Source organism: Pseudoalteromonas denitrificans DSM 6059 (genome assembly GCF_900112265.1).
Lineage (GTDB): Bacteria > Pseudomonadota > Gammaproteobacteria > Enterobacterales > Alteromonadaceae > Pseudoalteromonas > Pseudoalteromonas denitrificans.
In genome coordinates this window covers 1-57,671 of sequence record NZ_FOLO01000032.1, presented here as the reverse complement: position 1 = coordinate 57,671, position 57,671 = coordinate 1, and the positions used below count along the sequence as shown (strand labels likewise).

The window sequence follows — 57,671 nt, the reverse complement described above, 5'->3', positions numbered from 1 at the left end:
ATTTTTATCATTTCATTAACGCAGTATAAAACGCTCGTTTTACCAGTCCCAGCACCGCCACTCACAAGCGTGACTGCATTATTTAAAATCAGTTGCACTGCATTTTTTTGCTCTGTGGATAGGTTATGTTTAGAAGGCAGCAAATATTTATCAATTTCAGAATCACTAACAATAATTGGCAATGGATTGTTGTTTATCCTGCCTCTCAATTGTTCGGCAACATAATTTTCCATGATTGCTGCTGTAGCAAGTGCAAATTTGGGGTTATCGTTTATGTTAGTTATCGCAATACGAGTCCCATTATTGAGAACATCTGCAATGGCAATATCTAGTGAATTATTTGCTAAAGTCCCATCCTTAAGCAGTTTACTTAATTCATTTAGCAGAGTGTCCGTTTTGACTACCGTATTTCCATCATTTAATTGGGAATACAGCACCTCCTCAACCGCACACATTAATCTTCTAGGATCGTCATCTAAAATCCCCATTGCGTTTGCAAAGCAGGAAGCTTTTTTAAAATCTGAAAATGCCCAAATTCGAAAAGGATCTTCTTTTAATTTTTTTACTGTTTGGTCTGAATAGGCTTGGTATGCCTTTTTAGCGGCAAAACGCAGGTCGTTGCGATATTTAGGAGTTGATTGTGATAAAACCTCCTGCATAAATTGGATTAATTGAACTTTACCAGTTTGTTCTGTCCACTTATTGCAAATTGCGGTTGCAAGCGCTCTGGAAACACGAGGGACAGCACATAAAGCGTCAACGTCATGTGACTCAATTCTATTTATCAAATTATCATTAAAATGAACTAACAGCCTGTCTGCTGTGGCGCTACCTACACCCACTGTTGAACAAACAAAATCACTGATAAGGGCATGGGTTGGTGGTGTATAGTCAGCATCCGAAACCACTAATTGTGAACCATATTCAGTAAATTCCATTTCTCCTGTGATACTGACATAGTCATGTAACTCTACAAATAAATAAGGCTGCCAGGAAACAACTTTAATATTTTCACCTTTAGTTTCAAAGCTGATCACCTGCATTTTTTTAGATTCATATACAATAGCCTTAACAACACCGCTTATTCGCATTAATGTATGCTCCCTGCCTTAAAAGCTGATTTATTATTAGTTAACATCCGTTTTTTCTCTTCTTCGTACTGTTTTATTTCCCGTTTTAGTTGTCGGTTTTCTTCTTTGCTAGCCATCAGTTTGTTCTGTGTTTTTATCATTTCCTGACGAAGAGTTGATAATGCGCGCGATGTCATCGTATCCTGCATCTCATCTAGTGCAGAATCAGCCACATAGCTAATAGTTTTAACCTCACCATTTACAATTTTTATATCAATCACTTCAAGTAATTCCCTTACTTCATCATCACGACTAAATAACGGTGAGACATATTTAACCTCATCGACGGGGGTGTCTAGAAAATATGCCCATAAAGCCTTTCGATATAACAACCCTTTAAGATTTACAGGCCATTCGTATTTTTCATTTTGAAGTCGTTTAGTAATAAACTCCTTTAGTGCAGTAACTGTTTCAGAGTTACGCTCAACGCTACTTTTCTCGCCAACTTTCAGTAACCCACGTTTAATCAGCTCTTGGGTAAAACCAGATATTTCGGCCTTAAATGTTTGACGTATATTAACTGGCTCTATGCCATAACCAACCTTGTCAGCAATGCTTTTAAGCTCAATCTTAGAACGTTTTTTGTTTAAATATTTAATCACTTCATTATCTGGGAGTCGTGATATATCTGATAACACTGCGTTCAACATCATTCTTCGTAATTGACCAAGTGCTGTTTTACCAATGCTGCCATCATTATATTGTTCAATTAATTGTAATTTATTGCTCATAACGCACCATCTCCACCTCATCGAACATTTCTGTTTGTAAATCAGGCCACTCAAACTTCTCCAGCTTTTCAATTATTAATTTATCGTCCATTTTTTTATCTGACTCTCGTGATTCGTTACGATATAGCAACTGATACTCATCGGTATCAAAAATGACTGCGCATATCCTGATATCTGAGTTTTGCACATACAAATTGATAATTTCAAACCACTCTAATCTGTCATATCTAGTCAAATTAGTTGCATCAATCACAACAGCATGGCGGTCTTGGGAATACACATCACTTCGTTTAGACCATTCGGTTTTGCCTGCACAAGGCGATCCCATTAACATATAAACTCTCGTTGGCACCTTGCGATTAAGCGCTTGCTTTAATTCATTTTTTGTTTTTTTCCATGCTTTGTTACGTAAATTTACATCATCAAAGTAATATCGATTATTTTTTATTAAATACTGATCTGGTGAAATTATAATGGGAGCTGAAAAGTGTATGATGTTAGACGTTTTTCCAGCATGAGCGACATCTATTGCTATTTTCTCAAGATGCACATCTTCCTGCTCTTGTAACTTGCTTTTGTTGTGTTCCAATCGGTTTTGCAGTGAAATATTGTCTACGCGGGACTGTTGTAACTGAGCAGATATGTTTGCTAACCGCTCTTCAAATATATTTAATTTTTTCTGTAACTTAATTAACGGTGAGTCTTCAGATAATTCATCAAAATTTTCCTGAAAATGATTAATTTCATCCCTAACATCGGTGTAACGCTTAAGAATATCCTTATCTTTCAGTGCTGTTCTACTATAAAAATAGGTTTTTGGAACTCTCGCCCGATCAAGCACTTGTGCAGCAGATGCAATCGTTTTTTTATTCTGTATTAAAGCTTCATATTTCAAATCTGATAATGCATCCCTCAATGCCAGAATCCGCTCTTCATGACTACGTTTATCATATTTTTTTTGAGCTTCAGAACCTTTTGCAGTTAAAATTTCTTCATTTTTATTAGGCATCCAGTAACTCCATCATCCGTTCATTGAATACCTGTATTAGCGGCTCTTTATAGACGTGCACAAACATTTCTGCCTGCTCTTTCAATACCTGAGGGCTGTTATCATCAGATTTAGTCACTTTTAGATAAAATTCAAAGCTTTTCAGAATGGGTTCGCTCACATCAGCTAACATGAGCGCATCGGCACATTTAATACCAACGCAGTTACTTGGATCTGGTAGATTTGCTAAAGCATCTGTAATCGATTTCTTTATATTGCTCGCTTTGCGGTCTTGATGATTTTTGTGTGCTGCACATGGACTGTCAGAACCATCACTGGTTGCACGCATACATACGACTGACATCGGAGTGATAAATGCGTGTATTTGTTCATCATGAATGTAACCATAAATGATTCCAAACAAGCGTTGTTCTAGTTTTTGCATGAGTTGAACTTCATTCAGGCTTTCATTTTTTAACTGAGTCTCTTCTTTTATCCCCTCCCTGAACCTTTCTACATTGGCTTTCATATTATCACCAGCCTGACCGCCAACAGTGCCATTAATAACATTTGAAGTGATTTTTTTTGCGAGTGTCTTAGTGTGTTCAATGATCAATTTTTTTCGTCTGTTCTGAATGAGTTTGTTATTTCGTAGATACTGCTCTGGCATTAATGCATTTGAGTGCCCAAATAATTTTTTCAATAATAAAATTGCGGCACTTGAATGTTCGCCGATATATCCAGCCAATGTTGTTCTGATACAGTGTGCAGTCGCCTCTGAATCTTCATCCTCGACGTTTGCAATCGAAAACTCATAATGGTTTGGCAACGCTTTCAGCAATTTATTGAAACTAGCACCACTCTTTAGCATGCCTATTTCATGCGACTCTAATACTCGCGTATCCTTTCTATCTTGCTTGAGGTGAGTTGTTACAAGAGCAGTGGAATCGCTATCCCACCGCAAACACTCTAACAATTTAATCGCCTTATGAGTTATCTCTGGGATGGGTAATACATCAGTTAACTTTGTTTTCTCCATGTAACACAGTAACCAATAAATGCTTTTATCTTTTTTTGATTGTTTAGAGCAACCAATTCGCAATTTACGCATATCGATATTACGAAGACCTGTTGTTAGTAAAATTATCCAAGCGCAGCTGCTTTTGGCGAGAGTCATTAATTCTGTCAGGCAGGAGGTCATAACATACCTCACCCCCTTTGCTGAGGCATAGGCAAATTTTATTGGCAAGAAGTATTCGATAGTTGTTTGATACTGTAGAACGAACTCTGTAAATATTTTTGATTTACAGTAGTAATCCCAGCGTTCGCACTTTTCATACTGTTGCCGTAGTTCAGTAAAAAACTCACATAAACTTTCAAAATGTAGCTCAACAAACGGTGTAGTATGTTTAACAATATGAGAAACAGTCTCAAATGGGATGGGTGGATAATATCCCTCTGTTTTAGCAATTTTTTCAGCAGTTGCATTCCTATTTACATATTCCTCTATCGTAATCCCCTCATTTAACCACGGCAGTTGTAACCCTTTAGTTAAATATGCAGCGGCATCACTGAGCTTTAGAACTGAAATGTTCTTTAAAAAATTACAAACTTGTTTTGTGCCTAAAACTGAACGATTTACACCTAGCTGTATTATCATATTGACCAAATAAGTATCGAGCATTAAAAATGTTGAAAACGGCTGATTGCGAAAGGCTGTAAATATATCACTACACATTTCATGATTAACCAAATATGACAAAAAAACACCCATATGAGATCTAATTGTGCTGCAACTTAATTTGCATTGCTCATTCATTTCATAAAAAAGAACACGCATTAAAATCGCTAACGGGAACTGCTCACGCTTAGGAAACCAATCAGAAAAGTTTATCGAAGTCTTACCTGAGCCTGGTTCTTTCAGATACCAAATATCATCCATAAATTTAGGAGAGCGTTCAACACCACTTTGATCATCAACGACTTCTCGCAAAAACGACATTTTTTTATCTCGGTATTCAAGAACAATCGCATCGAGCAACTGCCACTGCTGTAAACCTCTCTGGCGCAGAGAGTCATCATTATCCGTAATGGTTACTGGCGATGTATGTGTTTGAATGACCATAATCTAATCCTTTATCCTTAATTCAACTGTATAATATCGGGGAGTAATTGTTCGCCATTTCGTATCGCGTCAGTTGCTGATTGATAGCCGTTATCGTAAATTAATTCGCCATTCATGTGTTGATTGCGAAAACATTCTAATGCATCGAGGGCGATTAAGCGGCGATCTTCAACTAATGTTTTGAACTGAGAGTTGTTTTTTGCAAATTGGTCATACTGCATGACGCGATAACAGATAAGCCTGATATGTTCGGCGTATACTTCACTACGCTCGCAACCCAGACACATATCATATTTGTGGCATCGTCCAGCAATTGGATAATCGTGCGTAGGGTCAGTATTGTCGGTACAGTCGCATAAATATACAGCAAGGTTTTTGCCAGTATCTCGTTCTTCATCAGATTTTATTTTTCCTTTGAAATTCAAGGCACTATCTATCATTTTGCTCTGCAATGCTACAATCGCCGCATTAATGGCCGTTGTGCCTCTACCTGTATGTGATATGTAGGAAAACCATGTTGTATCAAAATCCTTATGATTTGCTGCATTTTTAAGTAGGTATATCAATTCATCAGGTGTATTCACACCTTCCAGAAGGCGCACCGTTTCACTGCCGATGAAGCTTTTACGAATACGCATGGTTTCAATAGAGGTTAACGGTTCATTATTATCATCCGTAATTGCAAAATATTGGCAAAAATCTACCAACCTGTTCCGCAACATATCAGTTGAAATATCGAAAAAAAACTCTCTATTTGGGTCGCCAATCGCTTCATCATAAAACTGCATATATTTAAAGAGCGGAGAACTAATTGAGATTATGATTGGAATATCAATGGAAGTTTTGTTTTTTCTGCCAACAACCTCAATTTGGCGCTCATTAGGGCTATTGTTACGCAATAAATCACTATAGTTTTCAGACCAAGGCGTGTTATTTTTTTTGTAACGCATACGTATTGATAACGCCACTTCACGATTAACACCTGTGTTGAGCATAAAATAAAGCACTAATACTACTTGCCAGTGTTGAGACTCTAATTTAAAGAACTTATTAAAATTATCTGATTTGGAGTTTAACGCTGACCACATTTTTTGCTGTAAAAAAGCTTTGAATTTATAATAATACTCAGTACCTTTACCCTCGTATTGTTGACCTAATACTGCTTTATTTAAATGGTTTCTAAAATTATCTTGCGTATATTTTTCAATGTATTCTGATAAACGCACTTTTTTATTATAATAAAGTAGATTTTCAAATAACTTTTGATGACCAATCTCACCTGACGTTAATAACCTATAGGTTGTTTTACATGCCATTTTTGGCCTTTCGATATAGTCACCTCCTAAAGCCTCTTGCGTTAATGACATCATGTGCGTGTAACGTTCTTGCCATAACTCTAATTCGTAGTAGCTGGAAGCTAATAGCTGAAATAAAACTTTGTCGGAATAATCCTTATGCTCCTCAGAAAAATCATCGATATCCTCAACTGTAACCTCACGCGTTAATGTTTCAAGCCTCTCCCTGCCAGTTCCAACATTTATCAATTCAATCTTGAGCGACTTTAAATGTGGGTGTGCATCAAATAAAATCCGTAAACTCGATTTCTCGCCAGATACACTTTTTATTTGGAGTTCATTCAAATGCTTCTTAATGTGATAAAATGAAATGTCTTCAATTTTTTTAATATCATCAGAATTTGATACAAAAACAAAAAGACGCTCAATCATTTTGGAGATTTTTACTATTTTTGATTTTATTGCTGGATATTGTTTTATTACCAAGCGAGCAAAAGTTTTGGCAAATTCTTCACCAACCAACTCTTTACCATCCGATACAATTTTAAATGACCTTTTAACACTGCAATGATTAGTTTTTATATGTTGGTCATCCTCAGGCGTTCTATTTTCAAAGAATAAATAAAACTGTTCAGCTTTTAATATCCGCTGATACGGAGGCAGACTTGTTTTTGAGTGTACGGTCGAAACATTTGTTGTGTTCGCTGCTTTAGAAGTGGTTACTCGTTGTGATTTTTTCTTTGCCATTAAACTTACCTATTTTAAAAGTGACCAATTAAAATATAGATAAGGATAAAGTTTTCGTCAAATGAGAATGTTACCTTTTTTATGCAGTGTCGTATTTAAATGCATGCGCACCTTCCACATCAACTTTATAATCAGCTGCCTGTGTTGTTAAAGATGTTGCGCCTAAAATAAGTGAACCCGCTAAAATCGCTGTTGATATAAATTTATTTTTCATCTGAATTACCTTAATTATTCGTTTATGTATTTCTCATTTTTTGCAGTTGAAATTTTCAACATGCGTTTTAAAGTATCGTTTTTGTTAATAAAATGATGTTTAAGAGCAGCCAAGCCATGTATCCCAGCCAGTGATACCAGACTCCAAGCCAAAATATTATGAATACTGCCTGCAATATCTTCTTGATTTTCTATCGTCACTGATAATGCAGGGATAGAGAGCAAGCCAAATACATCAATATCCCGACCGTCTGCCGTAGATATTAAATAACCACTCAACATCAATACTATCATTAGAATATAGAGTGCAATATGTGCAATGTGTGCCGATTTGATTTCAAAATTGCTGGCATTTTTCACTGCACTTTGAGGTTTAATGTTAAAAACTGTCCAACACACCCTCGCGATTAAAAATCCAACCAAAATCATACCAATGCTTTTATGTAAATCTAAAGACCCTTTGTACCAAGCATCATAATAACTCAATTCAACCATATACAAACCTAAACCAAATAAACCAAAAATGGCAAAAGCCATAAGCCAATGAATTGAAATGGAAATTAAGCCGTAGGATGTATTTGTATTCTTAAACATTTTATTTACCTCGTTTCTGTTGTGCCTATAATAAAAGATTTATTACTATTAAAAAATATCATTAAATGAGAAACTATTGTGCATATTTGCACAACTGGTATCGATATAATGAAAGGAATTTCTTGGGACGACTACAAGGTTGCTTATCAGGTAGCCATTGATGGCACTTTAAGCCAGGCAGGGAAAACACTTGAAATGAACCATGCCACAGTACTTAGGCATGTAAACAGACTTGAAAATGCATTAGAGATTAAACTATTTATTCGACATCAAAGGGGCTATCAACTCACAGATGCTGGAAGTGTACTTATGGATGAGTTACCTGATTTAATTGCACAGTTTTCACGATTAGAAAATAGACTACACAATGTAGAAGGACAAATAAGTGGGGAGCTTAGGATCACAACTTTGAGTTCATTTTCTGCTCAACTAACACCCATTCTAAAAGAGTTTAGAGATAGTTACCCCCTGATCCGCATAAAGGTATTGTCAACTGATGATATTGTACCTTTAGAATCAGGCGCCGCACATGTTTCACTTCGCGCAGGTCCTAAACCTAATGGCCCTGATTTGATTGTGAGAGAACTCACTAAATTAGCAACGTCTTATTATGCAGCACAATCTTATATAGACAGTTTTGGCACACCTAAATCAATAGAGGAGTTGAATAAGCATTTATGGGTATTACCCACTTCAGACAAATATCGCATACCCTTTATTCGCCATATCGTTGATAATATTGATAAAGATAAAATTATATTTCAAAGTAACCATTTTCCCGATGTCAATCAAGCTGTCATTGCAGGTATGGGTATTGGACCTTTAGGAGACTCTCAAGCAATCATGAATACATCTTTAATTAAAGTACCCATAAACTTACCCATTACTCAAGAGTCAATGTGGTTTGTTTATCATAGAGATTTAAAACATAGTGCCAGAGTAAAATGTTTTTATGAATTTTTTACTAAACAGTTATCCTAATTAATTTTTTGTGACCTTTGTAACTAATAAATATATTAGCCTAGTTACTAAAGGTATTAAGATATATGTCAGTACAGGTACAATAATCGCAACTGAAATAATCGTAATGTAAAGATCATTATCACTGACATTTTTTGCTACAAATGCAGGTATATAATACACAAGAGGCAATAATAATATAAAAGTAATAAATGCCATAACATGTCGATTTAAAGATTTATTCATATTTTTCCTAAAAAGATGCTCCCAATCACTTTTAAATCTAGGGTGATTAAACTGATTGGGAAATTTATTTATTTTGAAAAGTGGCTGTTCATAACATAACCATAAGGTGTTGTATGATGTGTTAATACCTGACCTAAAACTTCACCATAGGGGCTTCGCCAATCATGCATAATTTCAGCTAATACAGAAGCCCATGTTGTCACCTTAACACCTGCTTGCGTTAATCTATGTATAGTGACTTCTTGAACCGTTTTGTTCCATGTGCCAGATGCATCAATCACAGCATATACATCATAACCTTCAGCAACAGCCGACAAAGCTGGAAATAATAAACATACATCTGTAACGATACCTGCCATAATTATTTTTTTTCGGCCTGTTGCTTTTATCGCATTTTTAAAAGCATCACTATGCCACGCATTAATTTGACCTTCACGTTCGATCACCTGCCCTTTTAATACATCTACAATCTCAGGCATGACGGGACCATTTGGCCCTTCTGGTAAACTGGCTGTGATCACAGATGGCATACCAACTGCTTTTACGGTATTGCATAGGCCAAGAATATTATTTTTTAGTACTGTTGGGTGTTCATCCCCTACGCATGACATCAAGCCTGTTTGATGATCTATCATAGCAAGCACAGCATTATTTGGTGTTAAAAATTCGGCTTTTTGTATTGAATTCATATTATTACTCTCTGTTAAGTTTTCAGTTAAATTATGTTAATCTGTATAAATAAAGATGACTTGTGCGTCACTTTTTGCTTCAAAAGTCACTGCACTCTCACTTTTTATCAAAGTCCTCGCTTCAATTTTTTTACCATTGATAAAACCATGGCCTTTGCTTATATAAGCCATTACAGGACCTTCTTTAACGAAGGTTTGACCTGTTTTCGCCATTAATACATCAATTGATGTTTTACTATAAAAAGTATCCTCTTGATTTTTATCACCGCCATAAACACGCGTCAGTTCACCCATGCTAGGCTGATAAATTTTATAACCTGCGGCTTCGCCTTGTTGATCTGGCATAACCCATAATTGGATCATATGATTCTCCTGATCATTAGGGTTTATTTCATTATGTTTAAAACCTTCACCACCAGCTCTTTGTACTTGAACACTGCCTGCCATTAATGTTTGACCATGCTCTAAAGAACCAGCGTGACTTACTTGTCCTTCAACCATGACAGAAATGACATCAACTTCTCTGTGACCATGCATACCGGTTTCACCTAGGGGTAAAAAATTGGCATCAGCAAGATATACAAAGCCCCCGATACCATCAAAAGTATTATTATGTCTTGGGTTTTTAAATACACGTCTGTCAGTAACAAATTGCCGCTCGGTTAATCCAGCAAAACCACCTTGTGCTAATTCATCAAAAGTTAAAATTTCCATCGCCTACTCCACATAATTTCTCTTGTCATAATTTGAAATAAAGAATAGTTTAGATCGTAAATGAGATAAATAAGCAAAAAAGCAACTTTGCGTTCTATTTAAGGTAACAATTTGACAAATTTAAATGACATGATGGTATTTTTAACCGTTGTAGAACAGGGGAGTTTTACATTAGCCGCAGAGGCACTCGCACTACCAAAGTCAAATATCAGTAGAAAAGTCTCACGTCTAGAACATTCTCTTGGTATTAGACTATTAGAGCGTTCTACACGCTCTCTACATTTAACTGAAATTGGACAAGTCTATTTTGAACATTGTATTCGTATAAAAGAAGAGCTACTCAGTGCAAATTCATGTATAGAAAATATGGCTGTCGCCCCTAGAGGTAATTTAAGAATATGCGCATCTGTAACCATAGGGCAAAGTGTACTCGCTCCCCTACTAACAAAATTTAACCAAGTCTATCCAGAAATTAATATCGAATTAAAATTAACAAACCGTAGGGTTGATATTATTGAAGAAGGTTATGATTTAGTCCTTAGAGTGGGAGAGTCTTCCGACTCTAGCTTAATTTCAAAAAAGCTACTGAATACACAATTAAAACTATATGCAAGTCCAGCGTATATAAAGAATAACCAAGCTATAAATATCACAATACATAATTTGCCCCAGCATAAATGTTTATTTATGAATGCTGTTTCACAAAAGCCTGTCTGGGAGTTAAGTAATTTTACCGATAATAAAATAGTAAACATTACTCCTATATTTAAAAGTGATGATTTTAATGTCATTTATCAAATGACATTAGCGGGTGCAGGGATCGCTTTGTTGCCTGACTATTTATGCCAAACAGATATTAAAAATAATAAACTTGTTCCAGTAATTGAGCAGTGGCATGGACAATCCATTAATTTATATGCCATTTTTGCCAGCAGACGTGGTGTAACACCTAAAGTCAGAGTCATGCTTGATTATTTAGAAACGCAATTAGGCTTAATTAAAAAATAACAAGTCTTATATTTTTTATCACGACTATGACAAGGAAGTCATAAAATAAATCCAAAAACACAAGGCTAGTATTTAAAATAAATAATAGTTGAAGCCTTTTTTGAGATATGTATAAAAATACTGATCCAAACCAACCCTTTAGTTACAACTCGTTCGCGTAGACCTATTTACACTCAAACAATGCAGTCTAAACGACTCTAGAAAGTCACTTTGACAACACGAAATGTGCAGTCAAAATGACTACAACATAAACCCAAAATAACTCAACATACTGATATTTAACAATTAATAAAACTGGCACTGCTTTTGCTATTTAATAATCATAAGTAATTAAAAATAGTTGGAAAATTATGTATTCACAATTTTTTATTGATAACAGTTTTGGTTTTAATAAAACACAAATCAATTTTCAAAAATGCATTATCGGCGGTAATTGGTTAATGCTGGTTTCTTTATGTATTACATTACTGTGTTTATCTATGACATTCGGTTTTGATCATTTAATCAATATGTATGTACAGATTGCTGGTCATATTTTCACAATTGTTTTTGCTGGAGTTTTCAAAGTGGGATATGTCATACGTTGTGTCGGTGTACACGGGCTAGGTTATAAGGTTTTTTAATATGATGGAAATTCATGATCCTGAGTTAATGATGTTGAAATATAAACAAGAAAACCAAAGTTTTAAACACAATGAAAATAAAAATTCATTAAGTAAGGTGTTCGAACACAGCTTTTTTGAGCTTGCTTTTCGCCCTTTTTTTATTTTTGGCACTACAGCATCAATGCTTAGTTTAGCTATTTGGATTTTGCAATTAAATAATATTGTAATTTTAAATCAAACAGGACTTACACCTACAGTGTGGCATATACATGAAATGATATTTGGTTTTGCCGCCACTGTCGCCGTAGGTTTTATATTGACAGCGGGTAAAACTTGGACCAAACAACCTAGTATCACTGGCAAAAGTTTGGTTTTACTTTCTGTATTATGGTTATCTGTCAGAACAGCCATTTATATCAATACAAATACTTCAATTGCCATTGCCATTGTATTGCAAATGCTCTGGTGGTTCGTGAGCATAGTGGTGTTTGTTTCTATGGTGTACCGTTCTAAAAATAAAAGAAATTATTTATTTATTCCACTACTTAGCGCCATGATGATAATGAATTTAACCATTTTATTAGCTGATATGTTGAGTTTCACACAGCTGGCAATGCATTTATCTAGAGCCAGTATTTTATTATTCACGATCTTGATGGGCATTATGGGTGGTCGTGTGATCCCATTTTTCACACAAAATGGTGCAAAAACGGATGCAATAGTGTCTCCTCTTTGGATCGATAAATTGCTGCTGCCAGCATCAATAACAGGCATTTTTGTGTTTATCTTAGGCTTTTTTATCAGTCTCCCTTTTACCCCTGCACCTCTGATGTTGTTATCTGGTGGTTTACATTTGATCAGGCTCAGTTTTTGGAAAAGCACAAAAACCTTGCCGATACCATTACTTTGGTCACTGCATTTATCGTATTTATTCATGGCTTTAGGGTTAATATTATTAGGTTTAAGCTACTTTGATTTAACTTTTATCAATATGCCATTTAGTAATGCACTTCATATGATCACGATTGGTGCGATTGGTCTAATGGTATTTGCAATGATGAGTCGTGTATCTCTTGGTCATACAGGAAGAGCCTTGGTATTAAATAAAGCACTCATACTTGCCTTTATATTACTAATTTTAACAGTGCTCATTCGTACCATTTTACCATTATTTAATATTATTCAACTGGCGTGGAACCTGAGCGCATTGCTTTGGATTTCAAGTAGTTTGATCTTTATTTTTATATATTCACCCATTTTATTTGCTAAACGCATCAATTAATAATTTAAATTAGGAACATTTATGTTAACTGAAAAAGATATTACTTTAGTAAAAAGCACGATCCCTTTATTAGAAGAAGCTGGTTCAGCAATTACGGAATATTTTTACAATCGTATGTTTAAACACAACCCTGAACTTAAAGATATTTTCAATATGAGTAATCAACATACAGGGAAGCAAAAAGTTGCATTGTTTGAAGCCATAGCTGCTTATGCTAAAAATATCGAAAACCTTGCTGCGTTAACAACAGCTGTAGAACGTATTGCGCAAAAGCATACCAGCTTTAATATTCAGCCCGATCATTACAACATAGTTGGCCATCATTTATTAGCAACATTACGTGAATTAGCCCCCGATGCTTTCACAGCAGAAATAGAGCAAGCATGGGCAAATGCATATCAATTTCTAGCTGAAATTTTCATTAGTCGAGAAGACGAACTTTATACACAAAGAGCCAATACTAAGGGAGGCTGGCGCGGTAAACGCCAATTTAAAGTAATTGAGAAACTTGATGAGTCAGCATTAGTCACAAGTTTTATCTTTGCACCTATTGATAATTGCGATGTAATTGATTATCAAGTAGGCCAGTATTTAGGCATTGAATTAACACCTAATGGTGCACAAAATGTAGAGATTCGTCAATATTCACTCTCGAATAAACCAAACGGTAAAACTTATCGCATATCTGTTAAACGCGAACAGGGTCAGTTCCCTGGTTTGGTTTCAAATCATTTGCATGACAATGTTAAAGTAGGTGATTTAGTAGATATTCATGCACCTGCAGGTGACTTTTTCTTTGTAGATCGCCAGTCACCAGTTGTACTAATTTCAGCCGGTGTGGGTGTAACTCCTATGCAGGCAATGTTAGAGCAAATGTCAGATAAACAACATAAACAAAAAGTGCACTATATCCATGCTTGTGAAAATAATGAGCAGCACTCATTTAAACATAGAGTATTAGAATTATGTGATAAACATGCATGGCAACATAATACCTGGTATAAAGACAAAATTAATGATGAAGCTAATATACATCAAGGTTTCATTGATTTTACATCACTCGAACTACCGACTGATACAGGACATTTTTACATGTGTGGCCCAGTAGGTTTTATGCAATTTGCTAAAACCTCTTTGGTTAAATTAGGTATTTGTGAATCAAGAATACACTATGAAGTATTTGGACCTCACGCTAATTTATAACTTAAGAACACTTTAAAATAAGTTAAAACTTTCAGTATAAGACCAGGTACTTTTGCTTCTGGTCTTTTTTATATAGATACGATTGTAATTATTTAAGGTTAATACTTAACCATAACTTTGAACTTGGTAAACGTCTTGATGTAGCAACAGACAAAAATGCCAATATCAGAAAATTATTAAGAGGTAGAGCTAATCTTATAATTCAAGAAACAGCATTAATAGCTCACTATATTTCGATAAAACAAGAAGTTGATCTACATCGTAAAATACAAAACTGCTTCGCTTCAATCACATTTATTTTGATCTATCACAAATCATAAGCTTTTTTGAAAGAGACAATACATTATCTAAAAATATTCTGGTAAAAAAATGAGTACTCTCCCTCAATACGCAAAAACACTTCCTGACGGTCATCCGGTAAAGGTTTATTTTGAAGAAAATAATTTAATTGAAACTTTGTTATATCAGATTATTCAGATAGATATTGCAGAAGATTATGAATTGTTTTTTAACATATTTAATCAGTTATCTCAGGTAGAAAAACACTTTGCTCGAAAAGAGAATCAGCTATTTCCTTATCTTGAGAAGCATGGCTGGACTAGTCCAAGCCAAGGAATGTGGGCATTTCACGATCAAATTAGAGATTTATTTCGCGATATTAGAGCCTGTATAGACGCTAAAACCTATACAGATATAACAAGAATTTTAAGCAATATTGCATTTGAGCTAAATCGCTTAATGACAATTGAAAGAGATAGGCTTTTCCCAAATGCTTTAAATTTACTCAGTGAAGATGATTGGAAGGAAATGCGCGAAGGTGATTTAGAAATAGGATGGATGCTAGAAAATGATCCAACTCCTTACCCTAAAGAAACCTATGTTCACCCTTCACAAGACAGACGTACCCGACAACTCCCCTTCTCAATTACAGATAGAATTCGTTTGAATGAAGGGTATATGACATCCGAACAACTGAATTTAATGCTTCAGTTTATGCCTGTAGATTTAACCTATGTTGACGAAAACGACAAAGTTATTTTTTATAATCGCGGTGAAAACCGTGTTTTTCCACGTTCAGCAGGGATCATAGGCCGCGAAGTGAAATTCTGCCACCCACCAAAATCTGTTGATACCGTTTTACAAATTTTAGAAGAATTTAAAAAGGGAACTCAAGATACAGCTGAGTTTTGGATCAACTTTAAAGACCGTAAAATTCATATCCGTTATTTTGCCATTAGAGATCAAGATGATAACTACAAAGGTGTCATTGAGATGTCGCAGGATATTACAGAAATTTTAAAAATTGAGGGTCAAAATAGACTACTCGATTGGGGATAGTGCTAAAACGAGGTGAATAAAAAACATTCATCACATTTTGTATTTAGAATTCAAAGTTAAAGTTTTAGGAAAATATATGAAATCGATCTACCCCGCTGTTATTATATGTATTGTTATTGTCGTTATCTCAGGTGTTGTATTTTTTCATAAAAACAGTATCAATATTATAAAATCGCCTCCGGAGTCATTAGCACAATGGTACAAACCTCATAATAAACGCCAAGTATGGCTGCACAATATGTTTAAACTTAGAAGGCAAATGCAAGCGATTGCATTTTATGCTGATATAAAACACGAGAAAAATTTAAAAAAATGGACAAAACAATTTAGTGAACACTATATAAAAATTGCAACTATGGTGCCTCAGTGGGCTAAAAAAATTGATAGAGATGCACTTAGCGCATTGCACAACAAGGTAAAAAACAATAACTATCAGGAAATCGATGTTCATCTAAAAGAAATAGAACAGACATGCAATAACTGCCATGATGATTATAGGGCAATCACAGCAATTAAATACAGAGCACCTGACTTTTCTAAATTACAAGTCAATTCAAAAGCTTATTCATCTCACATGAAGAAGCTCAGCCACACAGTAAACCAAATTAAAATAGCTTCAGCTGATAACATGAAAGATATCGCAAATGAAAGTTTTCATAATTTAGAGTCAGGCATAATAGAATTAGGAAAAACCTGCATAAATTGTCATAAAAATAAAAAGCAAACCTATCCAAGCGCCCAAATGAAAAAAACGCTATTACAGCTTAAAACCCACCTCAATACAGGTACTTTAAAACAACAAGGCCGCGCTTTAGGCACATTTGCAGTACAAGCCTGTGCCAATTGCCATACAATCCACCGCTTGTCTTTTGATATGAAAGAAATATTAAATGCTGGCACCAATTGGAACAATTTAATGAATCATGGTAAATAGCCTGTGAAGAATATTTAAATTCCATTAATTATATGACCATTTAAAATGGTCTAAATATACAACAAGAGTACTGCTTCCATAAATATTTCTACCTAGGTTTAAGCGAAAACCATAAACCCGTATTTAAATCCTAATGTACTGCTATTACTCATGGGTGCCTTGCGTTTATTTTTTAAAGAGAGACAAATCGGAGAAACACCATTAAATAAAGTTTTTTGTTTACTTAATAAATTTAAAGTGCGATATTTACTTTATTGTTAAAATTAAAATAGTATTTATGAGTAATTTATCTCAAGACAAAATGACTTTAACTAATGCCTCTTTAGTGACTGATAAACATAAAGCTGAGCAAATACTTTATGTTACCTTATTGGTTACTTTGATAAGTATTGCAGGTATTGCCCTACCTTACCCTGTTTTAGCACCATTATTTGCACAGGGTGACTCTCAGCTTACCCAGTTTTTAAATTTACCTGCGGAACTCTTACTTGGGATCATTTTAGGTATTTATCCTTTAGGTATAATTTTAGGCAGTAATTTTATCGGTGCAGTATCTGATCATTATGGTAGGAAAAAATTACTGAGTTTAACCTTAGTTGGTAGTGCCATAGGCTACAGTTTAACGGCTATTGCTGCTGCATCTGAAAACTATGTTCTTTTTGCACTTTCACGACTTTTAACGGGGTTATGTGAGGGTAATATTGCAATTGCCCGTGCTATCGCAGCAGATCTTCATCCTGTCATTGATAAAACGCGTAGTTTTTCACTTGTCAGCGCTATGGGCTATGGAGGATATTTATTAGGACCGCTTGCCGGTGGTTACCTTATTTATTGGGGTATAGATTCTGTTTTTTGGGCTGCCGCTGTTGCATGTTTAATTTGTGCATTCGTAAGTCATTTTTTACTGCCTGAGAGTATGAATAAAACAGATAAACATGCAGAGTCTGGCTCTAGCTTCACCTTACTTAAACAGCCCGATTTAAGACGATTCTTCATTTTATATTTATTTTTAACTATGGGAGTAAATTTGTATTATGAATATTATCCTCTTTATTTAGTGAAACAGTTTAACTATATTCCTGTTGATATCAGCTGGGCCACAGTATTTTTAACAACTTGTATGATCATAACAAGCATTACAATTAACCCTATTATTCAAAAAAAATGTACTCATGCACAAGCTGGCATATTAGGCATCATTATTTATGGTGTTTCTCTAGCTGTATTACCTTTTCTCACAAATAACATTTATTTAGTTACCTTTGCTCTTATGGGAGCAGGTATTGCAATTTATAATGGTTTTTTACCAACTTACCTCTCTAATAGTTATGAAAATCGCGCCCAAGGTAAGCTTATGGGCATGCTAGTAACCATATTTTGTTTAGGTAATTTATTTGCTGCTATCATAGGAGGGCTTTTATCTATGTTCAATGTCACTTGGGCTTTATTACTAGGCTCTGTAATGAGTTTTATAGCCGGTTTAATCTTTTATCATGGACATTATATTGTCAAAATCTGGCCGCTAGCCCAAAAGTAAAAAACAGGCCATACTTATTAAAATAGATAAACTGTATATTTCCTATACTGACAAATTAATACTTTCTTACAGATTATAAATTTTTATTAAAATAACTTATGTTAAATATAGATGTAATTAAAAAATTATTTGTTCAAGAGTAATCAAATGCATCATTTTAGAAAAAATATATTAATTTATTCCATGGTTTTAGCATCAAGTCTCAGTTCGAGTCATGTATTAGCAGCAAATAAACAGTCAAACTCAAAAAAAATTGATTTTAAAGAAATTACAATCGAAGCACCTTATAAGCTTATTCAGCCTGTTATGGCTGCTGACTTAAAACAAGGCAATGCAAAGGAGCTCATACTATTAGGTGTAGATAATAATAAAAATAAATGGCTTGTTATTTATCAATATAATGAGGTGAAAAGTAACTATGTTGTGCTTAACAAAATACAAATTCCAAAACAATTTTATAGCTTTGATTTAAGTGAATACAAAAAAGAGCATCTACAAAATCTATATTTTTTATCAAGCAGTCACATAGCAAAATACAACATTCATAAAAATCAATTTGAAACAATTACCCAAATTAATTCGATCTTTTTAAAAGAAAATCCTGAACACATTAATCGCGCACACTTTATTAAAGATTTTAATAAAGATAATCTTGACGATTTTATAATGAGTGATTTTTCAAATACGCAAATATTCATAGGCCAAAGTAACAATACTTTTATTGCCCAATCATTACCCATTCCAGCAGATATTAATTTACATAAAGATGGTGCAACTTATAAACAAGCAAAACTCTACTTTGAAGACATTAATTTTGACAATAAAATCGATATTATTAAAGTAGGTGAAGGTAAAATGCAGACTTTTAATCAAGTAGAGAATGGTCAGTTCAATTTAATATCTAATGAAATACACATTGATAAATCAATCAGTGGTACTGAGTGGTGGAATAAAAAAGATGAAACAGGTGAAAATTTAGATCAAACTGAACTTGAATATCGTAAATTAGAAGAACTACGTGATATTAACTTTGATGGCATAACAGATATGGTTGTTAGATTTACAAAAGTGTCCGGTGTTTTAGATAGAGTGAATGACTATGAAGTCTATCTTGGTACAAATTCAAATGATCAACTCATTTATGATAACAAACCAAATAGTGTGATCCATGCTGAGGGTACTTTAACAGGGCTAGAGTTCATAGACATAGATAATGATAAAAAACCCGAGGTCATGCTTGCTGGTTTTGATATTGGTTTATCACAAATAATAGGTGCATTAATAGCCGGAAGTATAGACCAAGATGTTTACCTTTTTAAAATGGATAAACACGATAACTACTTAAAAAAACCACATGTTAACAAGGAGGTTGAATTAAACTTCAGTCTCAGTTCAGGGCAATCAGGCAGTGCAGTGGTTAAACTGGCTGACTTAGATGCTGATGGCTTAAAAGATTTAATTTTGTCTGATGGGGAAGATGAGTTGGATATTTATTTTGGCCAATCAGGTAAAAAGTTATTTTCACGCCGTGCCGTAGAATTCGATACCCAATTGCCTAAAGATGGCAATTCCGTATCTGTTAGCGACTTAAATGATGATGGCAAAGATGATTTACTGCTAAAATTTAGTAAATCCGATGACAATTCTAATGGTCATGATTTTAAAATTTTGTTAACTCAATAAATATACTTCTCTCTGTGCGCCAGTGTTAGCTAGCGCATTAAAGTTATCTAAAGCCATATAAAGTCGAATTTTATCTATATTTGAGCTCATTCAAGACCCACTTCCGTTTACGTAAACTGCAAAAGTAAAATTAAGCTAATTTTATGCAATATTTGTTAAATTTTGGTGTGACTTAGCAAAGTTTATTTGATACATATATTATTAATGAATTTAATCACTTTTATAGAATGGGGAATGAGGTATGTGTTCTATTTTTGGCGTACTGGATATCAAAACAGATCCTACGCAATTACGTAGCCAGGCAATTGAAATGTCTAAATTACTGCGACATAGAGGGCCAGACTGGTCAGGTGTTTATTCATCAGACAAGGCTATTTTAGTACATGAACGTTTAGCAATTGTTGGGGTTTCAAGTGGTGCCCAACCCTTATTTAATCCTGAGAAAACACATTATTTAGCTGTTAATGGTGAAATATATAACCATAAAGAATTAGCAAAAAATTTGACAACAAATTTTGAATTTCAAACAGAGTCTGATTGTGAAGTGATTTTAGCTTTATATAAGCAAAAAGGGGCTGAGTTTTTAGATGATCTTAATGGTATTTTTGCATTTTGCTTATATGATGAAGATCAAGATGCCTATTTAATTGGGCGAGATCATATCGGTATTATTCCGCTTTATACGGGTTTTGATGAGCATGGAAACTTTTATGTTGCTTCAGAGCTAAAAGCACTTGCCCCAATTTGTAAAACGATTGAAGAATTTCCACCAGGTCATTATCTTTGGAGTAAAGATGGTGAGTTAAAGCCTTACTATACACGTGATTGGCAGGAATTTGATGCCATAAAAGATAACGCTGCAAATGTGCAAGATGTTAAACAAGGACTCGAAGATGCTGTAAAACGCCAGCTTATGTGCGACGTACCTTATGGTGTTTTATTATCCGGAGGATTAGATTCATCGGTTATTTCTGCCATAGTACAAAAATTTGCAGCAAAGCGTATTGAAGACAATGATGAATCAAATGCATGGTGGCCACAGTTACATTCATTTTCTGTAGGCCTTGAAGGTTCTCCTGACTTAATCGCAGCACAAAAAGTAGCGGATATGATAGGAACTGTGCACCACCCTATTCATTTTACAGTACAGCAAGGCATAGATGCATTACGTGAAGTTATTTATCATTTAGAAACATATGATGTAACAACCATACGTGCTTCTACTCCTATGTATTTAATGTCACGCCAAATTAAAGCTATGGGGATAAAAATGGTACTCTCTGGTGAAGGTGCTGATGAATTATTTGGTGGATATCTGTATTTTCATAAAGCACCTGATGCACAAGAATTTCATGAAGAACTTAACCGAAAAGTATCGAAACTTCATATGTTTGACTGTCTGCGAGCAAACAAGTCTATGGCTGCATGGGGCGTAGAAGCACGCGTGCCATTTCTTGATAAAGAGTTTGTAGATATAGCTATGCGCATCAATCCACAAGCGAAAGAATGTAAAGATGGTAAAATTGAAAAACATATTTTGCGTGAAGCATTTGAAGGATATTTGCCTGAAGAAGTGTTATGGCGCCAAAAAGAGCAGTTCTCTGATGGTGTAGGTTATAATTGGATAGACTCTTTAAAAGAGTTTGTTGACGAGCAAATAACTGACTCTATACTAGAAAATGCAGAGTTTAAATTTCCAATTAATACGCCCGACTCAAAAGAAGCTTATTTCTATCGTAGTATCTTTGAAGAGCACTTTCCTGGTGATGCCGTTGCTAAATGTGTACCCCATGGAAAATCTGTAGCCTGTTCTACACCAGAAGCTCTCGCTTGGGATGAAGCATTTATGAAAAATGCAGACCCATCAGGGCGAGCTGCAGGCGGTCATAATGACGCATATATACAAAAGTAAATAACTTTCTTGTGTAGGTTTAATAACCTGCACAAGTATACTCACTTTAAATACTCACAATTTATTATATAACTCTACCTGCAAACCTAGCTTCATTGTATAATGTCGCGCTTTTTTAATTATTTATACTATTTTTGTATTATCACCTGACGGTACTAAAATTCCCGGAGAAACAATTTGCAATTTGAAACACTAGGCATTGATATACGTTTAGCCAAACAGCTAGCTCATCAAGCGATCACCGAACCGACTGAGATCCAACAAAAAGCGATTCCTGTTGCAATTACAGGCAAAGACTTATTTGCTCAGTCAAAAACTGGTTCAGGTAAAACTCTTGCATTTTTATTACCTGCTTTACAACGTGTACTTAAACAAAAAGCACTGAGCAAACGAGACCCTAGAGTTTTAATCATTACGCCCACAAGAGAACTTGCCAATCAAGTATTCACCCAATTACGCATGCTCATTGCTGGTACAAATTTATTAGCAACAAAAGTGCTTGGTGGAGATAACTTTAATGAGCAGATCAAAGCCCTTAGAAAAGACCCTCAGTTTATTGTAGCAACACCAGGGCGTTTAGCGGATCATTTAAAACAAAAATCATTTTATTTAAGCGGTTTAGAAATGCTCATATTAGATGAAGCTGACCGCATGATGGATTTGGGTTTTAAAGAAGAGTTACAGCTCATCAATACAAGTGCAGATCATAGATTACGTCAAACACTTATGTTTTCAGCTACACTCGAACACGCAGAGTTAGATACATTATCAAGCAACCTTCTTAATAAACCAAAAAAAGTAATCGTAGGTTCTGCAATTGAAAAACATGACGATATAACGCAAAACCTTTTCTTAGCCGATCACTTAGATCATAAAGAAGCTTTATTGAATCATTTTATCTCTCAAAAAAATGTGGGCCAATGTATTATTTTTACAGCCACCCGAGGTGATACACAACGATTAAGCTCGATGCTTAATGAAAAAGGATTCAATTCAGCCGCCCTGTCAGGTGATATGAGTCAAAATAAACGTCTTAAAATCATGGATGCTTTTAGTCGAGAACAATATCAAATACTTGTTACAACTGATGTTGCTTCACGGGGTTTAGATTTATTAAGTGTCACACACGTTATCAATTTTGATTTACCAAAAAATTCAGAAGAATATGTTCATAGAATTGGGCGAACAGGTAGAGCTGGCTTTAAAGGACACGCGATTTCATTTATTGGCCCTAAAGATTGGAATAACTTCTTAGCATTACAAAAATATTTACAACAAGAATTTACATTTTTAACAGTAGACGGCCTTAAAGGTAAATTTAAGGGCATCAAAGATAAAACAGTTAAGAAACCAACTGAAAAAATTAAGAAAAATGTAAAAAAAGTATTTAAAAAATCGACAAAAACATCGAACAAAAAAAATAAAGCGCCTATTCCCGCACCATTTGATATTGATGGTCAAAGCCCTTTAAAACGTAAACCAAGAGTCAATAAAGAGACTCCAATACAGGATATTGATGAATGATCACTTTAGGATGTTTTCATGCACTAACGATAAATGAACGCTCAGGTGAAGGTGCATATTTAGATGGTAAAAATCTTGGTGAAGTATTTCTCCCATTAAACGAACTCACGGAACAAGACATAGCTGGTAATGAAGTCAACGTTTTTGTATATCTTGACTCTGATGGCTTAACCACAGCAACAAAAAAGACACCTAATGCACAACTTGGTGATTTTGCGCTAATGCGTGTAAAAGAAATAAATAATATTGGGGCTTTTTTAGATTGGGGGATAGATAAAGATTTATTAGTCCCCTATGGTGAGCAAAATCCAAAAATGGAACAAGGTATGTCCTATCTTGTTGGTGTTTACTTAGACAATGCCAGTCAAAGACTTTGTGCTTCAAATAGATATAATAAATTTATAGGTAAAGCTGAGGCAAACTACAACTTTAAAGATAAAGTTAACTTGATTATTGCAGGTCGTACAGATCTTGGATATAAGGTAATTGTTGACAAATTACATTGGGGAATTGTTTATTATGACCAAGTATTCAAATCTTTATTTGTTGGTCAAACAATGCCTGGCTATATCAAGAAAGTACGTGAAGATAATAAATTAGATATTGTATTAGAGCCTATTGGCATAGCCAGTGCCCATACATTAGCTGATAAAATAATTGAAGAACTTAATAAAAATAATGGTTTTTTGCCTTTAGGTGACAAATCTGATCCTGAACTCATTAAAAAAACCTTCTCATGTAGCAAGGCTAACTTTAAAAGAGCTATTGGCGGTTTATTTAAAAAAGGTGTTATTGCTATCGAAGCAAAAAGTATAAAATTAAAATAGCATATAAATGAGTTCATAATAAAAAGGTGTATTGCGCACCTTTTTATAAATAATGGTTTAGCTCGATTTTAGAAAATCCGGTTGGCATAATACATCTATGATATCTTCTTGAATAATCTAATAACTCTTCAGTGTCACTAAATTCTATCGGAGCCAACCTGAAGATTCTCTCATCACATTCACTCTGAAAGTTTTCTTGATATTGAAGGCACTCAGAAACCGATGAGCCACGGGCTTCTAGTTTTTCTTTAAATTCTTCACAACTTAGCTGAACTAATAATTTAATTGCTTTTTTAGCATCAAATAAACTCACATTATTTTCGGATACTTTTTTCACTAACTCTGGAAATGCAGTTCTTTTGTTCTCAATTACAAGCCAATTATTGTAATAATATCCAGCAACAATTACTGCGACTAAGATAAATAAGTACTTCATTTATATTTCTCTAATATTTTTTATTTTGTTTAATTAATTGTGACACATATATAAATAATGAAAAGTTATATATTGTATAAATAGAAGAACTAAATATGGTCCTTGATAACTCAAGGCCCATATTTATTATACAAAAAATTATTTTATAGATTCGTTAATTTTAGCTAAGGTTTCTACTGGGTTTTCTGACTGAGTTATTGGGCGCCCTATTACCAGATAATCACTGCCACATAATATAGCTTCTTTAGGCGTCATGATGCGTTTTTGATCGCCAGCATCACTCCCTTCAGGGCGAATACCTGGCGTCACTAATTTAAAATCAGTACCTAGCTGGTTTTTTAAATTTTGAGCTTCTTGAGCAGAACAAACAACCCCATCTAAGCCAGAGTCTTTTGCGAGCTGAGCTAAATATGATACTTGCTCAGCAGGTGATTTATTAACACCTAAACGTGAAAGCTCTTGTTCATCCATACTTGTAAGCACTGTAACAGCAATTAGTAATGGTGCTTTATCACCAAATTGTTCTAAAGCATCTTTTGCTTTAGACATCATTTGAGGACCACCGCTAGCGTGTACATTTACCATCCAAACGCCCATTTGTGCTGCGGCAACGACAGCTTTGGCAACTGTATTTGGAATATCGTGAAATTTTAAATCTAAAAAAACATCAAAGCCTAAATCAATGAGCTTTTTAACAAATTGAGGGCCAAAATAAGTAAACATTTCTTTGCCGACCTTTAATCGACATTCGTTTGGTGATAATTGGCTAACAAAGCTAATTGCATCCTCTTCAGATGCATAATCAAGTGCGATTAGTACCTTAGGATCATTTATTTGGTTCATTTTATAATAGACCTTCAATTTAAAAGAAGTTAAAAACTTAATATTTCGTTTATAGATCAACCATTAATGATTGAGTTAAGATAAGTTATATATTATTAGAAACCATCAAGTCCACGACTTGGAATGATTGTTTCCCAATGTTTACATGATGGACAAGACCAGTACAATGTATGACTACTAAACCCACACTGAGTACATTGAAACTCTGTTTTAGTTGCTATATATGATTGTACAAGCTCGTTTATTTGTTCTATTACTATTTTTATTTCTTGATTTTGTGAAGTGATCATCTCTAATAAAAAACTAAAGCCTCTGATGTTTGGCTGTTTTTTTAGACTTTTAGTTAATAACTTCACAGCATCACTACTTCGGCTATTATTAACTAAAATGCGGCAATATTTTATTTTTATCAATACACCTCCATTTTCCACCTCTTGTTCTAACAAGGTTTCAAATTGATCACATAACCCTAAGTTTTTATAACATGCTTCTAAATCATCAAGAAATAAAGGCGTGTAATTTGGCGTTTGCATTAACAAATCTCGCCAGTATGATATCGCTTTTACATGATCTTCCCGTAAAAATGCGGCTTTACCAAGTTCAAATAAAGGCCTAACAACCCCACTTTCTAAACCAAGAACCTTTCGCATCAATTTGGGTTTTTCAATTAATATGGATTGTTCACAGTAAAAATTAGCAACCGCAACTTTTAATTTATGTTTAGAAAATAAACTGCCATTTTTCTCATATAATGATATTCCTTTTTGCCACTCTTTTGTTTGCAGATATAAATCAAATAAAAGCTCGATTGCTTTAGCATTTAGCCTTTCGACCAGATTTAATAAATGCTCTTCAGCACAATCTAGCAAACCAGCCATAATATAATCTTGGGCCAGTTCAATTAATATTGAGGTTGTCGTATCTGAATTTAAGTTTGCTTGTTCAAGGAGGAGTTTATGTATTTTTATTGCGCGGTCAAATTCACCACGCCGTCTAAACATAATAGCTAGAGTAAGATAATGTTCAACTGAATCAGCCGAAACTTCTAATAAATTGATTAAGTGTTCTAACCCTTGATCTTCTTCACGATCAAGTAAAAATTTTAATCCTTTACTATATTCTGAGGTGATTTGTCGATTTTGTTCGTGTGCTTTAGATCGCGCACTATTTTTACCCATTATATAGCCATAACCTGCAGCAACAGGTAGGAGTAAAAATAACAGCTCTACCATATTAAGTTTCTTTTTCTGCGATGAGCTTTTTATTGCTTGTTTTTAGACGAAAGTTTTGCCATTTCAAAGTTGTAAATAGCCTTAAACTTATAAGCGTTCCAACAATTACACCAGTTACAAAACAAATGCTAATTACAACAGCTAAAGATAATTCAGCACTAGCAAGGATATAGTTAATTTTTATTAATTGTGGATTTTGTGATCCTAATACAAACGCTATAAATAATAAAATAAATATAGAGAGCATTTTAACTACACGTAACAATTAACTACTCCAAAATAAAAATTGTATATTACGAATTTATGCTCGCATTAACACGGTCACGTAATTCTTTACCTGGCTTAAAGTGTGGTACATATTTACCATCTAGGTCGACTGTATCACCTGTTTTAGGGTTACGTCCAACACGTGGAGCACGGTAGTGAAGTGAGAAACTACCAAAACCTCTAATCTCTATTCGATCAGATTCAGCTAATGAATCAGCCATTAATTCTAAAATTTCTTTTACTGAATTTTCTACATCTTTAACTGGCAAGTGCGCATGCTGTTCAGATAGTTGTTCTATTAATTCAGACTTAGTCATATCAATTCCTTAGTTAAATTAAGGAAGGGCTTACGCCCCTCCTTGAGATATATTTTAGAAATATATACTAATTAAGATTTAGCATTTTTAAATGCTGCAGCCATTGCATTTTCAAACTCTGGCTCTTCTTTCTTAAGTTTTTCTAAAACTTCTTTCTCTTCAGCTTGAGTAAGCGCTTTAACTGAAAGGCTAATAGTACGGTTCTTACGATCAACGCCCATTAGTTTAGTTTCAAGCTCAGCGCCTACTGAAACAACAGTAGATGCATCTTCAACTCTTTCAACTGCGATATCAGCTACACGTACGTAACCTTCAACGCCTTCGATAAGCTCAACAGTAGCGCCTTTAGCATCTACAGCTGTTACTTTACCAGTAAGAATAGCACCTTTCTTGTTTAGATCCAGGAAGTTATTGAACGGGTCAGCTTCAATTTGCTTAACGCCTAATGAAATACGCTCGCGCTCTGGGTCAACTTGTAGAACAACAGCTGAGATCTCATCGCCTTTCTTGTAATCACGAACAGCTTCTTCACCTGGTACATTCCAAGAAATGTCAGATAAGTGAACAAGACCGTCAATGCCACCGTCAAGACCGATAAAGATACCAAAATCAGTGATTGATTTGATCTTACCAGTAACTTGATCGCCTTTAACTTGTAGACGAGCAAATTCTTGCCAAGGATTAGCTTTACACTGCTTAAGGCCAAGAGAAATACGACGACGTTCTTCATCAATTTCAAGAACCATAACTTCAACAACGTCTTCTAAGCTTACAACTTTAGAAGGATGGATGTTTTTGTTAGTCCAATCCATTTCAGAAACGTGTACTAAACCTTCAACGCCTTCTTGAATTTCAACAAAACAACCGTAATCAGTTAAGTTTGTTACACGACCAGTAAGTTTAGAACCTTCTGGGTAACGTGCAGCAATTGCTGACCATGGATCTTCGCCAAGTTGCTTAAGGCCTAGAGAAACACGAGTTTTCTCTTTATCAAACTTAAGTACTTTAACTAAGATTTCGTCACCAACATTAACGATTTCTGATGGATGCTTAACGCGTTTCCAAGCCATATCTGTGATATGAAGAAGACCATCAACACCACCAAGATCTACGAAAGCACCGTAATCAGTAAGGTTCTTAACGATACCTTTAACTTCTTGGCCTTCAACAAGGTTAGCTAGAAGTTCTTCACGCTCATGAGAATTTTCAGACTCAATTACAGCACGACGTGATACAACAACGTTATTGCGTTTTTGATCAAGTTTGATTACTTTGAATTCTAGCTCTTTATGTTCAAGATGAGTTGTATCACGTACTGGACGCACATCAACTAATGAACCAGGTAGGAATGCACGAATCGTATCAACTTCAACAGTGAAACCGCCTTTAACTTTACCGTTAATAATACCAGTAACAGTTTCTTGCTCTTCACATGCTTTCTCAAGACGGATCCAAGCTTCGTGACGTTTTGCTTTCTCACGAGAAAGGATTGTCTCACCGAAACCATCTTCGATTGCGTCTAGCGCTACATCTACTTCGTCGCCAACAGCAACTTCTAATTCACCAGCATTATTTTTGAATTGCTCGGCAGGAATTGCGCTTTCAGATTTAAGACCAGCATCAACAAGTACGATGTTATTTTCAATTGAAATAACTGTACCTTTAACGATAGAACCTTGTTTAGCTTCAAAACCTTGTAAGCTTTCTTCAAATAACTGTGCAAAATTTTCTGACATACTTAATACGTCTCTAATGTTTATATCACCAATTAGCTTTCCTGCCGCATGGGGTTATTAATTTAGCGAATAGTTTCCATTTTGTTCGCTGTTATGGGATTAGAAAAAACATTCTAATCAGATTAAATATAGTTAAATTAACTTATAAATACACAAAATAACCTGCAACACTTTCATGTACAGTTATTAAACAACGAGCGCTTGTGTATATAATTCATATACATGTTCAAATACTTGTTTTGCATTCAATTTAGTTGTATCAACTACAATAGCATCAGCAGCTGGTACTAAAGGCGCAATACTGCGATTCATATCGCGTTCATCACGTGCCTCTATATCAGCTAAGATGTTCTCAATTTTAACACTAAGATCGCTTTCCTTCAACTCCATATAACGACGATTTGCACGCTCTTGAGCTGATGCAGTTAAATAGAGTTTGAACTGGGCATCAGGAAATACAACAGTGCCCATATCACGACCATCTGCAATTAATCCATTTTCTGTTCTAAACGCACGCTGACGCCTTAACAAGGCTTCTCTAACACGTGGCAGTGCTGCGACTTTTGATGCTACAGCACCTACTTCTTCAGTTCTTATACGTTTAGTGACATCTTCGCCTTCCAATACTATTTTACTTGAATTTGATTCACTATCTATTAAAAATTGTACATCCAAATTAGCTGCTAAAGGCACAAGTGCAGCTTCATTCTCTGTTGAAATTTGATGATGAATTGCAGCAAGTGCTAATACACGATATATTGCACCACTATCCAAGACATCCCAACCTAGTTTTTCCGCTAACAAACGGCAAACTGTTCCTTTTCCTGCGCCACTTGGACCATCAACTGTGACGACTGGTGAGACTGGTTGCATTTCAACCTCCATCTATACATACAAAAATAATCCGGCGCATTATAAGCGAAATTTAAAAAAGTTTCGCTCTTTTATAACAATTATTTTTTATTTGAAACTAAGTTCAAGCGCAACTAATGCTTGCTAATGTATCAAAATAACTTGGAAATGTTTTATCTACACACTTAGGATCATTAATAATTATGGGATGTCCCCCGACTGCCACCATAGAAAAACACATCGCAATTCGGTGGTCATTATAAGTATCTATATCTGTAAAATTAATTCTAACCGGAGGTGTTATTTCAATAAAGTCTTCACCTTCTATCACTTCAGCTCCTACTTTTCGAAGCTCCGTTGCCATAGCATATAAGCGGTCAGTTTCTTTTACACGCCAATTATAGATATTTCTAATTGCAGTTTTCCCCTCAGAAAACAATGCTACCGTGGCTAATGTCATTGCTGCATCAGGAATTTCATTAGCATCAATATCGACGCCTTTTAAATCTCCCTTACTAACAACTATTTTTTCATCGAACCATTGCACTTGCGCACCGACTTGTTCCATCACATTGGCAAAACCAATATCACCTTGAACACTTTTTCTACCAACACCTTTAATTTCGATGGTACCGCCATTAATTGCAGCTGCAGCCATAAAGTATGATGCTGAGGATGCATCACCTTCAACCATAATACGACCAGGTGATGAATATTGTTGACCAGATTTCACAACAAAACTCTCATAATTATTGTTCTGAACACAAATACCAAAACGAGACATCACATCTAAAGTAATATCAATATAAGGTTTAGAGACTAATTCCCCAATTATTGTTATTTTTGTATCGCGTTTAAATAAAGGAGCAGCCATTAATAAAGCTGTAAGAAACTGACTTGAGATACTCCCATCGATGCTGACTTCGCCGCCTTCAAGCTTTTTACCTGAAATATTGAGCGGAGGGTAGCCTTCATTTTTTAGGCATTTAACATCTGCATTTAAATCAGCTAAAGCATCAACTAAATGACCAATTGGACGCTCTTCCATTCGAGGTTCACCGGTTAATTCATAGTTACCTTCAATTGCACAAAGTGCTGCTGTTAAAGGTCTAAATGCTGTGCCAGCATTACCTAAAAACAGTGGTTTAGATGGCTGTTTGAACAGACCATCAACCCCTTGTACTATTGCAGTAGTCTTGTCTTCACTTAAAGTAACTTCAACACCAAGCTCTTTTAATGCACCCAACATATAGCGAATGTCATCGCTATCTAGTAAATTATCTACTTGCGTTGTTCCCTTAGATAGAGCTGCTAATAATAGAATGCGATTTGATAAACTTTTTGAACCAGGCAATAAAACAGTACCATTAACCTGCGTGATGGGTTCTAACTTAAGTTGTTCCATTATTTATGCTCCTTTGAGAACTTAAACATAAAATCAACTAAAGCCTCAACGCCAGCTTTAGGCATTGCATTATAAATACTAGCTCTCATGCCTCCAACACTTCTGTGCCCTTCTAAAGCTAATAAACCTGCGTTTTGTGATTGTGTCAAAAATGCTTTATTTAAAGACTCATCTTTTAATAAGAAAGGCACATTCATTAATGAACGACAACTTGTATCAATATTGTTTTGATAAAAGTCATTGTTATCAATAAAATCATATAATAGTGCGGCTTTATCTCTATTATGTGCTTCCATTGCTGCTACACCACCATTTGCCTCTAACCAAGCAAATACTTCAGCAGCTAAATACCATGCAAAAGTAGGTGGCGTATTAAACATACTTTGTTGTTTTGATTCTAATGCGTAATCAAAAATCCCAGGCTTCGCAAGGCCTGGACGAGATAATAAATCTTTTTTAACGATAACGATGGCCAGACCTGATGGACCAATATTTTTTTGCGCACCGGCATAGATTAAATCAAATTTATTTACGTCGATTTCTCGTGATAATATATTAGATGACATATCTGCAACGATTGGCGCACTTGCATGCTTAGGAACATCAAATAGCTCAATGCCATCTACCGTTTCATTTGTACAGTAATGGATATATGACGCTTCTTCAGGAAGTTGCCATTGATCTACTGGAATGACAGATGCTACTGAGTTTTGATCATTTCTGATATTAAACTTTTGTGTTTGTGTAAACTTATTAGCTTCATCTAGCGCACTAAAAGACCAGGTTCCTGTTTGACAATATACCGCTTGTTTACCTTCTTGATGTAAATTCAATGGTACAGCTGAAAATTGACCTCGCCCACCGCCATGCATAAATAAAATGGCATAGTCATTTGATATATTCATTAAACGACGTAAACTTTCTTCACTTTTATGAGCTAGCTCTAAAAATGGTTCACTTCTATGACTTATTTCCATAACGGAAACACCTAAGTTTTGCCAGTCAATAAATTCTTTTTGTGCTTTTTTCATTACTTCAGGCGGTAACATCGCAGGCCCAGCACAAAAATTATAAACACTCATTCTCGTTAATCCTCATTCCCAGTATAAAATTTTTGAATAATTTTATTGATATTGCATCGTAATTAAAAGTGAATAAACAATCGTATTATTTATTCATAAAAGTGCTAATAATAGCTTAATAATAAGTATTCCTGCACCTCTATTAATTTACCTAATTTTAGAAATAAAAAAAAGCGGCTTAAAGCCGCTTTTTATGATTATTCTTCGTCTTGTGGTGAAGAATTTTCAGGTTCACCATCATCCGCTTCTGAAACTAATTGCGTTTGAGCAGCACCTTGTTCAGATATTTCACCTTCAGCTTCTGGATAAACAATTGCTTCTTCAATTTCATCGATGCGTTGTAAACCAACTACCAATTCATCTTCAGCTGTTCGAATTAATATAACACCTTGGGTATTACGGCCAACAGTTGAAACTTCATGAACGCGTGTACGTACTAAAGTACTACGGTTTGTGATCAACATGATTTCGTCATTATCTAATACTTGTACAGCACCAACAACTTTACCATTTCTTTCACTTACCTTGATAGATACAACACCTTGCGTCGCACGACTCTTAGATGGGTAATCTTCAAGTATTGTACGTTTACCATAACCATTTTCAGTTACAGTTAAAATGTCACCATTAGTTTTAGGAACAATTAATGATATTACTTTATCATCATCTTTAAGTTTAATACCACGTACACCTGTAGCGGTACGACCCATAGGTCTTACACCTTTAAACTTAATTTCCTGTTCGCCATTTTCATCTAAAACAGGGTTACCATCTTCGTCAATAGCTGGAATTTCTTCTGCTTCTTTGAATCTGACAACTTTACCCGCATCAGAGAATAACATAATTTCATTGCTACCATCAGTGATATCAACACCAATTAAGCTATCGCCATCATTTAAATTGATTGCAATAATACCGCTTGCACGTTGTCGACTATAGGCAGTTAAAGGTGTTTTCTTAACTGTACCGTTTGACGTTGCCATGAAGATATATTTATCTTCTTCATATTCACGTACAGGTAAAATAGCTGTAATACGTTCATCTTCTTCTAATGGTAATAAGTTAACAATAGGCTTACCACGTGCAGCACGACTGGCTAATGGTAATTGATAAACTTTCAACCAATATAAACGACCTGCTGTAGAGAAACATAAAATAGTGTCGTGTGTATTTGCAACAAGAAGACGCTCAATGAAATCTTCGTCTTTCATTCGTGTAGCAGACTTACCTTTACCACCTCGACGCTGGGCTTCATAATCACTTAGCGGCTGGTATTTAACATAACCTTCATGAGATAAAGTGACGACCACATCTTCTTCGTTTATTAAATCTTCTAAATTAATATCATGTGCTGAAGCTGATATAACGGTACGACGCTCATCACCGTATTGCTCTTTAATTTCAACTAATTCTTCACGAATAACTTCAAGTAAACGCGCAGGGCTTGAAAGAATAAACAATAATTCAGCGATTATTTCTAATAAGTTTTGATATTCAGAAATGATTTTTTCATGCTCAAGACCCGTTAATTTATGTAATCTTAAATCAAGGATGGCTTGTGCCTGTTGCATTGATAAATAATATTCACCGTCACGAATACCAAATTCATCTTCTAACCATTCAGGGCGAGCAACATTATCTTCACCTGTTTTTTCAAGCATAGCCTGAACATTACCTAACTGCCATGAACGAGCTAATAGTGCTTCTTTAGCTTCACTTGGCGTTGGTGAATTACGGATCACTTCGATAATTTCATCGATGTTTGCCAACGCAATAGCTAAGCCTTCCAACATATGCGCTCGGTCTCGTGCTTTTCTTAACTCAAATACTGTACGGCGAGTTACCACTTCACGACGGTGAATGATAAAAGCTTCTAGCATTTCTTTTAAATTAAGTAACTTAGGCTGACCATTATCTAATGCAACCATATTCATACCGAATGTAGTTTGCATTTGAGTTTGAGAGTAAAGATTGTTTAAAACAACTTCACCCACTTCACCACGTTTAATTTCAACAACAATACGCATGCCATCTTTATCAGATTCATCACGTAAAGCACTGATCCCTTCAATTTTTTTATCTTTAACTAACTCAGCAATTTTTTCAATTAAACGTGCTTTATTAACTTGGTACGGCAACTCATCAACTATGATGGTTTCACGGCCAGTTTTTTCATTTGTTTCAACCGCTGCTTTTGCACGAATATGAACTTTACCACGACCCGTTTTATAACCTTGTTCAATGCCTTTAAGGCCACTAATTATGCCCGCAGTTGGAAAGTCTGGTCCTGGAATATATTCAATAAGTTGATCAATTGATAATTCCGAGTCAGCCATAAGTGCCAAACAACCATTAATCACTTCAGTAAGGTTATGCGGCGGAATATTCGTCGCCATACCTACGGCAATCCCCGAAGAACCATTTACTAATAAAGCGGGAATTCTTGTCGGCATAACAGCAGGGATCATTTCTGTGCCGTCATAGTTAGGCACAAAATCTACCGTTTCTTTTTCAAGATCTGATAACAATTCATGTGATAACTTGGTCATTCGAATTTCGGTATAACGCATCGCAGCAGCAGAATCACCATCAACAGAACCAAAGTTACCTTGGCCATCAACTAATAAGTAACGCATTGAAAATGGTTGTGCTAAACGTACGATTGTATCGTAAACAGCAGTATCACCATGTGGGTGATATTTACCAATTACATCGCCCACGACACGGGCTGATTTCTTATAAGGCTTATTCCAGTCATTTTTAAGTTCATTCATCGCAAATAAAACACGACGATGCACAGGCTTAAGTCCATCTCGTACATCTGGTAATGCACGTCCGACAATTACACTCATAGCATAATCTAGGTACGAATTCTTAAGCTCATCCTCAATATTAACTGGAACGATTTGATTATTGGTATCGGTCATTCGTTGCCATTTCCTTCACTTAAATAACATATTCTTTTTATTAACTCGAAGATACTACCACACATTTTATTTATTTACATGAAGTAAACCTTTGTGAATTTATAAAATAACCCTTTATAATGCCCTCAGATTAATCAGGAGGCTTTTTATGACCGAACATCAAAATGTAGATCCATCAGAAATTGCAAAATTTGAATCAATAGCACAAAGATGGTGGGATCTCGATGGTGAATTCAAACCTTTACACGAAATCAATCCATTAAGGCTAGATTTCATCAATAACAAATGTAATGGCATTTTTGATAAAAAAATATTAGACGTTGGATGTGGCGGTGGAATTTTAAGTGAAAGCATGGCTAAACTAGGTGCCCAGGTAACAGGCTTGGATATGGGCGCTGAGCCCCTCAATGTTGCAAAGCTCCATAGTTTAGAATCAGGGATTAAATTAGATTATATACAATCCACAGCTGAAGAATTCGCCCTACAAAACTCACACACTTTTGACGTTGTGACCTGTATGGAAATGTTAGAGCATGTACCCGACCCTGCATCTGTCATATGTGCCGTATCAAAACTTGTAAAACCTGGCGGGAAAGTGTTTTTCTCCACACTAAATAAAACGCTTAAATCTTATTTATTTGCAATTGTCGCAGCGGAAAAGCTATTAAAATTAGTACCAAATGGTACGCATGATCATAAAAAGTTTATAAAACCATCTGTGCTGATCAGTTGGGCCGAACAAAATGGCTTAAAAGTAAAATCAAGTGCTGGCTTAACCTATAATCCGATATCTGGTCAATATTCCCTTAATCAAGATGTCAGTGTTAATTACATTCTCTATTTTGAGAAAATTTGATTTTCCGGGCTATAAAGCAAACAACTATATCTAGTGACGTGATAAAAATTAACCACTAGATATAGTGTTAAACACTATTTTAAGGTACAAGCATGTTCAGTTAACAAGCAAACAGATTAAAATCTTAAAATAATTTTTTTTATCTAAAACTAAGTTGATTTTTAGATATTTCTAATAAATCAAAAGATAAAAGGTTAATAATCACTAACCATTAAAAACTATCCCCTACTTATCCACAATCGCGCCAAATTCTGTCCCTTGCAAATGATCTCAGACCCCACTATCTTGTTGGTCATCAACTACCGCAGCGTATTAATTTACACCTCAATTTATAATTGATTTTTTTATGCTGATGTAACTTGTATTTATAAAAATAGACTTACTTTAATTACATAATGATTAAGCTAATAAAAATATATAAATAATTATTAAATTCGTTTTGAAATTTTCGAAAACAATCAAAAACTGTGGGCAAATTATGAATCAACAGCTATCTGTGAGCAAGCGTGACGGTATAAAGGAATCTCTCGATCTTGAAAAGATCCATCGTGTTGTAGCATGGGCCGCTGAAGGTCTTGAAAACGTATCGGTTTCTCAAGTAGAACTTAAGTCTCATATTCAATTTTATGACGGCATACGTACATCAGACATTCACGAAACTATTATAAAATCTGCAGCCGATTTAATCTCAAAAGATACACCTGATTATCAATATTTGGCAGCTCGCCTAGCAGTTTTTCACCTTAGAAAAAAAGCATACGGTAAATTTGAGCCTCCACGTTTATTTGATCATGTGATAAAACTTGTTGAAGAAAATCGTTATGATGCCCACTTACTTGCAGATTACACTGAAGCTGAAATAGATCAGTTAGATAGTTTTATTGACCATAGCCGTGATATGAATTTCAGCTACGCCGCAGTAAAGCAGCTTGAAGGAAAATATTTAGTTCAGAATCGCGTTACAGGTGAAATTTACGAAAGCGCACAGTTTTTATATATTTTAGTTGCTGCAAGTTTATTTGCAAAATACCCAGCTGACACACGATTAGATTACATAAAACGTTTTTATGATGCAGTATCCACATTCAAAATTTCATTACCAACTCCTATTATGGCTGGTGTGCGTACCCCAACAAGACAGTTTAGCTCTTGTGTATTAATTGAATGTGGCGATAGTTTAGACTCAATTAATGCGACATCATCTAGCATCGTTAAATACGTAAGCCAACGTGCAGGCATAGGTATAAATGCGGGTCGTATCCGCGCATTAGGCAGCGCGATAAGAAATGGGGAAGCTTTTCATACAGGTTGTATACCATTTTATAAACATTTCCAAACAGCTGTTAAAAGTTGTTCGCAAGGTGGTGTGCGTGGTGGCGCAGCAACACTCTTCTACCCACTTTGGCATTTAGAAGTTGAAAATCTGCTTGTTCTTAAAAATAATCGTGGTGTAGAAGACAATCGCGTAAGACATTTAGATTATGGTGTTCAATTTAATAAAGTAATGTATAGCCGTTTAATTAAAGATGACTATATAACACTATTCAGTCCATCAGATGTGCCAGGTCTTTATGATGCATTTTTTGAAGATCAAGAAAAGTTTGAAACTTTATATAACCAGTACGAACAAGATGAAAACATTCGTAAAAAACGCATTAAAGCAATTGAGCTTTTTTCTGTATTTGCACAAGAGCGTGCAAGCACTGGTCGTATATATTTACAAAATGTTGATCACTGTAATACTCATAGCCCGTTTATTTCAACGGTAGCACCCATTCGCCAATCTAACCTATGTTTAGAAATTGCATTACCAACGAAACCTTTACAACATGTAATGGATGAAGAAGGTGAAATTGCACTTTGTACTTTATCTGCATTAAATTTAGGTGCAATTGATTCGTTAGATGAGCTAGAAGAACTTGCTGAGTTAGCTGTTCGTGCATTAGATGATTTACTAGATTACCAAGACTACCCTGTACCTGCTGCAAAAAATGCCTCTATGGGTCGCCGTACACTTGGTATAGGTGTTATTAACTACGCTTATTATCTTGCTAAAAATGGCGTGAAATATTCAGATGGCAGTGCCAATGGGCTTACGCACAGAACTTTTGAAGCATTACAGTTTTACTTGATGAAAGCATCAAATGTACTAGCAAAAGAAAAAGGTGCGTGTCCTAAATTTAATGAGACAACCTATTCTCAAGGTATTATGCCAATTGATACCTATAAAAAAGATTTAGATAAAGTATGTGATGAGCAGTTACATCTTGATTGGGATGGTTTACGTAAAAGCATTCAAGAACATGGAATGCGAAACTCTACGGTATCGGCATTAATGCCATCTGAAACATCATCACAAATATCTAATGCAACAAATGGTATAGAACCACCACGCGGTCACATTAGTATTAAAGCGAGTAAAGATGGAATATTAAAGCAAGTTGTTCCAGAATATAATCGTTTAAAAGAAAACTATGAGTTATTATGGGATATCCCATCAAATGATGGCTATCTACAACTTGTTGGCATAATGCAAAAATTTATTGATCAAACAATTTCAGCAAATACAAATTATGATCCTAGTCGCTTTGATGGTGGAAAAGTACCACTTAAGTTATTATTAAAAGATTTACTAACGGCTTACAAATTAGGTGTTAAAACACTTTATTACCATAATACCCGTGATGGTGCAGCCGACTCTCAAGAAGATATCATCGAAGAAGAAGATGATGGTTGTGCAGGCGGGGCTTGTAAAATCTAATTAAATTATGATGTTATTTAGCCGCAATTTAAATTGCGGCTTTTCTGTATTTATATTCGTTCAATAATAAACGTCACTATTAAGAGTTAACAATAAAATGACTTATACCACCTTTAACCAAACCCCAAATAATGCCTTATTAGAGCCGATGTTTTTAGGCAATAGCGTAAATGTTTCTCGCTACGATATACAAAAACATGTGGCATTTGAAAAATTAATTGAAAAGCAACTTTCATTTTTTTGGCGCCCTGAAGAGATTGATGTATCAAAAGACAGATCTGATTGGCAGGGGTTAACTGCTTCTGAAAAGCATATTTTCATCTCAAATCTAAAATATCAAACATTATTAGACAGTATGGCCGCACGCTCTGTTAATGCAGTCTTATTGCCATTAGTTTCATTACCAGAAGTTGAAACTTGGGTTGAAACTTGGGCCTTTAGTGAAACAATTCATTCGCGTTCTTATACCCATATTTTACGTAACTTATTTACCGATCCTGGTGAAGTTTTTGATGATATCGTGGTAAATCCTGCGATACTTAAACGTGCTAGCAGTATCGCTAAATATTTTGATGATGTTATTTTAACCACTCAATTACTACAATCTCAAGGTGAAGGTACTTACGAGGTTGAGGGTAGTTCAATTGAAGTAAGTACTCGAAAATTGAAAGAGCGCTTATTTTTAGCTGTGTGTTCCGTGAACGCTTTAGAAGCCATTCGTTTTTATGTTAGTTTTGCATGTAGTTTTGCCTTTGCTGAACGAGAACTACTTGAAGGTAACGCTAAAATAATAAAGTTAATAGCCCGTGATGAAGCACTTCATTTAACTGGCACGCAACATATTTTAAATAACTGGATGAATGGTAACGACGATCCAGAAATGACAGAAATTTGTAAAGAGTTGCATGATGAAGGCCGCCAAATATTTTTAGATGTTGTTAACCAAGAAAAGGAATGGGCTGATTACTTATTTAAAGATGGTTCTATGATCGGTTTAAATGCAGAAATCTTGAAGCAATATATTGAGTATATTAGTAACCATCGTATGCAAGCTATTGGTTATGATGTCCCTTTTGCAATAAAGAGTAACCCGCTACCTTGGATCAATGCTTATTTATCAAGCGACAATGTACAAGTAGCACCTCAAGAGTCAGAAATTTCAAGTTATTTGGTTGGTCAAATTGATTCAAGCGTATCCTCAGATGACTTTGGTGATTTTGATCTTTAATAATGTGTAAAAATAAAAAAAGTTTTAACGTTTGCATTAATGATGATCAAATTATATTAATGACAAACGATAAAACTTTATTAGAAAGTTTAGAAAGTAACAAAATAGAATCTCACTATCACTGTAGAGAAGGTTACTGTGGTGCTTGCAGGGTAAAAATAACCAGTGGAGAAGTAGAGTATATTAATGAGCCACTTGCTTTTATTCGTGATGGTGAAATTTTAACTTGCTGTTGTGTACCAAACTCAAATCTTGAAATATTATTAGATTAAACAGCTACCCTAAAGCTAACTTAACTGAAACCAGATCTAATATGACAATCCTTAATAAACATATTCTCATCATTGAAGATGATAAACGCTTAAATCAAATGATGTCAGATATGCTATTTAATGAAGGCTATCAAGTTAATAGCATTTTTGATGGCCTATCAGCAATCGCTGCAATAAAAAACCACAATCCAGATATTATTTTATTAGACATGATGCTGCCCGGGTGTGACGGTTTAGATGTACTCAGAAATATTCCTCAAGGCTTTGCTGGCATTATATTCATGATCACTGCTAAACAAGATGAATTTCTAGAAGTTTCTGCTTTAAACCTAGGCGTACATGATTATATAGAAAAGCCCATACGTCCTCATATTTTACTCGCTAAAATAAAAGCTTTATCTCGTTTAAATGAAAATAGTTGCGCAACTCACTCTGATTTAATTAAAGTGCAAGATTTGAAAATTAATATCAATAGCAGACAGCTATTTTTAAGCGACACTTTAATCGATGTCACTGAAGCTGAATATGAGATTATGCTTTATTTTATGCGCAATCCTGGAGATATTCTAAACCGTGAAATGATCATAAAAGAAATTAGAAATATTGAATACGATGGTTTAGATCGCTCAATTGATATGCGAGTCAGCTCCCTTAGAAAAAAACTCTTTGATACTAAACCCCCATATAAATATATAAAAACCATACGTGCCAAAGGGTATATATTGCCAAGGTAATTAAAACGGAAATAAACATGTTTACTCGCTTATTTTTAACTATTTTCATTGCTATCGTATCTGCGGTATTAATCAGTATTTTACTGCTAGATGATTTATATATTCAGGGAATAAAAAAGGATGAGCTAGTCAATACGAGGGGGATCAAACAAGTTGTATTTGCTGATGTACTATTAGCCAAATCCAATCAAGACGAAAAACTAAAGTATTGGTCTGAAAGATTCAGTTATCAATTTTCATTAAAAGAAACAAATGAATTGAATCTTCAAAAAAATCAAATAAGTGAACTTATTACTAATAAGGTTTTTGTTGACATAACAAGTGACTGGACAACCGATGATATTACGGTGTATTACTATAGTGCCAGCTGTAATTGTACTTTAGTCATGGAAAAATACTTTGTATCAGATGATGCTTTTAAAGCTTATTTACAGGGCTTTTTATTAATTATTATCTCTGCTTTAGCCTTCATTATATTTTTGTATGTTAATAGCCATAAAAAACAAATGAAAAAGCTGATTAAGGTGCAACAACAATACGGTGCAGGTCAATTTGATATCAAAGCAGATACTCATGTAGCTATGCCATATACACTATTAGCAACAAACTTTAATTTAATGACAAAACAGATTTCATTATTACAACAAGAACAAAAAAACCTGATCAATGGCGTCTCTCATGATTTAAAAACACCTATCGCGAGATTACGTTTTGCATTAGATTTAACACGTAATTGTCATACCGTCTCGCAATATCAAAACCAAATTCAGAATATGGATTTAGATTTAGATGAACTGGATGACTTAGTTACTCAGTGGTTATTTTATGCCGAGCTCAATGGAAAGCCAGAGGCAATAATAAAAGAAGCGGTTCATTTTGCAGATCTCGTTAACCACATCGCCAACAAAATAAAAGTACTCTACCCTCATATCCAACTGGACTTAAATTTACAGCAAGGAAATATTCAGGCTGAACCGCGTTTATTAAGTCGCGCAATTGAAAATTTAATTGTAAACAGCTTTAAATTTACGCAAAGTCATGTATCAATCACACTCAAATTTAATGTCACTAGCATTACTTTTAAAATAGAAGATGATGGTGCGGGGATCACTGAAGCACAAAAAAATAAAATAATACAACCATTTGTTAAGCTTGATAACAGTAGAAGTTCGTCTGGTTTTGGTTTGGGTTTAGCCATAGTAAAAAGCATTTTAGAGCAACATGACAGCCAACTGGAAATAAAAGCAAGCTCCAAAGGTGGCGCTTGCTTTATCATTCACTTCCCTATTACCCAATAGTATCAACTAACCAGTGTTTTGAGGTTAAAAATTCTTTAACATCTGAACTTATTACTAACAAAATTGGAATTAAAAATAAGGTAATTAAGGTGGCAAACAATAAACCGTACGCCATAGAAGCCGCCGCAGGAATTAAATATTGTGCTTGTTCTGAGGTTTCATTCAATAAAGGATACAAACCTGCAAAGGTTGTAACTGTAGTCAAAAATATCGCTCTAAAACGACTTTGACACGCTAAGGAAATAGCGTCTATTTTTGAACTGGTAGTTAATTTAAGTTCATTATAACCTGTCACAATAAGCAAGCTATCATTCACAACAACACCGGATAACGTCAATATTCCTAACCATGAATACAAACTAACACTGATATCCAACCACATATGACCTAAAACGGCACCAACAATACCAAAAGGAATTGCAGCCATTATAATTAAAGGTTGGGCATAACGCTTTAAAGGGATAGCCAGTAGAATATATATCGCCAACAATGCAATCATAAAGGCAGTTACCAAACCCGCTTTCGTTTTTTCTGTTTCTTCCAATTCACCTGCTTGTTTGATGGAAAATAATGGATACTTCCGTTTCATTTTATTTTCAAAATCATTCAATAGTGCCTGATAAATGCGCTCTGGACTTGTGATATTTTTATCAACATCAACTAATAGATTTCGACTATTGATGCCATCATATCGATTCACTGAGTTATGAACTAAATACGGCTTAATATTGGCTATAGCAAGCAGCGGGATCGCTTTATTGTGATCATTAAAAATATACATTTTGCTAAAATCAGCTCTTGAGTTTCGTAAACCTCTGGGTAAATTTATATGTACTTTAACGTTATGTTCATTACGATAAAATCTGTCAACTTCTAATCCACCATAAGCAGTAGCCAATTGGTCAGCAAGCATTTTTCGCGTTATGCCAAAAAGCTGAGCTTGTGGCTTTAATGTAAACATGAGTTGACCCATGGAGCTTGCTTGTGCATCTTTAACATTACGTACACCAGAACGCCCAGAAAGCCAACTTTTACCTTTTTGAACGATCGAATTTAATATTTCACTGTCGGGATGTTGAAAAATGATCTGTGTTCCAGTGCTTGTTCCCTCTAATGAAACAATTGCTTCTGCGCTTACAACTGCTTCTAGATGCTTTAATGGTTCACGCCATTGTTCTGCTATCGCTCTAATATTGACTAGGGCTGAAACATCTTCATCAAGTTTATTTTTGTTCAACAATTCTGCAAAAATTAAAACACTTCCTTCTTCATACATAATGGCCATATTTTTTGCAATGATATTATCGGATATACCTAACTCTTCCTTATACTTTTGATTAATTGTATGCCGGATTGTTTTAGCTTTTTTCATTGCTTGTTGTGTTAATAGTAATGGTGCATTTGCTTCTAACTCAATGGTTAATATAATTAAATCACCTGGCACCTCAGGAAATAATACCGAACGAATTTTACCTTGATATAAACTTCCTAATACAAATATACTCATCGCAATAAAAGAGACTAACCAAGCATAACGAAAACGTAAACAAAGCCTAAGTAAAGGTTGGTAAAGGTTTTTGTTGCACCAAATAAGCACATTCTGAGGGTGTTGTCTTATACGAGATAAATATAGATTAAATTTTGAAAGCTTCTGTCCATTCACTTTATTGATATCAATATGACGTAAATGTGCAGGTAGAATAAATTTAGACTCAAGCAGAGAAAACAGCAAAGCAATGATCACGACCCATGCAAAACCAGCAAATAATCGCCCTGTTTCTGATGGGAATTGTGTCATAGATAACAAAGCAGCGACCGTTGTAAGTACGCCAAAAATTGTTGGCACTGCAACAATATTAACCCCCTTGATTGTTGACTCAATACTACTGCCTTCTCTCTCCTTTGTAGCATAAATACTTTCACCAACGACAACTGCATCATCAACTAAAATACCTAATACTAAAATAAACCCAAAAGTTGTTATTTCATTAATTGTATACTGAAAACCAAATTCACCAAGTACAATAAAAGCACCTGCAATCGCTACAGGTAATCCCATGGCAACCCAAAATGCTAAACGTACATGCAAAAAAATACTTAATAAAATAAAGACTAATACAAACCCTTGAAAAGCATTATTTTGTAATAAACTTAACCGTTCTTGCACATAAGTGCTGGCATCAAACCAAATCGTTAATTGTAAATTATCAGGCAATGATTTATTCAGTTGTTGAACCACTTTTTTTGCTTGTTTCGAAATCTCTAATACATCACTTTTTGCTGACATTTTGATAGAGAACCCTATCGTAGGTTTTCCATTAAAATGAATATCTGAGTCATGCTCAACAAACCCATCATTAATATCAGCAACATCACTTAAATGTATAATATTTCCTTGTTCAGATACCTTAACGACTAAACGCGCTAGATCTCTTTGGTACTGTGCCTGTTGCTCGGAATAAATAAGGTATTGACCATTTTCAGTTTTTAATAACCCACTCTTACTACGTATTGACTGCTGTTTAATTGCACTCGAAACTTCGTCAAAGCTCATAGCGTATTGACGTAACTTATCAATATTTACATTAATATATATATTATAATCATGGGTACCATATTGCGTTATTTTATGGATTTGAGAATTAGCTAATAAGGCTTGTTTTACCCTATGAGCCACTTTAATTAAACTATCTTTATCTGTATCACCTGACAGTTGCACCATTAAAGCATCAAAACTGTCTTCATTTCGATAGATTTTTGGTTTTTCAGCCAACTCTGGCCAATCATAAATATTTTCAACATTAGATTTGATATCGGTCAATAAACGTTCTATTGAATGATCGAGTTTTTTCTTCACCGTGATCGTCACAGAACTCTGTGAAGAAACGGAGTTAATGTGTTCAATACCTGTAATACCTTGCAAAGATTTTTCTATTTTTTGACCTAGCTCTTTATCTACTTGCTGGGCAGTACGCCCTTCATAAAAAGCATTGATAATAACTTCACTCACAGGTAACTTAGGCAAAATTTCCTTACGCATATGACTGGCCGATAACCAGCCCCCTAATAACAAAGCTAGCATTAACAAATTTGCAGCCACAGGATGGCGCGTAAACCAAGCAATCATAAATTACTCCCATCAAGTAAAATAGGATGTATGTGTAGGCCTTGGCTCAAAGATGGTAATGGGTATAGCACAGCATCATTGACTTTAGATTTTTGTTCGGGAAAATAAATCTTATTATTGGCCAGTACATAGTCATTTAACTGAGTTGTAAATATTTTATTTTCAGTATCAAACCACCATATCTTGCCTTGTAATGTCAGCACACTTTCAGGCAATGACATTGTTTTTTTCCAACCTTTAATTGGAAACATAGCGTATATGTGCTGGCCATATAATGGTTCATTGGCACTTTCATTTGCTGTTGGTTTCAAAAGTTCAAGGTAGACACTGCGTTGTAAATTTTCACTATGTTGACTAATCGCAAGAATACGGCTTTGCCAATGTTGTTTTTTATCTAAGCTAGACAAAACTATCACTTGATTTATCGTTAATTCAGCCAGATGAGCAAAGTCTTGTTCATTAACACGAACACTGATCTGTTTATTTTCTTTTGGTAAAACAGTGATAAGTTCTTGGCCAGGAGTAATGTACTCTCCTAAATATGCTTTTATTTCTGTAATTTCTGCAGCATAAGGCAAGACAATATTTGTTTGCTTTAGCTGCTCTTGAGCATAGTTGAATTGTGTTTGTGCTAATTCAAACTTAGCGTTTGCAAGATTCACCGCTAAACTATTTTGATTAAAATGTATGCTCGTTTTTTTTAATTCAACCTTAGCTTCTAATAAGTCAGCTTTCGCTTGCGCAAGTGCAACTTGATAAGCAAAAGGTTCTATCACTAATAATGGTTTATTTTCCCTCAAAGAACGACCTAACCTTAAGTCATCCGATATTTGAGTAACTTTCCCTGACACCTGTGCTGTAATTTGACTCTCTTTTATCGGTTCAACCATAGCTAATAGCTGAATCTTTGGCATTTTATCTACTGGTTGGGCTTTAATAATCGATGCTGTAAACACCTTTTTGATGGGTGCTTTTGGTGATTGAGAAAAGTCCTGCGCCGCAAGTTCATCAATTACAATTAATAAAATAAATAAACTTATTAGAAATGCAATGCTTTGCCTAACTTTTAAATGTGTTATAAATTTTGTAACGTATGCCATACTCATTTTCCATTTTAAAACAGAAGTCTATTTTAAAGTGCATGGGGAGTGAGTTCAGTAAGCCATTGTAAAGCCTTACTTACAGTATCTTACATTTAACAATGCATTACCTGTAAAAAAAATCAGAGTCGAGCTCTGAGTTTTTTATTTTTTAATTACTTTTAAATCATTAACTAAAAATATAATTATTATCCGCCATAAGTAAAAAATCATTCAACTTACAGTAAACCGCATACTTACAATAATACTTCTTTTACTTTAGGTTGACTTAAAAAATCATGAGGACTAGCACTGGCACCATATGCCCCAGACTGTAATACTGCAAAAATATCATCTGGCTGTGCAAAGGGTAATGTGATATTACTCGCTAGAATATCTAGAGGTGTGCACAAAGGGCCAACAACATCGACAACTTCAACATCATCACTTTGAATATTTGAAGCTAATAATACAGGATAATTTTTTCTGATCACTTGGCCAAAATTACCGGAGTTAGCTAAATGGTGATGCATACCGCCATTAGTGACTAAAAACGTTTTTCCTCGGGATATTTTTTTATCAATAATTCGGGATAAATAAGTCCCCCCTTCACCTACTAAGTAGCGCCCAAGCTCAAGGTGGATCTGCGCATTATTTAATAACGGGCCATATTGTGTCATCAATGAAGATAAATTTTCAAGCACTGGAGTTAATTCAAGCGCCTGATCATTTATGAAATATGGAATGCCAAAACCACCACCAATATTAATTTGGAAAGCGGTCATATTTGCCATATTTAATAGCGCATACGCCAAAGCAAAGGTTTTATTATGTACTTCTATCAACGCATTATGATTTAAATTTTGTGAACCAGTAAATATGTGTAAACCTTTAAAATTCACTAACTCAGTTTTGAGTGTCCTTAAAACATTAGGTATGCATTCAGCATCAATACCAAAAGGTTTTGCGCCACCTGACATTTGCATACCCGAATTTTTTAATTCAAAATCAGGATTAATACGAAATGAAATATTAGCTTTACACTGATATTTTTTACACAGAGCATAAATACGATTAAGTTCTGTGACCGATTCAACATTTATCACCACTTCACTGACCACGGCTGCGTTGAGGTCATCATCAGATTTCCCCGGCCCTGCAAAACTGATATGCTCGCTTGGCATACCTGTTGCCAAAGCAAGTAGTAACTCCTTATGAGATGCAACATCAAAACCGTCAACCCAAGTCGCCATTTGTGAAACCAATGGTGTAAATGGGTTTGCTTTAATTGCATAATGAAGCTTAACTCCTTCAGGTAATTTTATTTTTAATTGATGTATTTTATCTAATATTTTTTTTCTATCATAAACATAACAAGGCGTACCACCCGCTATTGCAATCACTTCATTTGCAGTTTTACCTGCAATAACAAGTTGATTATTTTTACTTGTAAACATTGTATTCAATCCATTTTGTATCAATTTAAAAGATATTTTTAAATTCATTTTTCCAGTAACCACGATCATATTTCTCATTACTATTACGTGGTAAGGTTTCAGAAAATTTGATGAGTTTTGGTAACATATAATGAGGTAAAAACTCAGTGCAAAATTTTAAAACTGAATTTGAGGTTAAGTTAGGATCTTGTGTCGTAATGATCGCAACCAAAGCTTGACCTAGTGCTTCATGTGGTACGCCAATAACGACAGCTTCACAAATCAGTGGCATTTGATTTAAAATATTTTCAACTTCTTGTGGACTAACACGATAACCAGATGTTTTTATCATATCGTCTTTTCTAGATACAAAATAAAAGTAACCATCATCATCAGTATGAACAATATCACCAGACCAAACAGCAATTTCAGCTAAAGGTAACTGCGAGAGAGAATTTGGCACAGGTTTAAAACGTTCAGCAGTTTTTAATGTGTCATTCCAATAACCTTGACTTACTAAAGCCCCCCTATGAACTAACTCACCATTTTCATATGGTGCACACTTTTCCCCTTGCTCATTGATCACCATAACTTGGGCATTAGGGATAGCTTTACCAAATGAATTTGGACGACTGTCTATTTCACTTGGGGGTAAGTAACATGATCTAAAGGCTTCGGTTAATCCATACATCAAATATGGTTCGGCATTTGGCATATTATCTCTTAACTTTGCTAACGTACTAGCAGGCATTTTCCCCCCCGTATTACAAAAATATCGTATATTTTTACCGACTTCTGATGGCCAATAAGCATTAGCCAATTTGATCCAAAGTGGCGGAACAAGTGCTAAACTGGTTATTTGCTCTCGTTGTATGATTTTAAAAACATCATTTATAAAAAAATAATCAGCTAAATAACAGCTAGCCCCCGTCAAAAATGCAATGGTTAATTGACTAAACCCATAATCAAAACTAAAAGGCTGTAGCGCTAACATCTTATCCGTATTTTTACAGGGTAAATAGGCACTAACACTTTTTGCTCCCATCACTATATTTAAGTGACTAAGCACAACACCTTTTGCGTTCCCTGTACTACCCGAAGTATAAAATATTGCAGCTATATCACTGTCTATCATTGGTGATGTTCCACTTGAATCAAGATCTATCGACATAAAGTCAGACCAGTGCCATACTTTAATACCTGCAATAGTGCGACTTTTACCATCGATTAAAATAATACTTTTAACCGTCTTAAGGGCTTCAATAGATAATTTATCCAAACGCGATGTATTAGTGATCAAAACCTCGCCAGAACAATCTTGGATAATATGTGTTACTTGTGGTGCTTTTAAAATCGGATTAACTGGCACAAATATGCCACCAGATAGACTAATTGCAAAATAACTGATCACCGACTCTAAGTTTTTAGGTAAATAAACAACCACTCTTTGCGCTTTATTAACCCCTAAAGCATTAAAACTACGACTGGCTTGCAAACATACTTTTGACAGTTCTTGATAACTTAACCAAGTATTTTTATACCCTATCGCATTTGATTCTGGCGACTTTAGGGCTTGTTTAAAAAGTAAATCATGTAATAAAATTGGCATAACTTTCCGAAAATATAAATTTATTTAGATATGTTGGAGCATACATAAGCCTAAAGGCTACGATTTAAAGCTTTGACTTAAGGTATTACAAAGAGGTCATTTATTGCTCAAACCATTTGAATGTAAAGTATGGTAGTAACCTTGTTGATGCATCAATTCCTCGTGCGTCCCTTGCTCAACGAGGCTACCTTTATTCATAACTAAAATACTGTCAGCATGTTCAATCGTTGATAATCTATGAGCAATAATAATCATGGTTTTGTTATGTGCTAACCTAGAAAAAGCCTGATGTACAAGTTGTTCAGATTTATTATCAAGTGCCGAGGTAGCTTCATCTAAAATGATAACCGGAGCCTGGCGTAATATAGCCCGTGCAATCGCCACTCTTTGCCTCTGACCTCCAGACAAACGATTTCCATTTTCACCTATTTGAGTATCTAAACCATTTGGCATTTCACAAGAAAAGTTAATCACATTCGCAGCAAAAGCAGCGCTCTCTATTTCTGTGCGACTTATGCTTCTCGTGCAGCCAAAGGCAATATTGTTTGCCAAAGTATCATCTATTAAAACAATACGCTGAGATACATAAGCAAACTGCTCACGCAAAGATGTTAAGGTATATTTTTCAATCCCAATTCCATCAATCAATATTGTATTTTTTGGCGCCTGATACAAACGTAGTAAAAGATTTGTAATGCTTGATTTTCCACTACCCGACTCTCCAACTAAAGCAACCGTTGTCGCAGGAGAAATGATGGTCTCAAACTGATTTATTGCAGCTTTTTGTTTAATTTGTTGATCATATGGCGTTTGATAAAAATAAGTTAAATTTGAAAATTGAATTTCATGTTCATTTCCAGATAAAACAATTTCACCTTCATCAACCTCATCTTTTTGATCTAGTAAATCAAACAAACTACTTGCAGCAGCAATGCCTTTTTGCAGCTGCTGATTCACACTAGAAAGTTGCTTAAGAGGTCTAAGTAAGGAACCCATAGCAAATAAAATCATAGTAAAGGTGCCAGGCGTTAAGTTCCTTAATACTTGATCTAAACTTGCTAAGAATAAAACAATCGCAATCGCGATAGATGCAATGAATTGAATTATTGGATTACTTAAAGCCGATGCACTTGCTAGTTTCATGGCTTGTTGACGATTATGATTATTCACAACTAAAAATTGCTTAATCATATAACTTGCATTATTAAATGCCAAAATTTCTTGGTGACTTAAAATAGACTGCTCAGCCGTTTTTGTAATATCTCCCATGGTGTTTTGCAAAGCAGTGCTAATTTTTTTAAAACGTTTAGCGACCTGAGTAATAATTAAAGCAATGACAGGTGATATTACTAAAAAGATTAATGACAGTTGCCAACTAGTGTAAATCATCATGCCAAGTAAAACGATTACAATCAAAGACTCTCGAATACTGATCACGATGGCTTTTGATGTCGCATTTGCAATTTGCTCCGCATCATAACTTAGCTTTGAGATTAAACTCCCTGTACTGTTGTTATCAAAAAATGTCATTGGTAACATTTGCAGTTTATTAAAAGCTTCCTGGCGTATCGTAAAAGTAATTTTTGTACTGGCATACGCCATTGCATAATTAGAGATAAAACTAGCGATACCACGCACAAGAAAAATGACTAACACTAACGCAGCACCAACTCGTAATGTATCACCATTAGAGCTTGCTAAACCATCATCAATAAGTGGTTTAATAAAATAAATCATACCTGCATCAACTAAACTAAATAATCCAAGACCTAAGATGGCTATAAACAATAACTTTTTATGAGGTTTAAAATATAAAAATAACCGAGTCCAAGTATTGCTTGATGTAAACTTTAAAATATTCATAGCACTCCCTAATCTCGCCAACGGTTATATGACCAGTACCACTGTTCAGGGTATTGCAAGATGATTTTCTCGAAGCGGTCATAAATAGTTTGCATCCCAACAGCAATGCTTTCTTTTGAATTATCAAGGCTTTTTGCAAAAATTGTTTCTAAATAGACGGTATATCGGCCATTACTTTTTAAGATTGGATAACACAATAATAAAGGCACTTTACTATAAGCTGAGAGCATTGCTGCACCACCTGGTGCGCCTGTTTTTTGATTGAAAAATGAAACATTAACATCTTTAGCATAATGGTCACTATGTAAACATATCACCTGTTTTTTACGTGAAGCCTGTAATAATTTCATGAAAGCATTCGGTTGATTTTTATCAATAACATTTATATTTGCATCTTGATAAACTTCACCCGCTGACTTAACAAATTTAGGAATTTTTGAAAGTGTTGTAACTGCTCCCGTTAGCTGTTGCACTGAAAATGGCACTAATTCATAACAGCTCATATGCATAGTCGCAATACTGACCCCGCCAGGGTTATTTAATAATTCGAGTGTTTTTTCATCACATTCAATATCAATGTCTACATCATTTAGCCAAAAGCATTCCATGACGCCAAAAACGATGGTCTGATATGAGCTAAAAGCTATTTTTTCTACCTGCTCCTCTCTTAACCAAGGCATTGCATTGCTAATATTTGAAATCGCTCTTAATCGCGTTTTTTTTGAAAATTTCAGAATTTTATGGGCTATAAAAAAAGCTATTTTTTTGCGAATAGCACGTGTAAACAATCTCAAAACCTTAATAAGAAAACGTACTGATAAATCTATCATTATATTTTTCATGAGTACTAGGCTGCAGAATCAATATGACTTAATGAAAACTGAATATTTTGTAATAACGATCCAAAAGTCTCAAACGTTTCAGCAGTTAAGTTAATCGCATTGATATCAATTTTAAGGTCCGACTCTATTTGCATTAATAAGCTCATTATCCCCATAGAATCAAGCTCAGCATATTCACCTAACAAAGGTGATTGCAAAGTAAAGTGATTGGTATTTTGGTTTAAAACATTTTTCAATATGGTTTTTAATTGTATTTCTAAATTCATAATAATATCCGTAACTTTTGAATACGGACATATTACTTAACAAGAAAAACCCTGTCAGTATGTGCGTTGTAAGGCATTGTAAGGCGTTACTTAAGCTTTTTTACACTCTATTACAAATGTCAGTTTGGATTAAACTAGAAAATTAATTAAGGAAAATATCTATTTCTTCGAACAATAGTGAATACGGCATGCTTTATAAAATAAAACTTAATTGAGATTTAATTAAATGAATTTATTTGCTTTACACTCACTAACATTTAACTCAAAAAATATAGCTTTTTTTTAATAGTTATAACTTTTGTATAATTTTATTTGGCTATTATTTGAACCCAAGTAATCAATTCCTCTGTATTTAGTTATTGCAGTAAACCCTCTTCGTTTTCTCTCCTCATACATTAATTTTCTTTATACATGGTTACAGATTTAAAAAAATTTATGTTTGGTAGTATTGAAAAACCAACCTAAACTCTAATTATTTAGCTATTTATAAAAATATGCTTGGAGTTTTTCACTATGAGTTCACTAGTCAAATTAATTTGTGGTATCTCACTTTTTGTTTCAAGTTTATACGCTGTAGCCTCTGACGATGATGAGCTATTAAATGGTAGTTTCAGTGGCTCAATAAAAATTGCGACTGATTATGTTTTTAGAGGAGAGTCTGAAGTCGCTGATGGTGAAATACCAGCCATTCAAGCTTCATTTACATGGACACATAATTCAGGCTTTTATACAGGTTTATTTGGATCGACTAATAAATTCGAGTCTACACCCGATATTTATGCTGTTATTGGCCCTTATATTGGTCAATCTGGTGAATTATCTACATCAGGCATTAATTATAATGTTTTTGTTTTCCATTACATGTACCCAGGTGCTGACAATTTAGATTATACAGAACTCTGGATCAAAGCGAGCAAAAAACTTGGTGACATAACTTATGAATTTGAAATAACCCCTACATTAAATGATTGGTTTGGCGTCAAAGGTTGGGATGGCATTAATTACGCATTTCATCCAAGTATCACTTTAAATAACGACATAAATTTATCTGGTTCTATTGGATATCAAGAACTTAATGGCCAAGGTGCAGAAGGTTGGACTCATTGGAATATGGGGATAAGTAAAGCTTTTTATGGGATCACTTTAGATTTAAGATATCACGATACAAATGTCGACAGTTCACATAAAGTTTATGGGTCTGAACAAGGATTAAAAATTTTTGACGAACGCGTCGTATTTTCAATTAGTAAAAGCTTTTAATTCATATTTAAATAATTATGAGAGTTAGTATGCTAACTAAAATTCAAAAATCATTAAGCACCAAAATAGCTGTATTTTCTGTTTTAGCAATGTCATTCGTCCTTATTTTTGGTATGAGTACTAGCACATATTTTTATAGCGATATGAATAAAAATACGCAATTAAAAATTTCATCTGCTTTAGATGATTCAGCAAATAAACAGATTACAGGTATATCAAATACGATTAAATTTAATATAGAGTTATTATTAAAACCCGTTATTAATAATTTAGCCGTGATCCGTTCTAATGTTGAATTATCAGGTCAGGAGCAAGTAAATCCCGATTTCATTGTTAAGCAATTTGATGCAACCATGCAACCTCAAGAAAAGGACGTTTTTTCAGGATATATGGTATTTGAAAAAAACACTTGGCCGAAAAACTCACCTATAAAGTTAACCAAAGCATTCAATAAAAGTGGTAATTTAGCCCCTTTCTTTTTTCCTGATGGTAAAGATGGTTTTGATTATGTCGCAATGGAATCTTTTTCAAACAACAAAATAAATTCAAATGGAGAAAGGACGGATGACTGGCATTTAAAACCATTTGAAACTGGGAAGTTATTCTTCATGGAGCCTTATTATTACGATGTACCAGGTCGGGGTAAAGAGCTCATAACTACAATCAGTGATGTTATTAAAGTTAATGGTCAAAATATTGGTAGTATAGGATTTGATTTATCGCTTATTCGTATTCAAAAGTTAACTGAAGATATGGATAAAATTTTATATCAAGGTGCGGGTCGCATCATAGTCGGCTCCTGGAAAGGCATAATTCTAGCGGATAGTGATAACGCTAAAAATGTTGGGAAACGGATCTCTGAAGTGCCTAACACTGTAAATTGGCAGCAAGCAAAAACAGCTGAAGATAATCCTAAGCTTATTAAAGTTAATAATAGAGCTAATGCTTTTTCTCGTATAAATACCACCACGGAGAACCCTTGGATAGCGAATATTTCTGTGCCTGTTGAAGTTTTAAATAAAGATAAAAATGAATTCAGCACTTGGCTAACTGAAAAATCGAGTGAAGCCCTTTTGATTGGTCTACTGGCTGGTATTTCAGCTTTAGTTTTAGGCTGTTTTGCCATGATGCTGATTTCTAAAAAGATCACCGGGACACTGTATATATTAATAGACAGGTTAAAAGATATTGCCCATGGGGATGGCGATTTAACGCAAAGAATTTCTGTTTCAAGTAAAGATCAAACTGGTCGTTTAGCTGGGTTGATAAATCATTTTATAGATAAATTACAAATAATGATTACTGATATTTCAATGATCACTACAGAAGTTGACAAGAACTCTATTCAAGGTAAAGAAACGTCCCACGAAGCAAGCTCAAGGCTTGATAGACAGACAGCTGAGCTCAACTCACTCACTGTTGCAGCCCATGAAATGTCAACAACAGCAAGCGAAGTTGCAAATGCTGCATTACAAGCATCAAAAGCGGTGCAAACAGCACAAGATGATTGTTCAAATGGCGTAGAATTAGCAACATCAACAACACGTTTTATTGAAGGTCTATATGATTCATTATCTGAGGCTGAAATAAAAACCAATTCATTATCCGAATCGGCTGCAAATATAGAGTCTATTTTATCTGTGATCGGAGGTATTGCAGAACAAACAAACCTTTTAGCTCTCAATGCAGCCATTGAGGCCGCAAGAGCTGGTGAACAGGGACGTGGATTTGCAGTTGTGGCTGATGAAGTAAGAACATTAGCTGGTCGGACTCAGCAATCAACAGAAGAAATTAGAAAAATGATTGAATTACTCACAGGGAATACAAAAGGAGTTGTGAACATGATGGCCCAAAGCTTAGAAAAAGTATCAAGTTGTGTTGGTTCTGCTAGAAGTGCTGAAGATGCTTTTAAAGGGATCAATAGCTCAATTGATGTTATTAATATGCAAAATACCCAAATGGCAGCAGCAGCAGAAGAACAATCCCGAGTAAATGAAGAAATTAATCGGACATTAACCATTATTTCAGATATGTCCAATGAAGCGAATGGTATTGTGCAAAACACAGCCTCTTTAAGTGATGAACTTACTGATAAAGTTTCAGACTTACGAACTCAGCTTAATAAATTTAAGATTTAATAATGAGCACGTCACTTAAAGCAAACAAAACAATGAGTGTGTTTATATCCTTATTTAAAATTGAGCTCAACTATTAACACTAAGGAAAATCCTGATTAATGGCTAAGTACATATAAAATTGTTAAAAATATAAATTTTAATAATCATCAATTATGACACACTGCTGAATGAGTTGATATTCAAAATAACTAATCTAACATCTGTAAACTTATATAAAGTACAAATAATACATATCAGTATTTAGCCAACATGTATTATCTAAAAAATATCTACTTAGCCTTACCGATTTCAGTGCTCCAAAAATCATTTAATTCTTGTGCTTTTTCATTATTAACATCAAGGCCTAAACCATTTTTATAACACAATGCCAAAATAAGTGCTGCGTATGGGACTTCCCTATAAATAGACTCTAATAAGGGGATCGCTGCAGCATACTCTTTATTATCAAAATAATGAAATGCCAAAGAAGATATAGCAAGCTCAGAACCTTTTACAGCAATTTCTTGTGCAGCCTTAAAATAACCAATCATTTCTTGCCAGTCTGTATTATCTTTACCGCCTATCAATTTAGTTAATAGACCTAATCTAAGATTTGCTAGGCATCTTAATTCACTATCAATTTCATCTCTTTCCAAAATTAATAAATACCATTTTTTAGCGTGTTTGTACTGTGCTAAAACAACTGAACTACCAAAAGGTCCTGGCGTAACCCGCCCTGAAAAGTGCATGTCTGCAGCTTCAATTAAACATTCCAAATGATTATTGTCAGCCCCAGTAATCACACAAGATTGAGCATCTTTTTTTAATTTATCTTTTGCTTCTTTTTTTGTCATGCCCTCAGGAGGAGTTAATTTATAGGCATCATTAAATACCAATTTTGCGGCTAATAAACCGGCATCAAAATTACCTTCATGATATAAAGCGAATAATGCTTCACCGTCACGCTTAGAGTTTAATTCTTGTAGCTCCATGTAAATTCCTAAATTTTGGCATCATATTATTTATCAAAGCAGATGATATTTTAATTATGTCTTTATGAACAGAAAAAGACGTTAATTTATGCTTTTTCGTGTATCAACTCATCTAATATTTTTGATGCCAAAATAATTCCAGGTTGTGAAACCAGCCTTTGCCTTGATCTGATGGTATATTCTTCTTCATGAATTATATTAGCTTCAAAAATACTTTTTAATTCACTAGGGGCTGTTGATCTTTCACATTGGCAGCCAAATCATTGCACACGCCAGTGCTAGCATACTTTCAAACTGTAACTTTAATTTATCATATCTTGTAGCTATAGCACGGAAGTGTTTCAGTCTTGCAAATGCATTTTCAACTAAGTGCCTATATTTATATAAGCACCAATCTATATCTCCATTACCCGTTTTTGAGTTCTGCTTTCTGGGGATCACAGGGCTTGAATTTCTCTCTCGAACTTTATTTCTAATCGCTTCACTATCATAGCCTTTATCCGCGATAACAAAATCACCTTGAGGCAATAATTCAATCAACTCATTTGC

General features: G+C 34.7%; 49 protein-coding genes (1 of these 49 running past the window's edge). 20 read left to right on the top strand and 29 right to left on the bottom strand.

The annotated features are described in order from the left end of the window. From BM088_RS17325 to BM088_RS17300, 7 genes are all read right to left on the bottom strand, one after another. Nucleotides 1-1,091, bottom strand: the 5' portion of a protein-coding gene (locus BM088_RS17325; RefSeq protein WP_091987288.1) for an ATP-dependent DNA helicase. Its footprint begins 1,009 nt before the window's first position; 1,091 of the gene's 2,100 nt are visible here — the first part of the coding sequence; the start codon lies at nucleotides 1,089-1,091; its stop codon lies off the left edge, out of view. Next, nucleotides 1,091-1,861, bottom strand: a complete 771-nt coding sequence (locus tag BM088_RS17320; protein WP_091987285.1) for a hypothetical protein — start codon at nucleotides 1,859-1,861, stop codon at nucleotides 1,091-1,093. Before BM088_RS17320 ends, BM088_RS17325 begins: the two co-directional genes overlap by 1 nt. Then, the gene (locus BM088_RS17315; RefSeq protein ID WP_091987282.1) at nucleotides 1,851-2,870 is read right to left on the bottom strand and encodes an ATP-binding protein; all 1,020 of its coding nucleotides are present in this window, start codon (nucleotides 2,868-2,870) and stop codon (nucleotides 1,851-1,853) included. The genes BM088_RS17320 and BM088_RS17315 overlap by 11 nt, the downstream gene beginning before the upstream one ends. Next, nucleotides 2,863-4,974, bottom strand: a complete 2,112-nt coding sequence (locus BM088_RS17310; RefSeq protein WP_091987278.1) for a site-specific integrase — start codon at nucleotides 4,972-4,974, stop codon at nucleotides 2,863-2,865. The genes BM088_RS17315 and BM088_RS17310 overlap by 8 nt, the downstream gene beginning before the upstream one ends. Nucleotides 4,975-4,991: 17 nt before the next feature. Continuing rightward, on the bottom strand, nucleotides 4,992-7,016 hold the full coding sequence (locus BM088_RS17305) for a hypothetical protein (protein WP_091987275.1): 2,025 nt from the start codon (nucleotides 7,014-7,016) through the stop codon (nucleotides 4,992-4,994). A gap of 79 nt (nucleotides 7,017-7,095) precedes the next feature. Then, on the bottom strand, nucleotides 7,096-7,230 hold the full coding sequence (locus BM088_RS27920) for a hypothetical protein (protein WP_281247171.1): 135 nt from the start codon (nucleotides 7,228-7,230) through the stop codon (nucleotides 7,096-7,098). Nucleotides 7,231-7,244: 14 nt separating this feature from the next. Beyond that, nucleotides 7,245-7,823, bottom strand: coding sequence for a cytochrome b (locus tag BM088_RS17300; RefSeq protein ID WP_091987271.1), 579 nt, complete (start codon nucleotides 7,821-7,823; stop codon nucleotides 7,245-7,247). A gap of 108 nt (nucleotides 7,824-7,931) precedes the next feature. Here BM088_RS17300 and BM088_RS17295 point away from each other — a divergent pair, with 108 nt between their 5' ends. After that, complete coding sequence (locus BM088_RS17295; RefSeq protein WP_091987267.1) at nucleotides 7,932-8,804, top strand: LysR family transcriptional regulator; 873 nt, start codon at nucleotides 7,932-7,934, stop codon at nucleotides 8,802-8,804. Here the strand turns inward: BM088_RS17295 and BM088_RS17290 are convergent, their stop codons facing one another. The 3 genes from BM088_RS17290 to BM088_RS17280 all read right to left on the bottom strand — a co-directional run bounded on the left by BM088_RS17290 (nucleotide 8,805) and on the right by BM088_RS17280 (nucleotide 10,432). Then, the gene (locus tag BM088_RS17290) at nucleotides 8,805-9,029 is read right to left on the bottom strand and encodes a putative antibiotic biosynthesis monooxygenase (protein ID WP_091987263.1); all 225 of its coding nucleotides are present in this window, start codon (nucleotides 9,027-9,029) and stop codon (nucleotides 8,805-8,807) included. It lies immediately after the preceding gene. 68 nt (nucleotides 9,030-9,097) lie between these two features. Further along, nucleotides 9,098-9,718: an isochorismatase family protein gene (locus tag BM088_RS17285; protein WP_091987259.1), complete on the bottom strand. Its 621-nt coding sequence runs from the start codon at nucleotides 9,716-9,718 to the stop codon at nucleotides 9,098-9,100. 36 nt (nucleotides 9,719-9,754) lie between these two features. Then, nucleotides 9,755-10,432, bottom strand: coding sequence for a pirin family protein (locus BM088_RS17280; RefSeq protein ID WP_091987255.1), 678 nt, complete (start codon nucleotides 10,430-10,432; stop codon nucleotides 9,755-9,757). A 111-nt stretch (nucleotides 10,433-10,543) separates the two neighbouring features. On the opposite strand from BM088_RS17280, the gene BM088_RS17275 reads away from it, so the two are divergent. The 11 genes from BM088_RS17275 (at nucleotide 10,544) to BM088_RS17225 (ending at nucleotide 24,285) form a co-directional block, all read left to right on the top strand. Beyond that, nucleotides 10,544-11,440 (top strand): LysR family transcriptional regulator, encoded by an 897-nt coding sequence (locus tag BM088_RS17275; RefSeq protein ID WP_091987251.1) that lies wholly within the window; start codon nucleotides 10,544-10,546, stop codon nucleotides 11,438-11,440. Nucleotides 11,441-11,790: 350 nt separating this feature from the next. Beyond that, nucleotides 11,791-12,063, top strand: coding sequence for a hypothetical protein (locus tag BM088_RS17270; RefSeq protein WP_091987247.1), 273 nt, complete (start codon nucleotides 11,791-11,793; stop codon nucleotides 12,061-12,063). Between the two features lies 1 nt (nucleotide 12,064). Next, a complete protein-coding gene (locus tag BM088_RS17265; protein ID WP_245763849.1) occupies nucleotides 12,065-13,327 on the top strand; it encodes an NnrS family protein in 1,263 nt (420 codons plus the stop codon). A 21-nt stretch (nucleotides 13,328-13,348) separates the two neighbouring features. Next, complete coding sequence (gene hmpA, locus BM088_RS17260) at nucleotides 13,349-14,530, top strand: NO-inducible flavohemoprotein (protein ID WP_091987244.1); 1,182 nt, start codon at nucleotides 13,349-13,351, stop codon at nucleotides 14,528-14,530. Nucleotides 14,531-14,899: 369 nt separating this feature from the next. Then, nucleotides 14,900-15,868: a DUF438 domain-containing protein gene (locus BM088_RS17255; protein WP_091987240.1), complete on the top strand. Its 969-nt coding sequence runs from the start codon at nucleotides 14,900-14,902 to the stop codon at nucleotides 15,866-15,868. A 76-nt stretch (nucleotides 15,869-15,944) separates the two neighbouring features. After that, nucleotides 15,945-16,802, top strand: a complete 858-nt coding sequence (locus BM088_RS17250) for a cytochrome c (protein WP_091987237.1) — start codon at nucleotides 15,945-15,947, stop codon at nucleotides 16,800-16,802. Nucleotides 16,803-17,079: 277 nt separating this feature from the next. Further along, on the top strand, nucleotides 17,080-18,339 hold the full coding sequence (locus BM088_RS17245; protein WP_091987234.1) for an MFS transporter: 1,260 nt from the start codon (nucleotides 17,080-17,082) through the stop codon (nucleotides 18,337-18,339). Between the two features lie 147 nt (nucleotides 18,340-18,486). Beyond that, nucleotides 18,487-20,022 carry an FG-GAP repeat domain-containing protein gene (locus BM088_RS17240; RefSeq protein ID WP_091987230.1) on the top strand — a complete coding sequence of 512 codons (1,536 nt, stop codon included), beginning with the start codon at nucleotides 18,487-18,489 and terminating at the stop codon, nucleotides 20,020-20,022. Nucleotides 20,023-20,263: 241 nt separating this feature from the next. After that, nucleotides 20,264-21,934: an asparagine synthase B gene (asnB, locus tag BM088_RS17235; RefSeq protein ID WP_091987226.1), complete on the top strand. Its 1,671-nt coding sequence runs from the start codon at nucleotides 20,264-20,266 to the stop codon at nucleotides 21,932-21,934. 177 nt (nucleotides 21,935-22,111) lie between these two features. After that, on the top strand, nucleotides 22,112-23,458 hold the full coding sequence (locus BM088_RS17230) for a DEAD/DEAH box helicase (protein WP_091987222.1): 1,347 nt from the start codon (nucleotides 22,112-22,114) through the stop codon (nucleotides 23,456-23,458). Next, nucleotides 23,455-24,285 (top strand): CvfB family protein, encoded by an 831-nt coding sequence (locus BM088_RS17225; protein WP_091987218.1) that lies wholly within the window; start codon nucleotides 23,455-23,457, stop codon nucleotides 24,283-24,285. The genes BM088_RS17230 and BM088_RS17225 overlap by 4 nt, the downstream gene beginning before the upstream one ends. Nucleotides 24,286-24,328: 43 nt before the next feature. On the opposite strand, the gene BM088_RS17220 is transcribed toward BM088_RS17225, so the two are convergent. The 10 genes from BM088_RS17220 to gyrA form a co-directional block, all read right to left on the bottom strand. Beyond that, nucleotides 24,329-24,721: a hypothetical protein gene (locus BM088_RS17220; RefSeq protein ID WP_091987214.1), complete on the bottom strand. Its 393-nt coding sequence runs from the start codon at nucleotides 24,719-24,721 to the stop codon at nucleotides 24,329-24,331. Nucleotides 24,722-24,859: 138 nt separating this feature from the next. Beyond that, complete coding sequence (gene pyrF / locus BM088_RS17215; RefSeq protein WP_091987210.1) at nucleotides 24,860-25,564, bottom strand: orotidine-5'-phosphate decarboxylase; 705 nt, start codon at nucleotides 25,562-25,564, stop codon at nucleotides 24,860-24,862. A 95-nt stretch (nucleotides 25,565-25,659) separates the two neighbouring features. Next, nucleotides 25,660-26,796, bottom strand: coding sequence for a lipopolysaccharide assembly protein LapB (locus BM088_RS17210; RefSeq protein WP_091987206.1), 1,137 nt, complete (start codon nucleotides 26,794-26,796; stop codon nucleotides 25,660-25,662). 1 nt (nucleotide 26,797) lies between these two features. Then, nucleotides 26,798-27,061, bottom strand: a complete 264-nt coding sequence (locus BM088_RS17205) for a lipopolysaccharide assembly protein LapA domain-containing protein (RefSeq protein ID WP_091987202.1) — start codon at nucleotides 27,059-27,061, stop codon at nucleotides 26,798-26,800. A 28-nt stretch (nucleotides 27,062-27,089) separates the two neighbouring features. Next, complete coding sequence (ihfB, locus tag BM088_RS17200) at nucleotides 27,090-27,380, bottom strand: integration host factor subunit beta (RefSeq protein ID WP_091987199.1); 291 nt, start codon at nucleotides 27,378-27,380, stop codon at nucleotides 27,090-27,092. Between the two features lie 71 nt (nucleotides 27,381-27,451). Further along, nucleotides 27,452-29,116 (bottom strand): 30S ribosomal protein S1, encoded by a 1,665-nt coding sequence (gene rpsA / locus BM088_RS17195; protein WP_091987196.1) that lies wholly within the window; start codon nucleotides 29,114-29,116, stop codon nucleotides 27,452-27,454. 186 nt (nucleotides 29,117-29,302) lie between these two features. Then, entirely contained in the window at nucleotides 29,303-29,989 is a 687-nt protein-coding gene (gene cmk / locus BM088_RS17190; RefSeq protein WP_091987192.1) for a (d)CMP kinase, read from the bottom strand. Between the two features lie 103 nt (nucleotides 29,990-30,092). Further along, on the bottom strand, nucleotides 30,093-31,373 hold the full coding sequence (aroA, locus tag BM088_RS17185; RefSeq protein ID WP_091987188.1) for a 3-phosphoshikimate 1-carboxyvinyltransferase: 1,281 nt from the start codon (nucleotides 31,371-31,373) through the stop codon (nucleotides 30,093-30,095). Continuing rightward, nucleotides 31,373-32,455 (bottom strand): 3-phosphoserine/phosphohydroxythreonine transaminase, encoded by a 1,083-nt coding sequence (gene serC, locus BM088_RS17180; RefSeq protein WP_091987184.1) that lies wholly within the window; start codon nucleotides 32,453-32,455, stop codon nucleotides 31,373-31,375. The genes aroA and serC overlap by 1 nt, the downstream gene beginning before the upstream one ends. 197 nt (nucleotides 32,456-32,652) lie before the next feature. Next, on the bottom strand, nucleotides 32,653-35,382 hold the full coding sequence (gyrA, locus tag BM088_RS17175) for a DNA topoisomerase (ATP-hydrolyzing) subunit A (protein ID WP_091987181.1): 2,730 nt from the start codon (nucleotides 35,380-35,382) through the stop codon (nucleotides 32,653-32,655). Between the two features lie 148 nt (nucleotides 35,383-35,530). Between gyrA and ubiG the strand changes: the two genes are divergently transcribed. The 6 genes from ubiG (at nucleotide 35,531) to BM088_RS17145 (ending at nucleotide 42,531) form a co-directional block, all read left to right on the top strand. Beyond that, nucleotides 35,531-36,238, top strand: coding sequence for a bifunctional 2-polyprenyl-6-hydroxyphenol methylase/3-demethylubiquinol 3-O-methyltransferase UbiG (gene ubiG, locus BM088_RS17170; protein WP_091987177.1), 708 nt, complete (start codon nucleotides 35,531-35,533; stop codon nucleotides 36,236-36,238). A 478-nt stretch (nucleotides 36,239-36,716) separates the two neighbouring features. After that, nucleotides 36,717-38,999 (top strand): class 1a ribonucleoside-diphosphate reductase subunit alpha, encoded by a 2,283-nt coding sequence (gene nrdA, locus BM088_RS17165; protein ID WP_091987173.1) that lies wholly within the window; start codon nucleotides 36,717-36,719, stop codon nucleotides 38,997-38,999. A gap of 97 nt (nucleotides 39,000-39,096) precedes the next feature. After that, nucleotides 39,097-40,227, top strand: coding sequence for a class Ia ribonucleoside-diphosphate reductase subunit beta (gene nrdB, locus BM088_RS17160; RefSeq protein WP_091987168.1), 1,131 nt, complete (start codon nucleotides 39,097-39,099; stop codon nucleotides 40,225-40,227). A 2-nt stretch (nucleotides 40,228-40,229) separates the two neighbouring features. Continuing rightward, nucleotides 40,230-40,499 carry a class I ribonucleotide reductase maintenance protein YfaE gene (gene yfaE, locus BM088_RS17155; RefSeq protein WP_091987164.1) on the top strand — a complete coding sequence of 90 codons (270 nt, stop codon included), beginning with the start codon at nucleotides 40,230-40,232 and terminating at the stop codon, nucleotides 40,497-40,499. A gap of 41 nt (nucleotides 40,500-40,540) precedes the next feature. Then, nucleotides 40,541-41,233: a response regulator transcription factor gene (locus BM088_RS17150; RefSeq protein ID WP_091987161.1), complete on the top strand. Its 693-nt coding sequence runs from the start codon at nucleotides 40,541-40,543 to the stop codon at nucleotides 41,231-41,233. A gap of 17 nt (nucleotides 41,234-41,250) precedes the next feature. Then, the gene (locus BM088_RS17145; protein ID WP_091987157.1) at nucleotides 41,251-42,531 is read left to right on the top strand and encodes an ATP-binding protein; all 1,281 of its coding nucleotides are present in this window, start codon (nucleotides 41,251-41,253) and stop codon (nucleotides 42,529-42,531) included. Here the strand turns inward: BM088_RS17145 and BM088_RS17140 are convergent. The 7 genes from BM088_RS17140 to BM088_RS17110 form a co-directional block, all read right to left on the bottom strand. Then, nucleotides 42,521-45,658 carry an efflux RND transporter permease subunit gene (locus BM088_RS17140; RefSeq protein ID WP_091987153.1) on the bottom strand — a complete coding sequence of 1,046 codons (3,138 nt, stop codon included), beginning with the start codon at nucleotides 45,656-45,658 and terminating at the stop codon, nucleotides 42,521-42,523. The two genes, BM088_RS17145 and BM088_RS17140, sit on opposite strands and share 11 nt — an antisense overlap. Further along, complete coding sequence (locus tag BM088_RS17135) at nucleotides 45,655-46,758, bottom strand: efflux RND transporter periplasmic adaptor subunit (protein ID WP_091987149.1); 1,104 nt, start codon at nucleotides 46,756-46,758, stop codon at nucleotides 45,655-45,657. Before BM088_RS17135 ends, BM088_RS17140 begins: the two co-directional genes overlap by 4 nt. 236 nt (nucleotides 46,759-46,994) lie before the next feature. After that, entirely contained in the window at nucleotides 46,995-48,194 is a 1,200-nt protein-coding gene (locus tag BM088_RS17130; RefSeq protein ID WP_091987306.1) for a pyridoxal-dependent decarboxylase, exosortase A system-associated, read from the bottom strand. A gap of 25 nt (nucleotides 48,195-48,219) precedes the next feature. Next, nucleotides 48,220-49,782: an acyl-CoA ligase (AMP-forming), exosortase A system-associated gene (locus BM088_RS17125; RefSeq protein WP_091987144.1), complete on the bottom strand. Its 1,563-nt coding sequence runs from the start codon at nucleotides 49,780-49,782 to the stop codon at nucleotides 48,220-48,222. Nucleotides 49,783-49,878: 96 nt separating this feature from the next. Then, complete coding sequence (gene msbA / locus BM088_RS17120; protein WP_091987140.1) at nucleotides 49,879-51,645, bottom strand: lipid A export permease/ATP-binding protein MsbA; 1,767 nt, start codon at nucleotides 51,643-51,645, stop codon at nucleotides 49,879-49,881. 8 nt (nucleotides 51,646-51,653) lie between these two features. Continuing rightward, the gene (locus BM088_RS17115; protein WP_091987136.1) at nucleotides 51,654-52,487 is read right to left on the bottom strand and encodes a lysophospholipid acyltransferase family protein; all 834 of its coding nucleotides are present in this window, start codon (nucleotides 52,485-52,487) and stop codon (nucleotides 51,654-51,656) included. Nucleotides 52,488-52,492: 5 nt separating this feature from the next. Beyond that, nucleotides 52,493-52,753, bottom strand: a complete 261-nt coding sequence (locus BM088_RS17110) for an acyl carrier protein (RefSeq protein ID WP_091987132.1) — start codon at nucleotides 52,751-52,753, stop codon at nucleotides 52,493-52,495. Between the two features lie 513 nt (nucleotides 52,754-53,266). On the opposite strand from BM088_RS17110, the gene BM088_RS17105 reads away from it, so the two are divergent. Then, nucleotides 53,267-54,013, top strand: coding sequence for a TorF family putative porin (locus tag BM088_RS17105; protein WP_091987128.1), 747 nt, complete (start codon nucleotides 53,267-53,269; stop codon nucleotides 54,011-54,013). A 29-nt stretch (nucleotides 54,014-54,042) separates the two neighbouring features. Beyond that, nucleotides 54,043-56,151: a methyl-accepting chemotaxis protein gene (locus BM088_RS27290; protein ID WP_218156535.1), complete on the top strand. Its 2,109-nt coding sequence runs from the start codon at nucleotides 54,043-54,045 to the stop codon at nucleotides 56,149-56,151. 269 nt (nucleotides 56,152-56,420) lie between these two features. On the opposite strand, the gene BM088_RS17095 is transcribed toward BM088_RS27290, so the two are convergent. After that, nucleotides 56,421-57,122, bottom strand: coding sequence for a hypothetical protein (locus BM088_RS17095; RefSeq protein ID WP_091987123.1), 702 nt, complete (start codon nucleotides 57,120-57,122; stop codon nucleotides 56,421-56,423). A gap of 243 nt (nucleotides 57,123-57,365) precedes the next feature. Further along, nucleotides 57,366-57,671: transposase (locus BM088_RS17090; RefSeq protein ID WP_143085102.1), on the bottom strand; the 306-nt coding region annotated here is incomplete at its 5' end.

Excerpts from the sequence above, each read along its gene's own strand:
- BM088_RS17320 (WP_091987285.1), bottom strand. The coding sequence starts at position 1,861 with ATGAGCAATAAATTACAATTAATTGAACAATATAATGATGGCAGCATT.
- BM088_RS17315 (WP_091987282.1), bottom strand. The coding sequence starts at position 2,870 with ATGCCTAATAAAAATGAAGAAATTTTAACTGCAAAAGGTTCTGAAGCT.
- BM088_RS17310 (WP_091987278.1), bottom strand. The coding sequence starts at position 4,974 with ATGGTCATTCAAACACATACATCGCCAGTAACCATTACGGATAATGAT.
- BM088_RS17305 (WP_091987275.1), bottom strand. The coding sequence starts at position 7,016 with ATGGCAAAGAAAAAATCACAACGAGTAACCACTTCTAAAGCAGCGAAC.
- BM088_RS27920 (WP_281247171.1), bottom strand. The coding sequence starts at position 7,230 with ATGAAAAATAAATTTATATCAACAGCGATTTTAGCGGGTTCACTTATT.
- BM088_RS17300 (WP_091987271.1), bottom strand. The coding sequence starts at position 7,823 with ATGTTTAAGAATACAAATACATCCTACGGCTTAATTTCCATTTCAATT.
- BM088_RS17295 (WP_091987267.1), top strand. The coding sequence starts at position 7,932 with ATGAAAGGAATTTCTTGGGACGACTACAAGGTTGCTTATCAGGTAGCC.
- BM088_RS17290 (WP_091987263.1), bottom strand. The coding sequence starts at position 9,029 with ATGAATAAATCTTTAAATCGACATGTTATGGCATTTATTACTTTTATA.
- BM088_RS17285 (WP_091987259.1), bottom strand. The coding sequence starts at position 9,718 with ATGAATTCAATACAAAAAGCCGAATTTTTAACACCAAATAATGCTGTG.
- BM088_RS17280 (WP_091987255.1), bottom strand. The coding sequence starts at position 10,432 with ATGGAAATTTTAACTTTTGATGAATTAGCACAAGGTGGTTTTGCTGGA.
- BM088_RS17270 (WP_091987247.1), top strand. The coding sequence starts at position 11,791 with ATGTATTCACAATTTTTTATTGATAACAGTTTTGGTTTTAATAAAACA.
- BM088_RS17265 (WP_245763849.1), top strand. The coding sequence starts at position 12,065 with ATGATGGAAATTCATGATCCTGAGTTAATGATGTTGAAATATAAACAA.
- hmpA (WP_091987244.1), top strand. The coding sequence starts at position 13,349 with ATGTTAACTGAAAAAGATATTACTTTAGTAAAAAGCACGATCCCTTTA.
- BM088_RS17255 (WP_091987240.1), top strand. The coding sequence starts at position 14,900 with ATGAGTACTCTCCCTCAATACGCAAAAACACTTCCTGACGGTCATCCG.
- BM088_RS17250 (WP_091987237.1), top strand. The coding sequence starts at position 15,945 with ATGAAATCGATCTACCCCGCTGTTATTATATGTATTGTTATTGTCGTT.
- BM088_RS17245 (WP_091987234.1), top strand. The coding sequence starts at position 17,080 with ATGAGTAATTTATCTCAAGACAAAATGACTTTAACTAATGCCTCTTTA.
- BM088_RS17240 (WP_091987230.1), top strand. The coding sequence starts at position 18,487 with ATGCATCATTTTAGAAAAAATATATTAATTTATTCCATGGTTTTAGCA.
- asnB (WP_091987226.1), top strand. The coding sequence starts at position 20,264 with ATGTGTTCTATTTTTGGCGTACTGGATATCAAAACAGATCCTACGCAA.
- BM088_RS17225 (WP_091987218.1), top strand. The coding sequence starts at position 23,455 with ATGATCACTTTAGGATGTTTTCATGCACTAACGATAAATGAACGCTCA.
- BM088_RS17220 (WP_091987214.1), bottom strand. The coding sequence starts at position 24,721 with ATGAAGTACTTATTTATCTTAGTCGCAGTAATTGTTGCTGGATATTAT.
- pyrF (WP_091987210.1), bottom strand. The coding sequence starts at position 25,564 with ATGAACCAAATAAATGATCCTAAGGTACTAATCGCACTTGATTATGCA.
- BM088_RS17210 (WP_091987206.1), bottom strand. The coding sequence starts at position 26,796 with ATGGTAGAGCTGTTATTTTTACTCCTACCTGTTGCTGCAGGTTATGGC.
- ihfB (WP_091987199.1), bottom strand. The coding sequence starts at position 27,380 with ATGACTAAGTCTGAATTAATAGAACAACTATCTGAACAGCATGCGCAC.
- rpsA (WP_091987196.1), bottom strand. The coding sequence starts at position 29,116 with ATGTCAGAAAATTTTGCACAGTTATTTGAAGAAAGCTTACAAGGTTTT.
- cmk (WP_091987192.1), bottom strand. The coding sequence starts at position 29,989 with ATGCAACCAGTCTCACCAGTCGTCACAGTTGATGGTCCAAGTGGCGCA.
- aroA (WP_091987188.1), bottom strand. The coding sequence starts at position 31,373 with ATGGAACAACTTAAGTTAGAACCCATCACGCAGGTTAATGGTACTGTT.
- serC (WP_091987184.1), bottom strand. The coding sequence starts at position 32,455 with ATGAGTGTTTATAATTTTTGTGCTGGGCCTGCGATGTTACCGCCTGAA.
- gyrA (WP_091987181.1), bottom strand. The coding sequence starts at position 35,382 with ATGACCGATACCAATAATCAAATCGTTCCAGTTAATATTGAGGATGAG.
- ubiG (WP_091987177.1), top strand. The coding sequence starts at position 35,531 with ATGACCGAACATCAAAATGTAGATCCATCAGAAATTGCAAAATTTGAA.
- nrdA (WP_091987173.1), top strand. The coding sequence starts at position 36,717 with ATGAATCAACAGCTATCTGTGAGCAAGCGTGACGGTATAAAGGAATCT.
- nrdB (WP_091987168.1), top strand. The coding sequence starts at position 39,097 with ATGACTTATACCACCTTTAACCAAACCCCAAATAATGCCTTATTAGAG.
- yfaE (WP_091987164.1), top strand. The coding sequence starts at position 40,230 with ATGTGTAAAAATAAAAAAAGTTTTAACGTTTGCATTAATGATGATCAA.
- BM088_RS17150 (WP_091987161.1), top strand. The coding sequence starts at position 40,541 with ATGACAATCCTTAATAAACATATTCTCATCATTGAAGATGATAAACGC.
- BM088_RS17145 (WP_091987157.1), top strand. The coding sequence starts at position 41,251 with ATGTTTACTCGCTTATTTTTAACTATTTTCATTGCTATCGTATCTGCG.
- BM088_RS17140 (WP_091987153.1), bottom strand. The coding sequence starts at position 45,658 with ATGATTGCTTGGTTTACGCGCCATCCTGTGGCTGCAAATTTGTTAATG.
- BM088_RS17135 (WP_091987149.1), bottom strand. The coding sequence starts at position 46,758 with ATGGCATACGTTACAAAATTTATAACACATTTAAAAGTTAGGCAAAGC.
- BM088_RS17130 (WP_091987306.1), bottom strand. The coding sequence starts at position 48,194 with ATGTTTACAAGTAAAAATAATCAACTTGTTATTGCAGGTAAAACTGCA.
- BM088_RS17125 (WP_091987144.1), bottom strand. The coding sequence starts at position 49,782 with ATGCCAATTTTATTACATGATTTACTTTTTAAACAAGCCCTAAAGTCG.
- msbA (WP_091987140.1), bottom strand. The coding sequence starts at position 51,645 with ATGAATATTTTAAAGTTTACATCAAGCAATACTTGGACTCGGTTATTT.
- BM088_RS17115 (WP_091987136.1), bottom strand. The coding sequence starts at position 52,487 with ATGAAAAATATAATGATAGATTTATCAGTACGTTTTCTTATTAAGGTT.
- BM088_RS17110 (WP_091987132.1), bottom strand. The coding sequence starts at position 52,753 with ATGAATTTAGAAATACAATTAAAAACCATATTGAAAAATGTTTTAAAC.
- BM088_RS17105 (WP_091987128.1), top strand. The coding sequence starts at position 53,267 with ATGAGTTCACTAGTCAAATTAATTTGTGGTATCTCACTTTTTGTTTCA.
- BM088_RS27290 (WP_218156535.1), top strand. The coding sequence starts at position 54,043 with ATGCTAACTAAAATTCAAAAATCATTAAGCACCAAAATAGCTGTATTT.
- BM088_RS17095 (WP_091987123.1), bottom strand. The coding sequence starts at position 57,122 with ATGGAGCTACAAGAATTAAACTCTAAGCGTGACGGTGAAGCATTATTC.